The organism is Sphingobium yanoikuyae, assembly GCF_034424525.1.
Taxonomy (GTDB): domain Bacteria; phylum Pseudomonadota; class Alphaproteobacteria; order Sphingomonadales; family Sphingomonadaceae; genus Sphingobium; species Sphingobium yanoikuyae.
Genome location: NZ_CP139979.1, coordinates 2,732,927 through 2,789,951 on the forward strand (window position 1 = coordinate 2,732,927; position 57,025 = coordinate 2,789,951).

Below are 57,025 nucleotides of genomic sequence, written 5' to 3' on the forward strand. Positions count from 1 at the left end.
CTACAACCGTCCGCCCGGCGGCCGTGACCGCGACCGGGATCGCCGCCCGCCGCGCCGCCATCTCGGCGACAATGACCAGATCTACCGCGACCGCGACGGCCGCTATTATTGCAAGCGGGATGACGGCACCACCGGCACCATCGTCGGCGCCATCGCCGGTGGCGTGCTCGGCAATGTCATCGCTCCCGGCGGCTCCAAGACGCTCGGCACCATCCTGGGCGGCGCCGGCGGCGCCCTTGCCGGCCGGGCCATCGACAAGAACGACATCAACTGCGAATAGCCCGCACAGAAAAAGGGCGTGGGAATCGCTCCCCACGCCCTTTCCTACTCAAGCCAATTCGGCTTACAGCTTGCCGGTCAGTTCCGGCACCACCTTGAACAGATCACCGACCAGGCCGATGTCGGCCACCTGGAAGATCGGCGCATCCTCATCCTTGTTGATGGCGACGATGGTCTTGCTGTCCTTCATGCCGGCCAGATGCTGGATCGCACCAGAAATGCCGACGGCGATATAGACTTCCGGCGCGACGATCTTGCCGGTCTGGCCGACCTGATAGTCGTTGGGGACATAGCCCGCATCGACCGCAGCGCGCGAGGCACCCACGGCCGCGCCCAGCTTGTCGGCCAGCGGCATGATATATTCCTCGAAGGTCGGACCGTCCTTCAGCGCGCGGCCACCCGACACGATCACCTTGGCGCTGGTCAGCTCGGGCCGTTCCAGCTTGGCGATCTCGGCGCCGACGAAGGCGGAAATGCCCTTGTCGCCGGTCGAGGCCACGGCTTCCACCGCGCCGCTGCCGCCGTCCTTGGCCGCCTTTTCAAAGGCGGTGCCGCGAACGGTGATGACCTTCTTGGCGTCCTTCGACTTGACGGTCGCGATCGCGTTGCCGGCATAGATCGGGCGAGTGAAGGTATCTTCGCTCTCGACCGACAGGATATCGCTGATCTGCATGACATCGAGCAGCGCGGCGACGCGCGGCGCGATATTCTTGCCGTTGCTGGTGGCCGGCGCGACGAACGCATCATGATGGCCCATCAGCTCGACGATCAGCGGCGCGACATTCTCCGGCAGCGCATGGCCAAAGGCCGCGTCGTCGGCGACATGGACCTTGCCCACGCCGGCGATCTTGGCGGCTTCGGCGGCCACGCCGTCGACGCCCTGGCCTGCGACCAGCAGATGGACTTCGCCCAGCTTGGCGGCGGCGGTCACGGCGGAAAGGGTCGCATCCTTGACGGCGCCGCCCTCATGTTCAACCCAAACGAGCGTCTTCGTCATGCTGCAACTCCCAGAGCCTTGAGCTTGGCCACCAGTTCATCGACATCGGCAACCTTGATGCCGGCCGAGCGCTTGGGCGGTTCGGAGACCTTTAGCGTCTCCAGACGGGCGGCGATGTCGACGCCGTAATCAGCCGGGGTCTTGTTCGCCAGCGGCTTGGACTTGGCCTTCATGATGTTGGGCAGCGACGCATAGCGCGGCTCATTGAGGCGCAGGTCAGTGGTGATGATCGCCGGGGTGTTGAGCTTCACCGTCTCCAGGCCGCCATCGACTTCGCGGGTGACGTTGACCTTGTCGCCCTCGACCTCGACCTTGCTGGCGAACGTGCCCTGCGGCAGGTTCAGCAGCGCGGCGAGCATCTGGCCGGTCTGGTTGCTGTCATCGTCGATCGCCTGCTTGCCCAGGATGATCAGGCCAGCACCTTCCTCTTCCTGCACCTTGGCGAGCAGCTTGGCCACGCCCAGCGGTTCGACTTCGTCATCGGTCTGGATCAGGATGGCGCGGTCCGCGCCCATCGCCAGCGCGGTGCGCAGCGTTTCCTGCGCCTTGGCGACGCCGATCGATACCGCCACGACCTCGGTCGCCGCGCCCTTTTCCTTCAGGCGAATGGCTTCCTCGACGGCGATTTCGTCGAACGGGTTCATGCTCATCTTGACGTTGGCCAGGTCCACGCCCGTGCCATCCGCCTTCACGCGCGGCTTTACGTTGTAGTCGATAACCCGCTTCACGGGAACAAGGATCTTCATTTCAACATCCTCCATTTTCACGCCATCGCCCGCCAACGCGAACACGGACGTGGGCGACCCGTTTCCAGGTCACCCACGCCCTATGGCGTATCTTCTCAGGTGATTAGGGGGCTCAGGCCGCCTTCCTCACTTCTGCCACGATCTTCTTGGCCGCATCGCCCAGGTCATCCGCGGGGACGATCGGCAGACCCGAATTGGCCAGAATGTCCTTGCCCTGCTGGACGTTGGTGCCTTCCAGGCGGACAACCAGCGGAACCGACAGGTTCACTTCCTTGGCAGCCTCGACGATACCATTGGCAATGATGTCGCACTTCATGATGCCGCCGAAGATGTTGACCAGAATGCCCTTAACGGCCGGGTCCTTCAGGATGATCTTGAACGCTGCGGTCACCTTTTCGGTGGTGGCGCCGCCACCCACGTCCAGGAAGTTGGCGGGGAATTCGCCGTTCAGCTTGATGATGTCCATGGTCGCCATGGCCAGGCCAGCGCCGTTCACCATGCAGCCGATGTTGCCGTCCAGCTTGATGTAGGCGAGGTCGTACTTCGACGCTTCGACTTCGGCAGCATCTTCCTCGGTCAGGTCGCGCAGTTCGGCGATGTCCTTGTGACGGAACATGGCGTTGCCGTCGAAACCGACCTTGGCGTCGAGGACGAGGAGGTTGCCCTGCTCGGTCAGCGCCAGCGGGTTGACTTCGATCTGCTCGGCGTCGGTGTCGAGGAACGCGGCGTAGAGCGACGCGGCAACCTTCGAAGCCTGCTTGGCGAGGTCGCCGGTCAGGCCGAGCGCAGCGGCAACGGCGCGGCCGTGGTGCGGCTGGAAGCCGGTGGCCGGATCGACCGAGAAGCTGTGGATCTTTTCGGGGGTCGAGTGGGCGACCTCTTCAATGTCCATGCCGCCTTCGGTCGACACGACGAAGGCGATGCGGCTGGTGGCGCGATCGACCAGCAACGCCAGGTAGAATTCCTTGGCAATGTCGGCGCCGTCGGTGATGTACAGACGATTGACCTGCTTGCCCGCTTCGCCGGTCTGGATGGTGACCAGCGTGTTGCCGAGCATGTCGGTGGCGTGGGCCTTCACCTCGTCCAGGTTGAAGGCGAGGCGGACGCCGCCCTTGGCTTCGGGGGCCAGTTCCTTGAACTTGCCCTTGCCGCGGCCACCAGCGTGGATCTGCGACTTCACGACATAGAGCGGCCCGGGCAGCTTCTTGGCGGCCTCGACGGCTTCCTCGACGGTGAAGGCAGCGTGACCGGCGGCGATCGGCGCGCCATACTTGGCGAGCAGTTCCTTCGCCTGATATTCGTGAATGTTCATGGGCTAGCCCGTCCTTTGTTCACAGGAAAACTGTTGAGGCGGGTTAAGCACAGGCGAGGAAGCAGGGCCAGAGCCATTTCGCAAAACGACTTTGCAAAATTGCAAAACCCTTGCGAAGCCCGACCCTGCTTTATTGTGAAATCGGCGTCAGAAGGAGCAGTGGATGGCGGCCTTGCTGGTCACCAGGAAAATCTCCGGATCCTCCAGCGCACGGACCTTATAGAGCAGTTCGTCCATGCTCATCTTGCCCATGTGCGACTTGTGGAGCGAGGCGATCGACTGGAGCCGCCGCAACTGCACCAGGCTGAGCCGATCGACCATGCGTTCGGCCATGCAGCCCGCCATGCGCGGCGAAAGACCAGCATCGATCAGCCCGGCGCGCACGCGTGATTCGGGGGAAACGCTGGCGCAGGAGGCCAGCAGAAGGGAGCCGGCGAGCACGCCGATCGTTGCACGAAAAGATATGGTTGCCATGGGCACGGCCATGACAGCAGATGGCTGAACAGAGCCTAAATGCGCAGGACAGCCAAAGGAGTTTGCATGGATCGGATATTTTCCGCCCTGTCGGCACGGATCGCCAGTTGGACTGGCCAGCCGCTCGCCTTCATCCTGGCGGTCGGCGTGGTATTGATCTGGGGCGTGACCGGCCCGCTCTTTCATTATTCCGACACTTGGCAACTGGTGATCAATACCGGCACGACCATCGTAACCTTCCTGATGGTCTTCCTGATCCAGAATGCCCAGAACCGCGACGGCGCCGCGATCCAGGCCAAGCTCGACGAACTGATCCGTTCGATCGAGACCGCGCGCAACGATTTCATCGGCATCGAACATCTGACCGAAGCCGAACTGGAAAAGATCAAGACGATATTGGAACGGGAATGCGGTGCCGATGGCCCGCATCAGGAAGTGATCGATCGCCTGATTTCCCGTCGATAGCGCGATGAGGCAACGGCCGGAGAATCAATGTGCCGGAATGATCAGCCTCTCCTGCTGCTCATTGCGCCTGCGATAGGCTTCGACCTGATCGATATAACCGCGTGCCAGCCCTTCATAGGCAGCGCGCCCCTCGGGCGATGTTGTTGCCTGCGCGTTTATCAGCGACATCTGCTGGCGATGCAGCAGATAGTTGACGTCCGTCTCCATCGGTTCGCCCTCCTCCCGTATTTTTCGAAAGTGCGGTCGGCGCGCTGACGCGAAGCGAGTCGCGGCAACGGCAAGGCGATAGTAGCATGAAGGTTAATGCTACGCGATTCCCCTCACCCTGCGCCCCGCTCGACCGAACGCGGCGCTGGTGCAAAACGCAGCACCGCATAACCGCACAGCGCGGACAGCAAGGATCCGCCAAGGATGCCGATCTTGGCCTCCTCGACCAGCAATGGCTGCCCCGGAAAGGCGAGCGCGCCAATGAACAGGCTCATGGTGAAGCCAATGCCGCACAACAGCGCCATGCCGTAAATCTGCACCCAGGTCGCCCCCGAAGGCCGCGCCGCGATGCCCAGTTTCTGCGCCAGCCAGATGCTACCGAACACGCCCAGTTGCTTGCCAAGCAGCAGCCCCAGCGCCACGCCGATCGGCAAGGGACTGAGCAGAGCGCCGATCGCTTCGCCATTGAGCGTGATGCCGGCATTGGCAAAGCCGAAGAGCGGCACGATCAGATAGGCGCTCCAGGGATGGATCAGATGTTCCAGGCGATGGAGCGGACTGTCCACCGCATCCGGCGCACCCGGCGTGCGATTGACCGGGATGGTGATGGCGGCGAGCACGCCCGCGATCGTGGCATGTACGCCCGACAGCAGCATCAGATACCAGAGCAGCAGGAAGCCGATGAGATAAGGTGCCAAGGATCGCACACCGACACGGTTCATCCCGAACATGACCAGCAGGACGACAAAGGCGCCGGCCAAAGCCATGATATCCAGCCCCTGGCTATAGGCCAGCGCAATGATCGCCACCGCGCCCATGTCGTCGACGATCGCGACCGCCGTCAGGAACAGTTTGATCGATGCGGGCGCCCGCGATCCCAGCAGCGCCAGAACCCCGATCGCAAAGGCAATATCGGTGGCCGCCGGGATCGCCCAGCCGCGCGCCAGGGCCGGTTCCCCAGCCGTAACGGCCAGATAGACCAGCGCCGGCGCGATCATGCCCGCCCCCGCCGCGATGAAAGGCAGGCGCCGCCTCTCCCAGGTGGACAGGCCGCCATCGACGAACTCACGTTTGATCTCCAGCCCGACGAGCAGGAAGAAGATCGCCATCAGTCCGTCATTGACCCACAAATGGATCGTCATGGGACCGAGCGCAGGAGCAAGCACCGGCCCCGTCACCATATGGAAGATGTCATGATAGACATGGCCGGCAGCACCCGGAAGATTCGCCATGATCATTGCGATCGCGGCCGAAATCATCAGCAAGACGCCACTGCCTGCTTCTCCCTTCAGGAAATTCCTGATGGCGGACACGGGCCGTTCGGTCACGTCTCTTCTCCATAAGTGCTTGCCGGTATTGCCATTCTTCCCCCTTAGGGAAATTTCCGCTCAGGTCCAACCCAGATCCGCCGGCCAATGTTGACAGCTTTTCTCCAAAATACTTGGAAGACCGCTGTTCTCATGACATAAATTCACCCAGCCGCATGGCGATCGGGACAGGGGAAATCCGGGATCGTGGGGGACATGCTCTTTGGCGCGCTACAGGCGCTGCATTATGAGATATTGTTGTTCGCGGTCATCGGCTTTGCATTGGGCGGGCTGGATGATCTGGCGATCGACCTTCTGTTCCTGATCCGCCGAGCCTGGCGGGCGGTCCGGTACCCTCGCCGCCTCCGCATGACGATGGCGACATTGCCGCCGTCATCGACGCCCGGCCGTATCGCCATCTTCATTCCCGCCTGGCAGGAAGCGGAGGTCATCGGCGCGATGCTGCGCCATGCCGTACATTGCTGGGGCGATGCCGATTATCGCATATTCGTCGGCGCCTATCCCAATGATCCGGCGACGATCGACGCGATCGCATCGGCCGCCATCGATCAACCGCATATCATATTGTGCGTGAATGACCGCCCCGGTCCGACCACCAAGGCCGATTGCCTGAACATCAACTGGCGCAGCATGCTGGCGGAGGAAGGTCGAAGCGGCATCCGGTTCAAGGCCATCGTCATGCATGATGCCGAAGACGTCGTGCATCCCGATGAAATCCGGCTGTTCGATCATATGATCGACCGGTTCGCGCTCGTGCAGTTGCCGGTACTCCCCCTCCCCGGTCGCGGCACCTGGTTTTCCCGTGCCATCGCCAATCATTATTGCGATGAGTTTGCGGAAGCCCATGGGAAGTCCCTGACAGTAAGGGAATTTCTTGGTGCATCCATTCCCTCTGCTGGCGTCGCCTGCGCCTTTGAAAGAAATATATTGGCCGCTCTCGCCCCGCATGCTGGCGCTGGGCCATTCGATCCGGGATCATTGACCGAAGACTATGAGGCAGGGTTGCGGATCGCCGACATGGGCGGCCGGGGCATCTTCCTGCGCATCCGTGATGCTCAAGGCCGACTGGTCGCGACCCGCGAATATTTTCCCGACAGCGCCCCGGCCGCCATCCGCCAGAAGGCACGCTGGATCATCGGCATTTCGCTTGCCGGCTGGGACCGGATGGGCTGGCAGGGTGGCCCGGCCGAATGGTGGATGCGGATCAGGGACCGGCGCGCCACCCTTGCGGCCCTGATCATCGTCGCCGCCTACGCCACGCTACTGCTCTGGAGCATGTTGGAACTGGCGCGCCCATTCCTGACACCGCAAATGCGCCCGTCGACGCCGCTGATCGACAGCTTGCTGACGCTCAATCTCTGGCTCATGGCATGGCGCATCATGATGCGCGCGACCTTTGCCGGTCATGCCTATGGCTGGCGGCATGGACTGGCGGCCGTGCCGCGCATGTTCGTCGGCAACGCGATCGCTATCTTGGCTGCCCGGCGCGCCGTGATCCTCTATGTCCAGTCGCTTCTGGGCAAGCCGCTGGTGTGGGACAAGACGCAACATCGCTTCCCCGACATGGAGGAGCAGGCATGATCGGATCATCGGCCGATGGACGGCCGGTGCGCTTCTTTTTCATGCTGTGCATCGGCTGGACCGGCATGCGCCTGTTCGGCACGATCGCTTCGACAGCGCCGCTACCGGCGACAGTGCCAGCCCCGGCCAAAGGCAGTCGGATCGACTCCCCCACTCGTCAGGAGCGCATGATCCCGATCATCCACAGAGCAGAGACAGCAATATATTCTGGCAATAAGTGGCAACCCATCCGTGCGAGTTCGCCCTTCAAGCCAGTCCATATCTCTTATGCCATCGCGCCACTATCGACTACATGGTCGTTGACCTCTGGCGCCTCCGGACAAAGAGTTCCCCTAGGCCGGCCCAAAGCCATGGAACCGCTTGCCATTTCGGTATCGACCATATCGCCCGTCGGTCATGATCGCTGGCAAGGCAGCGCCTGGCTGCTCTGGCGCTCCGGCGGTGGTTCATCCGCAGACCTGGCCACGGTGGGGCGCCTCGGCGGGTCGCAGACCGGCGCACGGATCGACTTCGACCTGATGCCCCGATCCTCGGGGCGCCTTGCAGCTTATGGTCGGGCCACGACGGCCCTCCAGTCGCCCGAAGCGCCCGAAACTGCGATCGGCCTGTCCTATCAGCCAGTACGCCATATTGCCGTCAGCCTTGCCGCCGAACGACGGATCGCGCTCGATACCCAGGCGCGCGACGCCTTCGCGCTGTTGCTCGTCGGCGGTTTCGGCCCCAAACCCGTTGCCGGGGCGATCGAGGCCAGCCTTTATGCGCAGACTGGCATAGTGGGGCTGCACAAGCGCGATCTTTTCATCGACGGAAAATTCTCGCTGCTCGCGCCGATCAAGGACAGCCCTCTGCGCGTTGGTCTCAGCCTGTCTGGTGGTGCGCAACCCGATGTCGAACGACTGGATATCGGCCCCGAAATCCAGTTTCGCCTGCCCCTTCCAGCGATCGCCGCACGCATCGGGATCGAATGGCGTGAACGCGTCGCCGGTCAAGCCAAACCGGCTTCCGGCCTGGCGGTCACGCTCGCCGCCGATTTTTAAGCCTCTAGCCATCTCGCGGCTTTCGCTCGGAGTCTTTTGTCTCTAACCCGATGGGGCATGGATCTATACCTGCCCATCGCCAATCTGTCGGTGAACGCCCTGGTCATCATCGGACTGGGTGGCGTCGTCGGCCTGTTGTCGGGCATGTTCGGCGTGGGTGGCGGCTTCCTCACCACGCCGCTGCTCATCTTCTATGGCATCCCGCCCACGGTCGCAGCAGCCTCCGCTGCCAGCCAGGTGACCGGCGCCAGCGTGTCCGGCGTCGTGACCCACATGTCGCGCGGCACCGTCGATTTCCGCATGGGCGGCGTGCTGATCGCCGGCGGCGTGGTCGGCGCGGGCCTTGGCGTCCTCATTTTCCGCCTGCTCCAGTCGCTGGGGCAGATCGATACGGTGATCGGCATTCTCTATGTGCTGATGCTGGGCGGCATCGGATCGCTGATGGCGAAGGAGTCGATCCAGGCACTGATCGCGCTCAAGACAGGCAAGCGCATGCAGGCGCGCAAGCGCCGCCACCATCCGCTGGTCGCCGCACTGCCGATGCGCTGGCGCTTCTATCGCTCGGGCCTCTATATCTCGCCGCTGGCGCCGCTGCTGCTGGGCATGGCAACCGGCATCCTGACCATGTTGCTGGGCGTGGGTGGCGGCTTCATCCTGGTGCCGGCGATGCTCTATCTGCTCGGCATGAACACCCAGTCGGTGGTCGGGACATCGCTGTTTCAGATCCTGTTCGTCACCATGGCGACGACGATGATGCATGCGATGACGACCAAGGCGGTCGATCTGGTGCTGGCCATGCTGCTGCTGATCGGCAGCGTCACCGGGGCACAGGTCGGCACCCGGCTGTCGATGACGATCCGCCCGGAATATCTGCGCATCCTGCTCGCCGCGATCGTGCTGCTGGTCGCCGCGCGCATGGCGCTGGGGCTCGGCTGGCGGCCCGACGAAATCTTCACGATCGACGTGAAATGAGGATACCCCGCCTTATCCTGCCGGCCCTGGCCCTGCTGCTGAGTGCCGCGGACGAACCGCAACTGGTGCCCGATGTGTCGCAGCGCGAGGTCGAGATCCAGTACAGCTTCACCGGCGCGGACCTGCTGCTGTTCGGCGCCATCGTCTATCCCGACGGTCGGCGTCCGGACAAGCCGGCGGACATCGTCGTCGTGCTGAAGGGCCCCGAACAGTCGATCACCATGCGCGAGAAGCAGAAGGTTGCCGGCATCTGGGTCAATGCCGACCGCGCCCGCTTTCGCTCTGCGCCCAGCTTCTATGCCATGGCCTCCTCCCGGCCGATCGCCCAGATCGTCGACGAGCGCACGGCCGCAATCTACGAACTGGGCGTCGACAAGCTGCAACTGTCCCCCTCTTCGCTCAACGACAGCGCGGAACTGGACCGGTTCCAGGCTGGCCTGGTCGATCTGCGCCAGCGCAACGGCCTGTTCATCGAACGCCCCGGCACGGTGGAGATCAGCGACGGCGTGCTCTATCGCGCCCGCCTGCCGCTTTCGGCCCGTGTGATCGTAGGCGACTATACCGCCGAAACCTTCCTGGTGCAGGACGGCCGCGTCGTGGCAGCGGCCGTGCGCGACATCCATGTCCGCAAATCGGGCTTCGAACAGTTCATGGCCGTCGCGGCCGAACGCTGGTCTTTCCTCTATGGCCTGACCGCCATCGCCCTGGCCGTCGGCATGGGCTGGGCCGCCGGCGCAGTCGCCCGTCGCATCTAATCGACCGCCTCTCCAAAAGTTCATCTTCCAGCCACGCTACTGCAGGCCTTCATGGACCATATCGGTCGTGCCACCTCCCCTCCCCCTTGGGTGGCACGAAACAGGCCAGCTTGGACCAGCTGGCCGAACGGTCGGAACGCGTGGGTCTTGTTCCGGCCGCCCACAGCCCGGCACGTCGGTCTCCTCCCGACGTGCCGGGCGCTCGGGTCGATCGAGGAGACGGCATGATGGCGCGCGGTGGCAAGAGCATCCGGTATATCCTGCCCATCCTGATCCTGGCCCTTCTCGCTGCAACCTTCCAATGGCTCGGCTATCTGGGCGGCGATCCCTTTTCCCTCTCCCGCCCTCAGGGCTATCGGCCGGGCCATGGCACGCCGATCGCCATCATCCTGTCGGGCGACATGGGCATGAAGGTCGGCATGGGGCCGGGGATCATGGCACGCCTGACGCAAGACGGCCTGCCGACCGTCGGCGTCAATTCGCTGACCTATTTTCGCAGGACCCGCAGCCCGGCAGAGGCCACCGCGCTGATCAGCCAGGCCCTGGCCCGGGCCCACAGCATCGATCCCGCCGCGCCGGTCATCCTGATAGGCCAGTCCTTCGGCGCCGACATGGCGCATGTCGGCCTTGCCGCGCTGCCTCCCGCCCAACGCCATGCCATCGCCATGGTGGCGCTGGTCGTGCCAGGCGCCACGGTCGAATATCGCGCTTCGCCCGGTGAGATATTCACCTTTGCCATGGCTGAGGCGGACGCCCTGCCGACCGCGCGCAAGCTCGACTGGGCGCCTTTGCTCTGCGTCCATGGACAGGAGGAAACGGCCAGCCTGTGCCCATTGCTGCACCAGCCCAATGGGCAGACCGTCGCGCTGCCGGGCGGTCATCCATTGCACCATGATGTCGATGCGCTCTACCATGTCCTGCACGCGGCCTTCGCCCGGCAGGGATTGATCCGGAAGACCTGACCCATGTTTCACGCCCTGCGCCCGTTCCTTGCCGGCATCAGCCTGATCATCGCCGTTCCGGCGATGGCGGCCGATCCGGTGTTGGGTTCCTGGATCAATCCGCGCGGCAGCGTCACGGTCACGACCGGCGCCTGTCAGGACAGATTGTGCGGCTGGGTCAGCCACGCCAATGCCGAGGCGCTCGCCGATGCCAGCGATGCCGGCATCCCGCATCTGGTCGGCACCCCCCTGTTGCAGGATTATCGCCCCAAGGGACCGGGCCATTGGGCCGGGCGGGTCTATGTGCCCGACATGGGCCGCACCTTCTATTCCACCATCGACCAGCAGGGTCCCGATCAGTTGAGGATTTCCGGCTGCATCCTGGGCGGGCTGTTCTGCCGCAGCCAGCTCTGGCACCGGGTCAAGACGGGATAGCGGCGGATGGGGGCCATGACATATTTGCGCCGTTACCAGACGCCCTTGTCGGTCGGGCTGGTCGTGCTGCTCGCCGCGCTCGGCTTCGTCGCACTCTACCATCTGCTGCACGATGTGCATGTGCGCGACATCCGCGCGGCCTTTCATGCACTTGGCCCGGCAGCCCTGATCCCCGCCCTGCTGCTGACCGCAATCAGCTATGTCACGCTCACCTTCTACGACGTGCTGGCGCTGCGCTCGATCGGCCGCCCCTTGCCCTATGGCACGGCGGCGCTCGCTTCCTTCACCAGCTATACGCTCAGCCATAATCTGGGCCTGTCGCTGCTGACCGGCGGATCGGCACGCTACCGCATCTACAGCGCGGCGGGGCTGGGCGTTGCGGACGTAGCGCGCGTGGTCGCGATCGCCGGCGCCACCTTCTGGGGCGGGGTTCTGACGCTGGCGGCGGCTATGCTGGTCTGGCGGCCGGAGACGCTGTCGATGGGCGATGTCCGCCTGTCCGCGCCGGCATTGCGTGCAGCCGGAAGCCTGACCCTCACGGCCATCATCGGCCTGATCCTCTATGCCGGCCGGCAGGGACGCATGCTGCATTTTGGCCGCATGTCCCTGCCGCTGCCGCCCGCCTCGCGCATATTTTGCCAGATCGGCATCGGCGTCATCGATCTCGCTGCCGCCAGCGCGGCGTTGTTCGTCCTGGTGCCCGGTATCGGCCTGCACGCTTGGCCTGCCTTCTTCCTGGGCTATGCGCTCGCCATCGTCGCCGTGCTGCTGACCCATGTGCCCGGCGGCGTCGGCGTGTTCGAACTGGTGATGCTTGCCGCCCTGCCTGGCGTCGACCGGCCGCAACTGGTCGCCGCGCTGCTCGCCTATCGACTGGTCTATTATATCCTGCCGCTGCTGATCGCGGTCGGCATCATCGTTGCGCAGGAGGGCTGGCGCTGGCGGCAGCCATTGCGCCGGACCCTGCGCGGGCTGCAGGCCGTCACGACCGGCCTTGCGCCGATCATGACGGCAGCGCTCGTCTTCCTGGGCGGCGCCATCCTGCTGGTATCGGGTTCGCTCCCGGCCATCCCGCACCGGGTCGCGACCCTCAACAGCGTCGTGCCCTTGCCCTTCCTCGAAGCCTCCCACATGGCCGGCAGCCTGGTCGGCGCGGCGCTGCTGATCCTGTCGGCCGGCCTCTATCGGCGGCTGGACGGGGCCTTCTGGTTGACCCGCATCCTGCTGTTGGCTGGCGCGATCTTCTCGCTGCTCAAGGGGCTGGATTATGAGGAGGCGGCGGCGATGCTGCTGATCGCCGCGCTGTTGCAATGGGCGCGCCCCGCCTTCTATCGCCGGACCCAGTTGATTGCCGACGCCTTCACCCCTGGCTGGCTGGCGACGGTCGCAGTGGTTCTGGGCCTCTGCGTCTGGATCGGCTTCTTCGCCTACAAGCATGTCGAATATCAGAACGACCTCTGGTGGCATTTTGCCGCCCGCGCCGATGCCTCGCGCTTCCTGCGCGCTAGCCTGGCCGTTGCCGTCCTGCTGATCGGTATAGCGCTCTGGCGCCTGCTGCGCCCGGCCGCGACCATTCCCGCCTTGGCCAGCAATTCCGCCGTCCCGCCGGAGGCCGCACTGGCGCTGGCCGAACGCACCGACGCCAATCTTGCCTATATCGGCGACAAGCGCTTCCTGGTGTCGGATGGCGGCACCTGCTGCCTGATGTACCAGATCAGGGGGCATAGCTGGATCGTCATGGGCGATCCGATCGGCGCCCGAAGCGAGTGGGCGGACCTGCTCTGGCGGCTGCGCGAACAGGCTGATGCCACGCAGGGCCGACTGCTGCTTTACCAGATCAGCCAGGACATGCTGCCGCTGGCGATCGAGCTGGGGTTGCAGATCGTCAAATATGGCGAGGAAGCGCATGTCGACCTGGCCGGCTTCACGCTGGACGGCCCGGATGCCAAGCCGCTGCGCTATGCCGAGCGGCGCGCAGCGCGTGAGGGCGCCAGTTTCGAGATCATCCCCGCCGCCCTGCTGAACCAGGAAATGGACCGGCTGGCCGAGATTTCCGCCCATTGGCTGCAGGCCAAGGGGCACAAGGAAAAATGCTTCAGCGTCGGCCGCTTCGATCGCGCCTATATGGCGCGGTTCGACTGTGCCGTGGTGCGACAGGAGGGCAGGATCGTCGCCTTCGCCAATATCTGGGCCGCGGCCGACCAGTCCGAACTGTCGGTCGACCTGATGCGCCATGATGACGGCGCGCCCTATGGCACGATGGACTTTCTGTTCATCCACCTGATGCTGTGGGGCAAGGCACAGGGTTATCGCTGGTTCAACTTGGGTCTTGCGCCGCTTTCCGGGCTGGAGGCGCGCCGACTGGCACCACTCTGGTCGAAGCTGGGCGCGCTGCTCTACCAGCATGGCAATGCGCTCTATGGCTTTGAAGGGCTGCGCGCCTACAAGGACAAGTTCGGGCCGGAATGGGAACCCCGCTTCGTCGCCGGGCCGCAGGGCCTGTCCTTCGGCCGGGCGCTGCTCGACCTTCAGGCACTGATCGCCGGATAGCCATTGCGCGACGGGCGCATCCCGCGATAGCGCTGGGCGATGCACGCCATCCATCATATCGCCATCATCGGGTCCGACTATGCCCAGTCCCGCCATTTCTATGTCGACATTCTCGGCTTTCCCGTGCTGAACGAGGTCTATCGCGCCGAACGCGACAGCTGGAAATGCGATCTGGCGGTCGGCGGGGCACAGATCGAGCTTTTCTCCTTCCCCAATCCCCCGTCGCGCCCTTCCCGCCCCGAAGCCTGTGGCCTGCGCCACCTTGCCTTTGCCGTCAGCGACCTGGATGCGGAGGTCGCCCGGCTCGAAAGCCATGGCGTGGCGTGCGAACCGGTGCGGGTGGACGAATATACCGACCGGCGCTTCACCTTCTTCGCCGACCCAGACGGACTGCCGCTGGAGCTTTACGAGGATCAGGTCCGCGCCATTTGACAGCATCAGGTCATGGCCCTTAGGTAACCGGTATCAATAATCGGGAGAGGGTCATGGCAGTCAGCCGACGGGACGCATTGCTGGCGACGGCTTCGGCCGCGCTGGCGGGTGGTTTGAGCGAGGCGCGGGCGGCGCCCCCTGCCCCACCGGCCACGCCTGCCCCCGCGCCCGACTGGCGGCGCGGCTTCGACAATCAGCGCGTCGCCGATCTGGGCGATGGCCGCTTCCTCAATCCGCTGATCGCGGGCGACCATCCCGATCCCACCATCCTGAAGGATGGCGCGGATTTTTACATGACCTTCTCGACCTTCGATTCCTATCCCGGCCTCATCATCTGGCATTCGCGCGATCTGGTGAACTGGCGGCCGATCGGCCCGGCGCTGCACAAGAATATCGGATCGGTCTGGGCGCCCGAACTGTGCAAGCACAAGGGCCGCTATTATCTCTACATCCCGGTCAAGGCGTCTCCCAACACCAGCTATGTGATCTGGGCCGACCGGATCGAGGGACCGTGGAGCGATCCGATCGACCTCAACCTGCCCAACCATATCGATCCCGGCCATGCGGTGGGCGAAGATGGATCGCGCTGGCTGTTCCTGTCGGGCGGCGACCGGGTGCGCCTGACCGACGATGGCCTGGCGACCGTCGGTCAGCCCGAACATGTCTATGACCCCTGGCACTATCCTGACGACTGGGATGTCGAGGGTTTCTCGCCCGAAGGCCCCAAGATTTTGCGCCATCAGGGCTATTTCTATCTGGTGACCGCCGTGGGCGGCACGGCCGGGCCGCCGACCGGCCATATGGTGATCGCCGCCCGGTCGCGGTCGATCCATGGACCGTGGGAAAATTGCCCGGCCAACCCGATCGTGCGCACCGTCGATCGCGCCGAAAAATGGTGGTCGCGCGGCCATGCCACCCTGGTCGAGGGACCGGACGGCAGCTGGTGGTCGGTCTATCATGGCTATGAAAATGGCTATTGGACATTGGGGCGGCAGACCTTGCTCGACCCGGTCGAATGGACGGCGGACGGCTGGTTCCGCATGACCGGCGGCGACCTGTCGCAGCCGATCGCCAAGCCCAGGGGCGGTCAGGCCGGGCCGCATGGCCAGGCGCTTTCGGACGATTTCAGCGCATTGCACATCGGTTCGCGCTGGAATTTCTTCAAGCCGGCACCGCAGGAGGCGGAGCGGGCGCGGGTCGAAGGCGGATCGCTGATCCTCAAGGCCAGCGGCACCGCCCCCTCCAGTTCGTCGCCACTGCTGCTGGTTGCGGGCGATCAGGCCTATCAGTTCGAATGCACGATCGAGATTGCACCGGGCGGCGTCGCCGGGCTGCTGCTCTTCTATGACGAGCAGCTCTATTGCGGGCTGGGCTTCGACCAGGAGCGGTTCGTCACCCATCAATATGGCATAGAGCGCGGCCGCCCCGCCAATCCCCATGGCCGCCGGATGCGGATGCGCGTCACCAACGACCGGCACATCATCCGCTTTCACATCAGCGGCGATGACGGCAAGAGCTGGAAGCGCTTCGACCGGGGCATGGAAGTGTCGGGCTATCACCATAATGTGCGTGGCGGCTTCCTGATGCTGCGCCCCGGCCTCTATTCCGCCGGCGCCGGCGAAGCGCGCTTCACCGACTTCCGCTTCTGCGCGCTCTAGGCCGATTGAGGCCGACACAGGACGCGACAGTCGAAGTTCACAGTGTCGTGCGGGCTATTTCGGGCCAATGCGCCTGCTATGCACCCGCGACGCGCCGGCCACGCGCCTGTGACGCGACAGTGGTCGGGAAATTGGGTCACGCCCGAGCGCCTTCGACGCGACGGCGAGGCGACAGTGAAGCGACAGCTGCGCGACAGCCGGGCGGCCTGGAAAAGAGATGGGGCGGCGCTTTCATCCCCAAGGGTAGATCAGAGAAGGGCCGAGTAGGAAAGCCGGGGGAGCGTCGCGAAAGCCCACCCCGCTGCGACTGGCGCGCTGCGCGCGCGAGTCTCGCTGCCCCTTCCGTTTACGGGAGGGGAATGGCAAGCCCCGGCCCTAGACCTTTGCCGGAGCGCGGCTGCGCAGCAGCGCGAGCAATAGGCCGATGCCGCCGATCAGCAGCAGCAGGTCGACCATCAGCCCCTGCCCGCCTGCCAGCAGTGGGGCGCCGTGAAGCAGCGCCACCACCAGCAGCCCCACGACCAGCGCCCATTGCAGGCCGCGCGACAGGCGCGGACCAGGCAGCGCCTTGGCCATGCCGGCGGCCAGCACCGACAGGATGGTGAGGCCGAGCCAGACCAGCGGCAGCGACACATTCGGCAAGGCGAAGGCCAGCGCGGCGGTGAGGACCAGGATGACCGGCTGGCCCCAGCAGATCGCCGCCCAGATCCGTTCCCATTGCGGCGCCGGTCGGCCGCGATCGCGGCGGCGGGCCAGCCAGATGGTCACGCCGCTGGAGGTAACGATGCAGAGCGCAATGCCGAGCAGGCCATAGGCGATCCGCACGGGCAGCCCGCCGAACCAGCCGAAATGCAGCTGTCCGATGCCGCTCAACATCCGGGTGCCGGCGACCAGATCCTGCGGCTGCTCCTGATGGAGCAGTTGCCCGCGCGCATCATATTGGACCTCGTCCTGCTGGGTCAGCAAGTGCGGCCGGCCGCTATGGATCGAGATGCGCATATCGGCGCGGCCGGGCCGTTCGACCATGATATTGTCCGCAACGGCCGCCGGCGCGCGGGCACGGGCATCGGCGATCAGCCGGGCGATATCGGGAATGGGCACGGCGCGCGCGTCAATCTTGGGCGGCGGGTCGAGGAAGAGTTCATAGACCTTCCCCATGTCGCCCCGGTACAGCAGCATCGCCAGCATGGCGACGATGATGGTGCTGAGGCCCAGCAGCGCGCCGGTCAGCGCCAGAGTGAAGTGAAAGGGCAAGGCCCAGATGCCGAGGCGATTGTGCAGATCCGCCTCCTGCAGCCGGCGCGAACCGCCCAGGCGCAGGTGGAAGGCATCACGCAGCACGCGCGGGTGGGCCAATATGCCCGACACCAGGGAGGAAAGCAGCGCCACGCCGGTCAGGCCGACGATGAACTGCCCCCAACTGCGCGGCAGATGCAGGTTGATATGGAGATGGATCAGGAATTCGGTCCAGACCGCTTCGAGATCGGACAGCGCACCATCGGCCGCCACGCCCCATTTATGTTCATAGGTCGCGCTGAAGGCCGTGAGGCTGGCGCCATCCTGTTTCGCGGTGGGAAGCGACAGATAGAGGGTGGTGTCGGCCGGCGCGCGTCTGACCGCTTCGGCGATGGCGCGCGCGGCCGAGGCATCCGACAGGCTGGTCACCACCGGCGTCGCCGGCACTTCCCACCGTTCCAGATCGGGCGCGAATACGGCAACCGTGCCGGTCAGGCAGACGATATAGATGATCGCGGCAAAGGCCAGGCCCAGCACCGAATGGCTGCTGAGCACCGATCGCACCGTTTCGGGCGACAAGGGCCAACGCCATTTCTTTGCCCGGCTGTTGGTCTGGACGCTCTGGTCGTTCATGCGGCCCCTCCCAAGGCGGCGAGGCCGAAGCCAATGGTGCTGGTGCCGACCAGCACGGCGGTGGCGCGGAGCAGGCGGCGGTCCGCCAGGGTCCAGGTCATGGCCAGCCCCCACAGGATCGGCAGCAACAGGCCGCCAAGCACGATCCGGGTGCGCGGATCACCGGGCAGATAGACGGTGACGCAAAAGGCCACACCCATCGCCGCCGTCATGCCGAGCGGCCCGGCGAGCAAGGCGCGGAGCACCCCGCGCCAGAAGCGGCCCGGTTCCTCCAGCGGCTCGGGCGCGACATCGCCATCGCGCACCCGCGCCGCCTTCCGCCGGACCCGACCGAACCAGATGATGGCGAGCGCGCCGATCCCCTCCATCGCCAGTCCCAAGGCCAGCCCCTTGACCGGCCCGATCAGCAGGAAGGCAGCGACCAGCAGGCCGATCAATACGGCCCATCCCGCCAGCAGCAGGCCGAGCACGGAGCGATCCCGCCGCACCCAGGAGCGGCGCAGCAGGGCAGCGCCCAGGGCGCCGCCCGCGATGAGCAGCAGGCTGGCGAGCGCGATCACCAATGGACGCTCGCGCCGACGCCGACGGTCTGGGGTTCGCCCAGGATCGCCTGATGGATGGCGGCATATTGGTACTGCATATAATCCTCGTTGAGGATGTTGCGGGCGAAGACGAACAGTGACCAATGATCGGTTTCATAACCGATCTTGCCATTCACGACCGTGCGGCCGCCGACCTTGTACTGGCCCTGATCCTGACCGACGCCGGTGAAGACCGACGAACGGTAATTGGCGTTGAGATTGGCGACGAAGCCCGGCCCGAACTGCGCATTAATGCCGCCCGACAGGGTCCAGCGCGGCGCATAGGGGAATTGGGTGTCGGTGAGGTCAACCGTGCTGGTCGCCCCGGCGGGCAGGACGAAATCGGTGAATTTGGTGCGGACATGGCCGACCGAGCCATAGAGATCGATGCCGCGCGCGATCGTCGCATTCGCTTCCACCTCGAACCCGTAAAGATGCGATCCGGCCGCATTCACCGTGTTGTAATCATAGGCATTCTGGCCGAAATAGGCGGTGACCTGCTGGTCCTTCCACGTCATGTAGAAGGCATTGGCATTGAGCGTCAGGCGCCCGTCCAGCCATTTGGAGCGCAGCGAGCCTTCATAGTTCCAGCTATATTCCGGATCATAGGCGACCAGCAGGGCGCGGGCCGGGTTCTGGCTGGAGCCGCCCGAGCGATAGGCGCGCTGGACGGTGAAGGCGGTGGTGAGGTCCGGCGTCCAGTCCATGCTGATCCCGGCCTTGGGCAGGAAGGCGTTGAAGCTGCGGCTGTTGGACGCCAGCGGCGAGGAGGCATCGTCGACCAGCCCCAGAACGCCCTGGTTGATCAGCGAAATGATCGGGGCATAGGCCGCGCCGAGGAAATTGGCATCGGGCAGCGTGCCGTTGAAGGTCGCCACCGTTTGCGCGGCATAGCGGTTGCGCTCATGATCGTAGCGGAAGCCGCCGATCAGGGTCAGCCGGTCGGTCAGCTTGAAACGGGCGTCGCCGAACAGCGCCATCGTCTCCACCTTTTCGGGCTGGTCGGCCGAATAGGCGACCGGGATGACGGGCAGTTGTGCCGCATAGGCATTGCTGAGGAAGGTCGCCTGCGCCGCGGTCGCGCCATTGGCGGGCAGCAGGGCGGCGATGGTGGCGGTCGGCGTATCGATGTTCACCCGGCTATTCTGGTCGATGCTGCCGGTGCGGCGATAATACCAGGCGCCCAGCAGGCCGCTCAGCCGTTCGCCATCATAGTTTAGGCGCATTTCCTGGGTCAGCGTGCGGTAATTATAGCGATTGTCGATCGCCTGGATATCCTGCGGCGTGCCGTCGGTATCGATCACCGAATGAACGCGCGAGCGGTTCCAGGAGGTGACGCTCGACAGTTTCAGCCCCTGGGCCAGCGGATAGCTGATGTTGAAGACGGCAAGGTCGCTGTCGATCTTGCCCCGGCTGGGCTGATCGCCGGTGGCGATACGGTGATTGAAATAATTGGGCACGTCGGTGCGGGCATATTCGTAGAGATAGCCGCCGTCGCGCCGCACGCGATTATAGCTGGCGACTGCCTCCAGCCCCGGAATGGCCTGGGGCGTCCATTTGATCTTGCCGCGCAGATTGAGCGATTCCAGCGTATCGCTATATTCGTCGCGGGTGACATTGTAGATGAGGCCGCGATCATTGCGGCGCTCGGCCGACAGGCGGATGCCCAGTTCATCCTTGACGATCGGTCCGCCGATCGCGGCGGAGAAGGTGCGATCATCATATTCGCTCCACAGCACGCGCGCGTCACCGCCCCAACGGGTCAGCGAGGGATCCTTGCTGGTGATGACGATGCCGCCGGCCAGCGCGTTGAGGCCCTGGATGGTCGATTGCGGGCCACGCAGCACTTCCACCTGCTGCACATCCCACAGGTCGGTCGGGCCGCCATAAAGCGCCCATTTGGGCACCGGCGCGCCATCGACATAGACGCTCGCGGCGTCTGCCTGCCCGCCCGCGCCGACGCCGCTGTTGCTGATGCCGCGGATGGTGAAGCCGGACGAACCATAGGTTTCGGACAGGTTGGCGGTGCGGTTATAGACGTCCTGGATGGTGATCAGCGCCTCGCGCTCGATCGTCTCGGGCGTGACGACGGCGATGCTGGTCGGGGTCTGCTGCAGGGTGCGGGCGCTCTTTTCGCCGGTGACGATGATGTCGGCGCGAGCCTGGTCCATATCGGCATCCGGCGCCTGCCCCGCCAGCGCCGGGCTGGTCAGGGCAGCACCGGCCAGTGCGACGATCGCCGCCCCGGAAAAGAAGAAAGACGACCGCACCATATAATCCCCCAAATATTCTTGGCGGCGCCATATTTGAGAACGCTAACGCGAGTCAATGTCATTATATGAATGGACTATTGCTGTCGCCTGCCCGGCACCATCCCTGCCCCACTGCCGGCCCAAGAAAAAGGGCCAGCCACCTCGTGCAGAAGGCGGCTGGCCCGTGACGGCGCGACCCGAAAGGACAGGCTACATTTTCACGCGCGCGCCGAACTGGAAGGTGCGGCCGAAATGGTTGTACTCATAGTTGCGATTGGCATCGAGGTCGGTGTAGCGGCCGCGATATTCATCGGTCAGGTTGATGCCGTCGAGGGTGAATTCCAGCCAGTCGGTCGCCTTGTAACGGACCGAGGCATCGACATTGACGGTCGAATTATAGCCTTCGAACACGTTGCCGGTGCCGCTGTTCTGGTCGCTGTAAGGCCCGCGATAGCTGGCCGAGACGCGCGCGCTGAAGCGGTTGTCGTCATAATAGAGGGTGCCGTTATAGGCCCGCTTCGACACGCCGAACAACGTGTTCTCCCGCGCGACATTGACCAGGCCGCCACCCGGCACGACCGCCGGCCCCGACACATTATAGGTCGCGTTGGAGTCGATGAAGGTCGCGTTGGCCAGGATGCCGAAATGCTTGAAGATGCCCGGCAGGAAGGTGAAGGGCAGCTGCAGCGCGATTTCCGCCCCCTTGAGCGAGGCGCCGGTGCCGTTGACCGTGGTCGCGATGGTCCAGATCGGTTCGGCCTGCAGCGCGGGATTGAGCGCGGCGGGCGAGGAACTGACCAGCACCGAAGCCGGCAGGCCGGTTTCCGCGAAGGTCGCGTTGGAAATGGTCGCGGCGACCGGGAAGCTCTGCACATCCTTCTTGAACAGGGCGACCGAGAAGAGCGACTGGGGCGCGAAATACCATTCGACGGCGAGGTCATAGGCGGTCGCACGATAGGGGTTGAGATAGGGATTGCCGTAGCTGACACGATACTGGAAGCCGTCGGCCGAACCACCCGGCGTCAGGCTGCCCAAGGTCGGGCGGGTCATCACATCGGCCACCGCCGCGCGAATGACCAGCTTGTCGGTCGGGAACAGGGCCAGGTTGGCGGCCGGCAGCCAATCCTCATAGCTGCGCTTGATCGTCACCGGAATGCCGCCATTGAGGCCGGTCGAGCGCTGGTCGGTCTTGGCATAACGCATGCCCGCGTTCAGCGCATATTCGAGGCCGAACAGGTCGCCCTTGGCATCGAACTGGAAATAGCCGCCGGTCACTTCCTCGCGCACCGACCGGTTGTTGCCGACGTCGAGCGCCAGCGCGCGATCATAGAGTTTGGTATAGGCCGTTGCCGCGTCCAGATTGGGGATCAGCCACTGGGTGGTGGTGCCTGACGGCTGGCCCGCCTTGCCCAGGGTGAAGAGTTCGCTCAATTCCGGCGTGGCCTGGAAGCCATAGACGGCGCTCGGGCCGAACAGGCTGGTCGGCGAGCAGGTGATGGTGCCCAGCACCAGATCCTTGCCGCCATTGCCGCAGACTGCGGTATCACGCTGATAGCCGACGGTCTTGAAGTCGAACCGGCGCCACATCGAACCGACCTTCACGGTCAGCCCCTCGGCCGCATCCCATTCGGTGCGCAGTTGGGCGGTCTTGAACCGGTTGGTGGTGTTGGACGGACGGTCGCGGATTTCGGCGAGCTGGAAATTGGCCGGATCGGTCACGCTGGTGCCGAAGGTCAGCTTGGGATGCTTCATGTCGCTATAGTCATAGCTATAACCCTGGGCATCGCGATCGTCGAAGACCACCGTGGTTTCGACCGGAATATCGGCGTTGGACTTGGACAGGCCGCCCAGCAGGGTGAAGCGGAACTTGTCCGTCACATCCTGATCCCAGGTGCCGCCGACCTGATAAAATTCGGTGCTCGACTTGCGCAGATAATGTTCGGTGCGGACCCAGGCATCGTTGAGCGTGGCCGAGATCATGTTGCCATTATCGTCATAGACCGGATTGACGACGTTGATCGACCGCTCGTTGGAGCGCAGCAGCACCTCGCCCCACTTCTCCTCGCGGGTTTCCTTGAAGCGCGAATAGAGGCCGTCGATCGAGATCTTGGTCGCGTCGGTCGGCGCGAACTGGACCGATCCGGTCAGGCCCAGCCGCTCGCGATCATGACGCACCTCGCCATAGCGCGGGATGCGGGGGTGGAACGAAAGGGCCGCCGCATCGCAGGCTGCGCTGGCGCGATAGGTGCCGCCCGAATTGGGCTGGGTGAAGCAGGCCGTGCCATCGACATTGTCGAAGCGGGCCTGGGCCCAGCGCACGCTATTATTGCCCAGTTCCTTGGTATCGAGCGTCGAATAGGCCGCCGACAGGGCAACGCCGAAGCGGCCATCGGCCGATTTCCAGGACGCGATGCCGGCCAGGCGCGGCCCCCAATTCTTGGCCAGGTCATTATAGGAGGCAGTCGCCGAACCCACGAGGGTCAGCCCTTCCTTGCCACCGAGCGGATTGCCGGTGTTGAGATCGACCACGGCGCCGAGCGAGCCTTCGTCCAGCGAGGCTTCGGCGGTCTTGTGGACGACCAGCGAACTGAACAGTTCGGACGCGAAGACGTTGAAATCGAAGGAGCGGTCGCGGTTCGAGCTGGCACCATCGGTCGAGGTGGCGACCGTTTCCAGCCCGTTGACGCGCACGCGGGTGAACTGCGCGCCCAGGCCGCGCACGGTGATCGCGCGCCCTTCGCCGCCGTCACGCTGGATCGAGATGCCGGGGATGCGCTGCAGGGATTCGGCGAGATTCTGGTCGGGGAACTTGGCGATATCCTCCGCCACGATCGCATCGACCGAACTGACCGACTGGCGCTTGAGGTTGATCGCCGCGCCCAGCGACTGGCGGAAACCGGTAACGATGATGTCGGATTCCTGGGCCGCGGCTTCCGCCTGCCCCTGATCCGGCGCAACCGCGGCATCGCCCTGCACGGACTGAGCATGGGCCTGAGCGGCGGAAACGCAGGCGATGGCGCATGCCAGGGTCGAGGCTGCGGACAGCCATTTCCGGGCGGACGAAGCCTGTACGAACGCAATCATAGAAACATCCCTCCATATTTCCGCCACGCCTCTTTGGGGGTGCGGCCCGATGTTGTCCCCTTGAAGACACCGGTGTCAGAAACTTGTGACCCGACTGCGGATCAATGTCAATGATCATTGCGGCAATTATGTCTGAAGCGGCCGAGCCAGCGCTCGCGGCGATTTTCCGCGCCCTCCTGTCGGAAAAGCGTCCATATCGAGCCATTTTGCACCGCAATATGGACCATATGGTGTAGAATGACGGAGCGCAGCCCGCACCTTCACCTCGCTGCCACAATGACTGCAAACAGATTCGACACCGGTGTCAAATTGCTTGCATCATCGCCGCCGCGGTGCAAGTCTGGCCAGGAGAGGAGCCTTCGGAAGCATGAAAATAACCGCCAGACTGATCGCCCTGCCGCTTGCCGGCCTTGCCCTGATCCCCCTGCCAGCAACCCTGTCCGCCGCCTCGGCCAAGACCAGCGCATCCAGCGCAACGACTGCGTTTCCGGGCGCCGTCGGCTGGGCATCGGCCACGCCCGGCGGCCGGGGCGGCCGCGTCATCCGCGTGACCACGCTGGCGGCCGATGGCCCCGGCAGCCTGAAGGCGGCACTGGAGGCGAAGGGCCCGCGCATCGTCGTGTTCGAGGTCGGCGGCGTCATCGACATGGCGCGCCAGACCATCACCATCCGCGAACCCTATCTGACCATTGCCGGCCAGACCGCCCCCTCCCCCGGCATCACCCTGATCCGATCGGGCATCGACATCGCCACCCATGATGTCATCATGCGCCATATCCGCGTGCGCACCGGTGTGGACGACCAGCCGCTGCTGAGCGGATGGGAGGCGGATGCCATGTCGGTGGTCGGCGGCCATGACATCATCGTCGACCATTGCAGCTTCACCTGGGCGATCGACGAGAATATGTCGGCGTCCGGCCCGCGCTTCAATGGCAAGACGCCCGACGAATGGCGCGCCAACACGGCGCACAACATCACCTTTTCCTATAATCTGGCGGCCGAGGGGCTGGCCAATGCCAGCCATCCCAAGGGCGAGCATAGCAAGGGCACGTTGATCCACGACAATGCGACCAACATCCTGATTTATCGCAACATCTACGCCCATAATGTCGAGCGCAACCCGCTATTGAAGGGCGGCGTCCATGCCGCCGTGGTCAACAACATCATCTATGATCCGGGCGAGCGCGGCGTACATTATAATCTGATGGCGCTGGAATGGGGCGAACATCCCTATCAGAATGGCAAGCTGGCGGCGGTCGGCAATGTCATGCGCGGCGGCGTATCGACGGCGACCGGCCTGCCCTTCCTGACCTTGGGCGGCGACGGCGACCTGGAATATTATGGCAAGGACAATCTGGCTGTCGACAAGTTCGGCAAGCCATTGCCGATGTTCGGCCGCTATGGCGAGACCAAGGCCAGGCTGATCGAGACGCAGACACCGCCAACCTGGTGGCAGGGGCTGGACGTTCTGCCGGTGCACGATGTCGAGACCCATGTTCTATGGCGCGCGGGCGCTCGCCCCTGGGACCGGGATGCCGACGACCTGCGTGTGCTGTTTTTCGTCGCCGAAGGGCGCGGCGAGATCATCGACAATGAAAAGCAGGTGGGCGGTTATCCCAAATTCGCGCCGACCCGCGCGCCCTTTGTCGAAGGCGACTGGAACCTCGACACGATGGAGCCGAAATCGGGGCGCTATCCCGGCCAGAAGGATGAGACAACCGAGCATCTGTCGGACCGCGACAAGATGATGCGACAGGAGCCAAAGCCATGAGCCTGATGCTGTTGCTGGCGGCGGCCGCAGCGCCGCCGATGGTAGTCGTCGACGAGCGCGAGGTGATGCGGGAAGAGCCGCCGCCGCATGGCGAGATCGGCATGTCGACCGCCTATCGCATCAGCGACGCCGTGCCGCAGCCGCGCAGCATGGAATTCCGCAAGCGCGTGCTGCATGTCGGTGCGGCGATCGGCGTCCATCCGATCGCCCATGACGAGGTCTATTATGTCCTGTCAGGCGAAGGGGTGGTGACATCCGACGGCGTGGAAAAGCCGCTGACGCCGGGCATGGCTGCCTATCTCTACAAGGATGCCAAGGTCGGCATCCGGCAGGTCGGCAAGGAACCGCTGGCGCTGATCATCAGCTATCCGGTGGTTCACTGACCCCGAAAAGGCCAGCTACCAGGCGCGCGGCACATTGCCGACGCGCTTGGCGACATCGGCCTCGATCGCGTTGAGTTCGGCCTGGCTGAGCACGCCCGACAGCATCAGCCGGCGCATCAGCTCATCGACCAGGGCGGCGAGAAAATGCAGCTCGCCGCGTTCCGAGACATAATCGACATCCTGGGTATCCATGCGGTTCCTCCACCTGCATGGGCGGACTCAACGCACCCGCCCCCTTTTGGTTGCGGCCCGGCAACGAACGGCGTTCAACTGCCGGGCTGGATATAGGGGACGCGGGCGAAGAGTTCCCGTTCCCAGCCGCGCGGATCGCTTTCCACATGGCTGTCGACATCGACGATCATCGTCTGCCGCCGGTCCAGCCGATATTGCGGCCAGGGCGCCATTCCGCTGACATTGGGATCACCGCACCGAGCGAAGGCCAGGAAACGCTGCATCAGCGCGCGCGAGGCGGTCTGCGCGCCCGCACCGGTGCCGGTGAAGCTGCCCGGCGCATCGAGCGTGCCGAAGGCGAGCGCGATATCCATGGTGTGCGGCGCGCCGCGTTCGGGCTGGGTCGGCGAGGCGAAATCCACCTGATAGACCCAGGTCGGCGCATCGGCGCGGGCGCGCACCTCCGCCTCCAGCACCTGCCCCGGCCAGCTGCGCCCGGCCGTGGTCGCGGCATAGAAGATGCGCTCCGCTGACCAGCCGGGATAGCGGGCGCGATATTGAGCGACAATCCATTCGGGCGACAGGTCCATACGCAGTTCCGGCGCCATCCGGGCGGGGAGGTTGGACCAGTCCAGCCCTTTGAGCTTGGGGCCGTGAGGATCGATGAAGGCGCGGGTCTCATCATGGGTGTTGCCCAGCATCATCGGGATCGCCTGCGACTGGGGCGGCGCATCGGGCCAGAAGGGATGGCGCGCAAGATGCGCCATGTCGAGCACGGGCCCCATATAGAGACCACCACCCAAGATCGGGTCTTGCGCTGCCAGCCCCTCCACCAGTTGCGCGGTTGAAAGTGACAGCAAAGATGACAGGTCATCGGCCTTTACGCCCAGTCCGGCGAGATAGGCCTGCGCCCGCTTCGTCGCGTTGAGCGGGCCCGACGCCGTCACCTGCTGCCCGCTCATGGTGATGGCGCGGTGGAACAGGCCGGCCGCCGCGGGCATCGCCATCATCGTCGCGATCTTGGCGCCGCCGCCCGACTGGCCGAAGACCAGGATATTGCCGGGATCCCCGCCAAAGGCCGCGATATTGTCGCGCACCCATTGCAGCGCGAGGATGAGGTCGAGCTGGCCCGCATTGCCGCTGTCGGCGAAGCGCGGATCGAGCCGGGCGAGATAGAGATAGCCGAAGATGTTGAGCCGATGGTTGACGGTCACCACCACGACATCGCCCTGCGCCGCGAGCCGGTCGCCATAGGTCAGCGGATCGACCACGGAGCCGTTGGAATAGGCGCCGCCATGGATATAAAGCATCACCGGCCGTCTGGCGCGCGGGTCCGGGCCAGGGGTCCAGATATTGAGGAACAGGCAATCCTCGCTCTCCGGCTCCTGCCGCCCCTGTTGCGGGCAGGAGGGGGCGAAGGCGCTGGCATCGGCGGTGCCGGTCCAGCCATCGGGCGCTAGCGGTGGCTGGAAACGGCGGGACGCGGTATCCCGACCATAGCGCAGGCCGCGAAAGACATGGAGGCCAGCTTCGCGGGTGCCGGCGACCCGCCCCTTGCGGGTGGTCACGATGCTGGCGGTGGCGGCATGGGCCGGGCGAGCAAGGCTGGCGCCCAACAGGGCCGCAGCCCCGGTCAACGCGCTCCGCCGGTCGATATTGGGCATCCGTCCTCCTGTGATGGGTCGGGAGGCTGAGCCCTCCTCTTTGGTCAGGGTTGTCCTGCGCCCACCTGCTGGCAGGCGCAGGACGGGATATCAGCGGGCCAGCCAGCCGCCATCGACGGCGAGGACATGGCCATGGATATAGTTGGCCGCCGGCGATGCCAGGAACACGGCCGCGCCGCCAATGTCGCTGGGGTCGCCCCAGCGGCCGGCCGGGATGCGTTCCTGGATCTGGCGGTTGCGGGTCTCGTCGGCCTGCAGCGCGGCGGTGTTGTTGGTGGCGATATAGCCCGGCGCGATCGCGTTGACGTTGACGCCTTTGGCCGCCCATTCGTTCGCCAGCAGCTTGGTGAGGCCGGCGACGCCGCTCTTGGACGCAGTATAGCTCGGCACGCGAATGCCGCCCTGGAACGACAGCAGCGAGGCGATGTTGACGATCTTGCCACTGCCCTGCGCCAGCATGTGCCGCCCGGCCGCCTGGGCCAGGAAGAAGGTCGACTTCAAATTGGTGTCGATCACCGCATCCCAGTCTTCCTCGGTGAAGTCGACGCTGTCGGCGCGGCGGATGATGCCGGCATTGTTGATCAGGATGTCGAGCCCGCCCAGCTTTGCGATCGTCTCGTCGACGACGCGCTGCACCGGTTCGATGCTGGAAAGATCGGCCGAGACGATCTCCGCCTTGCGGCCGAGTGCCCGGACCTTCTCGACGGTCTCTTCCGCCGGGGTGCGGCCGACTGCCGCAATGTCGGCGCCGGCCGCCGCCAGCGACAGCGCGATCGCCTGGCCAATGCCGGTATTGGCGCCGGTGACGATGGCGACCTTGCCACCAAGATCGAAGATAGTGCTCATATAAGCTCCAAATCCCCCTCCCGCTTGCGGGAGGGGTTAGGGGAGGGTTTTGGAGATTGGCGTCGTAGACATGCCCTCCCCCGTCCCCTCCCTGAAGGGAGGGGGGCTCAGGCCAGCTGGCAGATGTCCAGCACGTTCATGTCGGTATAGTCCTGGTTCTCGCCGGCCATCGCCCAGATGAAGGCATAGGATTTGGTGCCCGAGCCCATATGCACCGACCAGGGCGGCGAAATCACCGCTTCCTCGTTGGCCATGACGATGTGACGCATCGCATCGCCCTCGCCCATATAATGGAAGACGCGGTCGGCATCGCCATCCAGCTCGAAATAGAAATAAATTTCGCTGCGGCGCTCATGGATGTGCGGGGGCATGGTGTTCCACACCGAACCGGGCTTCAGGACCGTGAGGCCCATCACCAGCTGTGCGCTGTCGCAGATGCCGGGGATGACCAGCTGGAAGATGGTGCGTTCGTTCGACTCTTCCAGGCTGCCGCGCTCCAGCGCATTGGCGTCGGCGATGCCGAGCTTGCGGGTGGTGAACGCCTTGTGCGCCGGGCAGGAGGCAAGATAATAGCGCGCGCCGGCGCCGGCGAACTCCACATCCTTGGCGCCCATCGTCACATAGAGGCAATCCTTGTTGCCGAGCGTGAAGACTTCGCCGTCGACGGTCACGGTGCCTTCCACGCCCGAGACATTGACGATCGCCAGCTCGCGCCGCTCCAGGAAGGGATGGCCCGCCGCCGAAGCCGGCTCGGTCTGCGCCGGCAGCTTCACCGGCGCATCGGCCACCGCCACGCCGCCGATCACGAAACGCTCGGCATGGGTATAGTTGAGCACGCATTCGCCGTCACGGAACAGCCCGCCGATCAGATAGCGATCCCGCAGCTCCTCGTTCGACACGCACTCCATCATGTCGGGGTGGGTCGCATAATAGGTCTTGTCGAACATGATATCCTCACCGGTTATTCGAAATTGCCCCTTGGGAAGCAAATTCGGAAACCGGTGTCAACCTTGGCGTGGATCAGCCCGATGCAGGCGCCACCGAACTGCGCCGGATCAGGGTCGAACTGAAGAGGGATGGCTCGCTGACCTCCGCCTCCTCGCCGATGGCGGTGCCGATCAGCTTGAGTGCGGCGGCGCGGCCCATGGCCGCGATCGGCCAGCGCACCGTGGTCAGCGGCGGCCAGACGCGGGTGGTGAGCGGCGTATCGTCGAAACCGATGATAGACAATTGCTCCGGCACCTCGATCCCGCGCAGCCGCGCCGCATAGAGGACGCCGGCCGCCATCTCGTCATTACTGGCAAAGATCGCGGTCGGCGGCGAAGTCAGATCGAACAGGTTTTCCGAAGCGGAAACCCCTGATTCAAAAGTATATTGCCCGTCCGCAACCAGGCTGCGCGGCAGGCTGATGCCGGCTTCCGCCAGCGCCATCTCAAAGCCCTCGCGCCGCTCCTTGGCGGAACGGAAGCCATGCGGCCCGGCGATCAGGCCGATCCGCCGATGCCCCTGCGCGATCAGATAGCGCACCGCATCGGCCACCGCGTCCCGGTCATTGGAGGCGACCATATGTTCAGGGTCATCGAGCAGGGCCGAACCCATGCGCACATAGCGACAGCCGGCATCGTCGAACAGCTTGGAAAGACTGTCATTTTCGGAGAGCGGTGGCAGCACGACGACGCCGAACAGGCGCTGGCGCGTCACGAAATTATGGATGTCCTCCATCACCATGGCCGCGCCCCTGTCCACCGGGCGCACCACCAGTTCGAACTCGGTGCCGTGCAGCGCCTCCAATATCCCCTTCTGCATGCTGAGCACCATCTGGGCATTGGGATTGTCGTAGATCAGGCCGATCAGGAAATTGCGCCCCAGCGCCAGCGCGCGTGCCTGCGGATTGGGGACATAACCGGTCTGGCGGATGATTTCCTCCACCTTGCCGCGGGTTTCCTGGTTCAGCAGCGGCGATCGGTTGATGACGCGGCTGACCGTCTTCTTCGACACGCCGGCCATGCGGGCAATGTCGTTGATCGTCAGCTTGGCGGTGGCGCCCTCGTCCCTGGGTGTCTTTGTCATGCCCCTTTTATAGCGCGCTTATGGCCCGCAACCAGCGCAATATGCGTCGCTCGGCAAATCTATTGACACCGGTTACTCTTACAGGCATCCCGAGAGGGAGAACCAGCCGAGAGGATCATCGTGACCGCCGCTTCCCCTGCCGCCATTGCGCGCGCCTTCGTCACCGCCCGACAGCAGGCGACGGGCTTTTCCGACTATCCCGGCCCGATCCCGCCCAGCCTGGCCGACGGCTATGCAATCCAGGCGGAGGCACTGGCGCTGGTCGATGCGCCGGTCGGCGGCTGGAAGGTCGGCCGCGTGCCCGCGCCGCTGGTCGAGCGTTTCGGCGCCGATCGCCTGGCCGGGCCGATCTTCACCCCAACCATCCACGCCCTGACCCCCGATGCCACCGGGCTGGTCTTTGCCCAGGGCTTTGGCGCGGCGGAGGCGGAATTCCTGCTGCGCATCGGACAGGCGCCCGACCCGGCCCAGACCAGTTTCACGCTGGAGGAAGCCGCCGCGCTGGTCGACGCCGTGCATATCGGCCTGGAAATCGCCAGTTCGCCCTTCACCGGCATCAACGAGCATGGCCCGGCCGTGACCGTTTCGGATTTCGGCAATAATAACGGCCTGCTGATCGGCGCGGCCGTGCCGGACTGGCAGAACCTGACCTTTGCCGAGATCGACATCAGCCTGAGCATCGATGGCGTCGTCGCTGGCACCGGCCGCGCCGTCAGCTTCCCCGACGGGCCGATCGGCTCCGTGCGTTTCCTGCTCGAAAATCTCGCCGCGCGCGGCATAAGGCTGCAACCGGGCGCATGGATATCGACAGGCGCCGTCACCGGCGTGCATGAAGTGCGCGTCGGGCAGACGGTGGTTGCGGACTTCGGACCGCTCGGCACCGCACACTGCGTCATCCGCCCCCAAGCGGCCACCTGACAAGGCCGCAGGGCAAGAGGAGAGGAAGAGAATGAACGAGGCCGTCGCCGGAGCAACCCAGAGGGTCGGGCGCTATCGCTGGGTGATCGTCGGGCTGTTGTTCGCCGCCACCGCGATCAACTATGTCGACCGGCAGATGATCGGCGTGCTGAAGCCCACTTTGGCGGCCGAGATGCACTGGTCGGAAACCGACTATGCCAATATCGTCTTCTGGTTCCAGGCGGCTTATGCAATCGGTTATCTGGGCTTTGGCCGCTTGGTCGACGCGATCGGCGCGCGGCTGGGCTATACCGTCGCGATCATCATCTGGACGATCGCCCATGTCGCCCATGGCGGCGTGCATAGCGTGACCCAGTTCGCCTTCGCCCGCTTTGGCCTGGGCGTCGGCGAATCCGGCAATTTCCCCGCGGGCATCAAGGCGGTGGCCGAATGGTTCCCGCAGAAGGAACGGGCCTTCGCGATCGGCCTGTTCAACGCGGGCGCCAATGTCGGCGCGATCATCACGCCGCTGCTGGTGCCATGGCTGACCATCCAATATGGCTGGCGCTTCGCCTTCATCGCGACCGGCATATTCGGCGTCGTCTGGCTCGCCGCCTGGCTGATCTTCTATCGCCGGCCGCAGGAACATCCGCGCGTCGGCGCCGCCGAACTCGCCTATATCCAGCAGGATCCGGCCGACCCGGTCACGCCGATCGGCTGGCGCCGGCTGATTGCCGTGCGCGAATGCTGGGCCTTTGCCATCGGCAAATTCTGCATCGATCCGATCTGGTGGTTCTTCCTCTTCTGGCTGCCGGGCTATCTGGGCGAGCGCTACGGCCTCGACCTCATCAGCTTCGGCCCGCCGCTGGTCGCCATCTATCTGTTGTCGGACCTTGGCAGCGTGGCCGGCGGCTGGCTGTCGGGACGGCTGATGAAGGCCGGGCACAGCGTCAACGCCGCGCGCAAGCTGACCATGCTGGTCTGCGCCGCCGCGGTCACGCCGGTCTTCTTTGCCCAGTCGATCGACAATCTGTGGGTCGCCGTGCTGGTGATCGGCATCGCCACCGCCGCGCATCAAGCCTTTTCCGCCAATCTCTACACGCTGCCCTCGGACATGTTCCCGCGCGCGGCGGTCGGATCGGTGGTCGGCATCGGCGGCACGGCCGGCGCGATCGGCGGCATGCTGATGGCCAAATATGCCGGCTATATCCTCGACAGCATCGGCAGCTATGCGCCGCTCTTCGCGGTCGCAGGCAGCGCCTATTTCATCGCCCTGCTGGCAATCCACCTGCTCTCACCGCGCCTGGCGCAGGTGAAGGTGCCGGAATAAGTTCCCTGGGGGAGGGACTGCCCCGGACCGGCGATGGGGATTGCCGGTCCGGGGCGCCTTGCGTTCTCAGCGGCCATGCGCCGCGATCAGCTTTTCGCTTTCCCGCCAGAAGCGATCGACGATCGCTGCATCCTCGACCAGCGTGTTGGGCGTGCGCGGTGCGCGGCGATACCAATAGCCGCCATTGCTGGCCGCCCCTTCCGGGGCAGTCGCCAGCCAGACCAGCGTGTCCGCTCCGTCCGCTTCGCTCGCCTTGTCGAGCCCGCGCGAGCGCTCCTGCGTATCGACCGGCGCATGCGAAAAGAAGTTCGAGTCGACCGCGCCGGGATGGACCGCATGGGCGACGATCCCCTCCCCCGCCAGCCGATCGGCCAGCGCGCGGGCGAACAGCACATTGGCGAGCTTGCCGGTGCAATAGGCCATGCCGGGGCTGAACCGTTCCAGATTCTGCATGTCGTCCAGGTTGATCGACGGGATCATCTCGCTGGCGTCGGAGGCGGTGTTGAGGATGCGCACCGCGCCCGCCGGCTGATCCTGCACCGCCTTGCGCAACAGCGGCAACAGGCGCTGGGTCAGCAGGAACGGCCCCAGATGATTGCCGGCGAAATTCGCCTCCAGCCCCTCGTCCGTCATCACCAGCTTGTCGGTCATGCCGCCGGCATTGTTGAACAGCAGGTCGACCCGGTCGGTCAGCGCGGCGATATCCTGGGCCAGTTGGGCGGCGCCGCCCAGCAGCGACAGGTCGGCGCGCAGCATGGTGACGGGCGCGCCGGCAGCCTCCGCCGCTATCTCGGCCTCTGCAGCCGCCAGCCGCTCGGGATCGCGACCGGTGCCGATCACCCGCCAGCCCTGCCGCGCCATGGCCTTGGCGATCGCCTTGCCGATGCCCGAACTCGCGCCCGTCACCACCGCCACCCGTGCCCGTTCCACCATATCCTGCTCCTGTCGCTTATCCCGGCACGCTAGGCGCTCGGACGCGGGCCAGACAGCCGCGGGAGCGATATGTGGCGCGCGCCGTCCATAGCAAAGCTATCACCCCCCTCAAGCAAGGGGCGGGTTTCACCCCGCCATGGCGTCCGCTATGTCCCACCGCGAAACATAAGGGGGACGCAGGGATATGGATCGAGTGCAGGGACTTGCATGGGCAGCGCAAACGCCCTTAGGTGACGCCATGATGGGTCGCACCGCCTGTCGTCATGCACCGCAGGAGCGGTCGTGACGATCAATCCGCTCTATTCCCTGACGGGCTTCATCGTCGGCACGCTGGTCGGGCTGACCGGCGTTGGCGGCGGATCGCTGATGACGCCGATCCTGGTGCTGCTGTTCAATTTCCACCCGGCTGCGGCCGTCGGCACCGACCTTCTCTATGCCTGCGTCACCAAGAGCGTGGGCAGCCTGGTCCATGGCTGGAAGCGGTCGGTCGACTGGGCGATCGTCGGCTGGCTGGCGCTGGGGTCGATGCCGGCCGCGATCGGCGCGCTGATGGCGCTGCGGGCGATGGGGCCACCGTCGGCCGCCGTGGTCGATCCGATCAAGGTGACGTTGGGGGTGATGCTGTTCCTCACCGGCCTGGTGCTGCTGTTCCGCGATCGGATCACGGCCTGGTCGCGCACCCATGGCCAGGATCGCAGCCCCGTCACCACCCGCAACCTCACCATATTGCTGGGCGTGGTCGTGGGCGTGGCGGTGACCATCACCTCGGTCGGGGCCGGCGCGATCGGCGCGACCGCGCTGCTGATCCTCTATCCGCGCACGCCGCTCGCCCGCATCGTCGGCAGCGACGTCGCCCATGCCGTGCCGCTGACGCTGGTGGCCGGCATCGGCCATTGGTGGCTGGGCACGGTCGACATGTCGCTGCTGGCATCGCTGCTGATCGGGTCGATCCCCGGCATCATCGTCGGCAGCCTGCTCGCCTCGCATGTGCGCGAAGCGGTGCTGCGTACGATCCTGGCGGCGATCCTGATCATCGTCGCGCTGAACCTGATCCTCTGATCCTGCCGCGTCAGTCCGGCAGGAAACCGGACTGGCGCAGCCGATCAAGGGAATCGCGCGCGATCGGCGCGGACAGACCGTTGGTCAGCCGGATTTCCCGGCCCTTGCCCACGCTTGCTCCGTCGGCAAGCGCCGCCTTGGCCACCCACCAGCTGCGATGGGTCTGCGCGCCGGGCACATCGTCCATTTCGGCAATGGCATCGCGCAGCCGCATCAGGATCAGTTCGCTGCCATGCGGCCCATGGATGCGGACATAATGATCCTCGCTCTCCAGGGCGATTATGGGACCAGTGAAAGCCGGACTGAGACGCTGATGAAGGCGAACCTGCTTTCCCGCCATCGGCGTGAGCGGCGGCGCACCATCGGTCGATGGCGACACGAAGGGTGAAGCCGGCCCCATATGCTCATCATAATAGCGCAGCAGATGCGCGTCCGCCCGCTCCGCCCACCAGGCGATGGTCATGACGAGCAGACAGCAGAGCAAAGTGAAGGGCAAAAGGCCGGCATAGCCGCCCAACAGTCGCACCTCGTCCCGCCCGACCAGCCGCCAGATCAGCGCCATGGGAAAGCTGGAGGCGACCATGCCCCAGAAGACCAGAGACCCGCGCGGTAGGCGGGTCGCCCGCGCAATCGCCCGCCAGGCGATCAGCGTCGGCCGCGCGAGGATATAGGCGCCCATCAGCATGATCCACCATCGCCCGGCGCGCAGCAGGAAGTCGCCCGACAAATAGGTGCCAAAGGGGCCAAGAAAGCCGACCACCACCGCGACCGGCAGCATCGCCCAGAGTTCGAGCAGCACACGGCGGAGACGTTTCACGCAATCCCCCTCTCCATTCGCGAAACGCGAACCGCGAAGGGCCCGGTTTTCCGCGCTTTTTCTTCTGTTCCTCCTGCGTGACGAAAAGCCGCTTGCCCGTCAATCGTGGGCTGCCATCGCTCCCCCTCATACCGGCGGGCCGATGAATGGATCGTCCGCTCCGACCGGCCAAGGAGACAGACCATGACCGATTTTCTGAGCACCAAAAGCGCGATCGCCATCATGTGCTGCGCCATCATCGCCCATATGGGCGCCTTTGCCCTGGCCCTCGCCTGATGCGCCGAACAGCCCCTTCCCGGCCCGCCCGGCGCCGTATCAGGCGTCAGGGACAGGCCGGGTTGCGGGCATCGGGATAGGTCAGATAGCTGATGCTTGCCGCCGGCAGTGACTGCAGGCCGCGCGCGGCGACGCCCTTGAGATTGGGCAAGACGCCATCCTGCCCCACCGCCAGCGTCCGGCCGTTGAGCTTCACGCTGCCCGCGTCCAGATTGTCGGCGGTCAGCGTATAACGGGCCGCCTTGCCGGCGAGCGACAGGCTGGCGGGATTGGCGGTATCGAGATTGATCGCGACCAGCGCGACGCCGCCCGGTGTGCCACGCAGACACTGGCTGTAGAGATGCAGCTTGCCTTCATTCCGGCCCGCATCCAGCACGACATTGCCCATCAGCCGCGCCCATAGGACCGCCGCCCAATAGCTCGGCCGCGGCATCATCGTCGCCTCGTCGATCAGTGCATAGTCGCTGGCCGCCAGCGTATTGTGGAAGACCACCGACACACCTTGCTTCGCCTGCCGCCCCAACTGGTCGACATAGCGGAAACTGTCGCGCCAGGTCGCTGCCCAGGCGTCGCCGCCACAGGCCGCCTGCGCCGTTTCGGTGATCCAGATATCGGTGCCGGGCGCGAAACGCTGTTGCCGTTCCTTGTAATAGGTCGCCGTGCTGTCGGCGCGCGCCAGCCAGTCCTCGTCCAGCGCCCGGTCCGGGCTGATCCCCGCGCTCTTGTCCATCGCGGCGCAGCGTTTCGAGACGGTGCCGTAGAAATGATAGGAGAAGATATCGACCCTGGGCCGCGGCTCGGCGCTCATCAGTGCGTCGGTCGGCACCACGCCGATATTGCGCGGCATGATGACGAAGCCGGCCTCGCCGGTGCTGCCCGGCCCGACGATCTTCATCTGCGGTGCATCGGCGTCGCGGAACGCGCGAAAGACGGCCATGTCGCGGGCGAAGGCCACCGCATCATAGCCCTTTGGCAAGCCGACCATAGACCCCGCATTGGGTTCGTTGATGAGTTCGGCGGCGTAGATATGGCCGCCCAACTTCTCGGTATAGGCGTTGAGCCGGCGCGCCTGATCGGGATCCCATACGCCCGATGCGTCGCGCGCGCCGTCGCTCACGGGGAAGGATACGACCAGTTTGCCGCCAACGGCCTTCACGAAATCGACGACGCCGGCCCATTGGGCACGGGTCAGGACGCTCTGATAGCCCTTGGGCGGGGTGGCAGGTGGCGGCGTATCGCTGTCATGGAAATAGACGGCATTGGCCCAGCCACCACTCACGCGCACATAGGTCGGCCCCAGCGCGCGGGCGAGATTGCGCAGCCGCGTGTCGCCGGCCAGGTCGATCGGCTCGCGCTTGCGGAACATGACGGCCGCGATATCGACGCCGCCGCTGCCGCCAGCCGCTGGCTGGGGCCGCGGCTCGCCCGGCTTGGGATAGGGGGCCCAGAAGCGGCCGCCGACCACCTCCACCATCTCGACATTATAGGCCTGATACTGGTCATCGACCTTTGCGACCTGAGCAAAGCGGCCGGGGTCTACGGGAGGCGTGGCAGCGCCCAGCATCGCGCCCGTCATCGCCAGCAGGGACAGGCTTCCCACCATCAACATGTGGCCCTTCGTCACGGCATCCTCCCTCGATTTTGCGGGAGGCTAACCCGGCGCCTGCGGCACTACAAGTTGGCATGACCAATTTGGACAAACCAATCACTGTAGCGATGCACCTCAGCCCTAGAAATTTCGCCATTGAAGCCGGAACAAAAGGGGCCCTCATGGATTTCCCTATCAAGGCCTCGATAATATCCAATCCAAGAAAATGTCCCCCAAATGTGCGATCCCCGTAAAATTCCCGAGGTTCGTTCGGCGTGATTTTGGATAGAATGAAAAGGAACAGGGAGTATCCAGCCATGAAGCCAATTCGTAGCGCTAGCAGCCCCCAAGCCCGCGTCGCCTTCACGCCGACCAGCAAGAAGGCCGGCCAGTGGGTCCAGACCCCGCACGGCTTCGTCAGGGTGGACAGTCCCGCCCCGAAACATGCCGAGTGAACGGATCGGCTGAACCGACCTGACGGCCGGGCCTATCGGGCGGACAGCCCCTTGTTGCCGCCGTGCAGGCGCAGCTTGAGGCTGTTCTGATAATAGGCCACGGCCTGATATTGACCGATCAGCACCGTCAGCTCGATCAGTTGTGCCTCATCCAGCCGCGCCGCCAGCACGGCCCAGGTCGCGTCGGCGATCATGGCGTCGCCATGCAGTTCCTCGACCCCGCGCAGGATCGCCCGGTCATGGTCGTTCCAGCCCGGATCGGCCGAACCGATCACGATCCGCTCCACCTCTTCCCGAGCGATGCCGGCATGGCGCGCGATCATCACATGCTCGCCCCATTCATAGGGCGCCTGACAGAGCCAGGCAACGCGCAGGATCGCCATTTCCCGATCGCGCGCGGAAAGCTTGCCCTGCGTCAGCAGCGTGACGCCGACATCCGTCTGGCGGGCGAACAGCGCCGGATGGCGCATCATGGTACGGATGATTTCGGGCAGGCGTGCCAGCACGGCGGACATGTCGCCCAGCCCCTGTGCTTGCGCATCGGTCACGTCGGTCAGCAGGTCCGCCTCGCGCGCGTCGATGCTCTGGTTGATGGCGATCATCTGCCGGATCAGCGGGTCGAGATCGGCGCTATACTCGTCGATGCTCAGCGCTTCGATGCGGGGCGCATCGCCCAATATCTGGGCATGGCGGCGCGCGATGCGGGCGGTTTCGGCCTCTTCGTTCATGCCCTTCCCCTGCATATCCATGGCCGCAACGGGGTGGCGTGACGCCCCGGCCGTGTCAAACCGCCGGGGCGCTATCTGTCAGCTCAATATTCGCCGGGTTCCGAATGGAACTCGTGCCAGACGCCGTTGAGGATGCCGAAGCCGACAGCCAGGCCGACGCCCAATATCCAGGCAAAATACCACATAGGTCGGATCCTTAGTAAAAGTCGGGGTTGAGGCGGATTTCCCGGTCGGTCACCCGGCCGAACATCACCTTGTAGGCCCAGGCCGTGTAAGCCAGCACGATCGGCAGGAAGATGACGGTGCAGATCAGCATGGTGAACAAGGTGCCGTGACTGGACGAGGCGTTCCACGCGGTCAGGCTGGACCCCGGATCGATCGAACTGGGCAGGATGAAGGGGAACATCGACAGGCCGACGGTGCTGATGATGCCGACATTGGCGATCGACGATCCGGCGAAGACCAACGTGTCGCGCTGGCCACGAATACCCAGCAATGCCAGCACTGGTCCGACAAAGCCCAGGATCGGCGCCAGCAGCATCCAGGGATGCGCCGCATAATTGTCGAGCCATGCGCCCGCCGCCGCGACCGCGCCGCCCAGATGCGGGTTGGACGGACCATTGGGATCGATCACGCCATCGACGCGATAGCCCATGCCGCTCCAGGCAACGAACAGCCCGCCGATAGCGAACAGCAGGATCGACAGGACCGCCGCGCCCTGACCATAGCGGCGCACGCGCTGCAGCACCGGCCCCTGCGTCTTGAGGCTGAGCCAGCCGGCACCATGCAGCACCAGCATCGCGACCGACAGCAGGCCGGTCAACAGGGTGAAGGGCGTGAACAGGCCGAGCAGCGACCCTTCATAGAACATGCGCAGATCACCATCGAGGCGGAAGGGCGCGCCGACCAGCACATTGCCGACCGCGACGCCGAAAACGAGCGCGGGCACCAGGCCGCCGACGAACAGCGCCCAGTCCCAGCCGGCGCGCCAGCGGGCGTCCGGCTTCTTCGAGCGATATTTGAAGCCGACTGGCCGCAGGATCAGCGCCGACAGCACCAGGAACATGGCGAGATAGAAGCCGGAAAAGCTGACGGCATAGACGAAGGGCCAGGCGGCAAAGATGGCGCCGCCGCCCAGGATGAACCAGACCTGGTTCCCTTCCCAGGTAGCGCCGACGCTGTTGATGATCATGCGCCGTTCCTCGTCGGTCCGGCCGGCAAAGGGCAGCAAGGCCGCTGATCCGAGGTCAAAGCCGTCGGTGAGGGCGAAGCCGATCAGCAGCACGCCCAGCAGCAGCCACCAGATGACGCGCAGCGTTTCATAATCGAGCGGAATGGTCATTGTCCTAACTCCGGTTGGCGGGCGTCATTCGGCGGGCACGGCGCGGAAATCGGGCGCCGGCTCGGCGGGGCTGTCGGGCCGCCAGGGGACATAGCGTTCCGGACCCTTGGCGATGGTGGCGAGCATCAGCTTCACCTCGATCACTGCCAGGATACCGTAGAGCAGGGTGAAGCCGATGATGGTGGTCCACAATTGCGGCACCGTCAGGCTGGAGGCGGCAAGGAAGGTCGGCAGCACGCCGTCCACCGCCCAGGGCTGGCGCCCGATTTCCGCCACGGCCCAACCGACCTCGATCGCGATCCAGGGCATCGGCATCATGAACAGGGCCAGTTTCAGGAACCAGCGCGCATCGAACCGCCGCATCGACGAGAAGGCAAAGGCGGTCGCGAAGAAGGCGATGAAGGCAAAGCCCAGCCCCGCCATGATGCGGAACATCCAGAAGATCGCCGGCACATTGGGCACGGTGCTCCAGGCCGCCTTCTCGATCGTCGCGGCATCGGCCTGGCGCGGATCGGCGATGAAGCGCTTCAGCAGCAGGGCATAGCCCAGATCCGCCTTGTTCCGCTCGAACGCTTCCCGCGCGACCAGGTCGTTGCGATCGACCTTCAGCGTCTCGACCGCATCATAGGCGATGATGCCGGCGGCAATCCGCACCTTGGCGGTGTCGACCAGTTGGTTGATGCCGGTGACTTCGCCGGTCAGGCTGCGGGTGGAGATGAGGCCCAGCACATAGGGCACCTTGATCTCATGCGTGGTCTCGCGCCCGCTGTTGGACGGTAGGCCGAACAGGGTCAGGCCGGCCGGCGCAGGCTCGGTCTGCCACATGCCCTCGATCGCGGCGAGCTTCATCTTCTGGTTCTCGGTCAGCGCATAACCGCTTTCGTCACCCAGAACGACGACCGACAGCGATGCGGCAAGGCCGAAGGCGGCGGCGACGGTGAAGGAGCGCTTGGCAATGGCGATATGCTTGCCCTTGAGCAGATAGAAGGCCGACACGCCCAGCACGAAGACGCTGGCACAGACATAGCCGGCGCTGACGGTGTGGACGAACTTCGCCTGGGCGACCGGATTGAAGATCACCGCCATGAAGTCGGTCACTTCCATCCGCATCGTCTGCGGGTTGAAGGTCGCACCGGTGGGATGCTGCATCCAGCCATTGGCGACGAGGATCCACAGCGCCGACAGGTTCGACCCCAGCGCCACCATGAAGGTGGTGAGCAGGTGGCCGCGCTTCGACAGGCGATCCCAGCCGAAGAACATGAGGCCGACGAAGGTCGCCTCCAGGAAGAAGGCCATCAGGCCCTCGATCGCCAGCGGCGCGCCGAATATGTCGCCGACATAGTGCGAATAATAGGCCCAGTTGGTGCCGAATTCGAACTCCATGGTGAGGCCGGTGGCCACGCCAAGGACGAAGTTTATCCCGAACAGCTTGCCCCAGAAGCGGGTGATATCCCGCCAGATCGGGCGGTCCGTCATGACATAGACGCTTTCCATGATGACGAGCATGAAGGAAAGGCCCAGCGTCAGGGGCACGAACAGGAAATGGTATAAAGCTGTGAGAGCGAATTGCAGCCTGGATAATTCAACGACGGCCATGCTTATCATCGCGACCCCCTTTCTTCCCTTAACCGATTTGGCTGGCGAAATATGGACGTGACGGCGCTACATCATTGAGACAGATCAAATTATATTCTGCCGCCAAACCTAAATGAATGAGACGCAAGGTCTAGCTAGGGAAAACCGCAGGCATGGGTTGGGTCATCGACATCATCGGCGCCGCTCTTTTCGCGGCGGGACTGGCGCAGGGCGTCAGTTCGCTGGCCGATGGCGTCGCGATCGGCTGGCTGTCGCCGCTGCTGCTAGCGGCCGGCGGACTGGTGCGTGCGGCCGGGCTGATGCTGGCCCATGTCCAGGCGATCCGGTCAGCCCAGCGCATCGTCGCCGCGCGGCGATCGACGTTGCTGCCCCGGCTGCTCGGCGGACGGCTGGCCCGGCCGCTGCTGGCGGGCGAGAATGCGACGCTGGCAATCGACCATCTCGCCGCGATCGAGGCGCATGGCGCCCGCTTCCTGCCGATCCGCAAGGCGGCGGTGCTGGGACCGCTTCTGGTCGCCGCGATCGTCGCGACCGCAAGCTGGGTTTGCGCCGCGATCATGCTGGCGACCTTGATCCCCTTCGCTTTCGGCATGGTGCTGGCGGGTACGGCCGCGCGCGCGGCGGCGGAGCGGCAACTGGCGGCCTTGGCCGAATTGTCGGGCCTGTTCGTCGACCGGCTGCGCGCGCTGCCGCTGATCCGTCATCATGGCGCGCAGGCGCGGATCAGCCGACAGGTGGCGGGCGCCGCGCAGGAGGTGGCGACCCGCACCGGCGCGGTGCTGCGCGTCGCCTTCCTGTCGGGTGCGGTGCTGGAATTTTTCGCGGCGCTCTCGGTGGCACTGGTCGCGGTCTATTGCGGCTTTGCCCTGCTTGGCCTGCTGCCCTTTCCCTCGCCCGAAGCGCTCGACCTGCGCGCCGCGCTGTTCGCGCTGGCGCTGGCGCCGGAATTTTATCTGCCGATGCGCCGCCTGGCCGCGGCCTATCATGACAAACAGATGGGCGAAGCGGCGGACAAGGCGATCGCTGCCGCCCTGCCAGACGTGGACACCACGCCGCATCCGGCCAGCGCGCCGTTCGATGGCCTCTATCTCAGGGATTTGCGGATCGGCATCGGTTCTGGGATCGGCCCGGTCAGCCTGACGCTCAAGCCGCATGACCTGATCGCCCTCACCGGACCGACCGGCAGCGGCAAGACCAGCATGCTCGCCGCGATTGCCAGACAGATTGACCCGGCCTCGGGCGAACTGTCTCCGGTCGATCCCGCCCGCATCGCTTGGGCGGCCCAGCGGCCGCTGCTGCTGCCCGGCAGCCTGGCCGACAATATCGCCCTCGCCCGCCCCGATGCCGACCGGGCCGAAATCGCGCAGGTTGCCGCGCGGGTCGGTCTGACGCCCATGCTGGCCACACGGCCGGAGGGGCTGGACCTGCCCATCGATCATCAGGGGGCTGGCCTGTCGGGCGGCGAACGGCGGCGCATCGGCCTTGCCCGCGCCATCCTGTCCGAACGGCCGGTCCTGCTCTGCGACGAACCCACCGCCGATCTGGATGCGCAGAGTGCCGCCGACATCATCGCCCTGCTGGTCGCCTTGTCGGCCGAGCGCGCGATCCTGGTCGCCACCCATGATCATCGCCTGACCGCCGCCGCGCGGATGGAGGTGATGCTGTGAATCCGATCCGGATCGCGCTCGACAAGGCGACAGGCTCCGCCACGCTGTTGCGCCGCGCGACGCTGTGCGCCGTCATAGCGGCGCTGGCCGGCATTGCCCTGCTGGCGCTGGCCGGCTGGTTCCTGACCGCCGCCGCCATGGCCGGCGCGGCTGGCACGATAGCGGTGCAGGCGTTCAACTATCTGGTACCCAGCGCGGCGATCCGGCTGCTCGCCATATTGCGCACCGTCTCGCGCTATGGCGAGCGGCTCTGGTCGCACCGCGCCGCGCTCGAAGCCATGGGCGGCCTGCGCGCCAGCCTGTTCGCGCGCCTCGCCGCGCAGGACAGCCGCACCGCCCTGCCCTTGTCCAGCGGCGACGCCGCCGCGCGGCTGACCGGCGACATCGACGCGCTGGAGGATCTGGTGGTGCGCCGGCCGAGCCGGATCGCCGGATTGATGGCAGCGCTGGCGGGCGTGATCCTGGCGGCGAGCGGCGGCTGGCTGTCGGCCCTGCTGCTGGCGGTCATGCTCGCCGCCCTGCCGCTCTTGCTGCGCAGCCTTGCCCGGCGCCTGACCGAAGGCCCCGCGCAGCAGGCAGCCGACGCGCTCGGTGCTCTCCGCACCCGCTATGTCGAACTGGCGAGCGCCCGCGCGGAAATCGCGGCCTATGGGCTGGGGAATCGCGTGATGGCCGAACTGGCACCGCTCACGCGCCGGCTCGATCAGGCCCGCGCCCGCCTGTTCATCGGCGAAGGCGTGCAGGCCGCCCTGCTCGCGGCCTATAGCGCGCTGGCGGTCATGTTGGTGTTGCTCGGCGCCGATGCCGCCGCGCCGCTGGTCGCGCTCGCCTTGCTGGCCAGCGCCGGCGCGGTGGAGGCGATGGCCGGGCTGTCGCGCACCGCCTTCCGCCAGGCCAGCGTCGATGCCGGCCTCGCCCGGCTGGCCGCGCTCGATGCGCTGCCGCTGGAAGATACGCCGGCGCCATCCGCTGCGACAGCCCAAGCCATCCGATTGGGCGGCGTCGAATTGCGCCCCGGTGCGCGGGTCGCCGTCACCGGCCGCTCCGGTTCGGGCAAGAGCCTGCTTGCGGAGGGGCTGGCCGGGCTGCGTCCGGTCACGGCCGATGTCGCGCTTGGCGGCCATCTGCTGGCAGCCTGCTCCGGGACGGAACTGCGTGACCAGTTCGCCCTCTCGCCCCAGGACGCGCCGATGCTGGCCGGCAGCATCGCCGACAATCTGCGCCTCGCCCGGCCCGGCATCGATGCGGCCGATATGGCCGATGCGCTGCATATTGCCTGTCTCGACCAGCGCATCGCCAGCCTGCCCGGCGGGATCGACTATCGGCTGGGCGAAGCCGGCGGCACCTTGTCGGGCGGCGAACGCAAGCGGCTGTCGCTGGCACGCGCGCTGCTGACCGGCCGTCCCTGGCTGTTACTGGATGAGCCGACCGAGGGGCTGGACGCCGCGACCGAGGCGCTGCTGATCAGTCGGCTGCGCATCTGGCTCGACCGGACCGGCACTGGCCTTATCCTGATTTCACACCGTCCCGCGCCACTGGCGCTGACCGACCGACAGGTGCCGGTGTCGGCCATCGCCCCCCTGCCGGGCCAGGGTCTACCCGGAGTGGCAAGCGCGGCGTGAGGATGATAGGCTTTGTCTTGCAAGCGCTTAGAGCCTGTTTGAAAAATCGCGAAAGGGCGATTTTCAGTACGGTTCCAGCCCGCGCCCCCGCCCAACCACCCGACAGGATGACACTGGATCGGGTGGTTGGGCGGGGGCGCGGGCTGGAACCGGCTTTCTCAAACGGGCGCTTAGCTACCACCTGACCAGACAGGGAGATGTTCGTGCCGCCAACCATCCTCATCGCCACCGATCTGACCGCCCGCAGCGACCGGGCCTTTGACCGGGCCGTCGAACTGGCGACCGACCTGGGCGGTACGCTGCTCGTCGCCCATGCGTTGGACAAGGGCGATGCCGCCCATGTCGCCCGCGCCTCCGATCGTGCCAAACGGGTCATCGCGAAGCTGACCGAGGGCATCGCCGCGCCGATCGAACCGGTGCTGATCCAGGGCCGTGCGCCCGAAACCATCGCGGAACTGGGCAAGGAGCGGGGCAGCGCGGTGATCGTCGTCGGCCCGGCCCGTCACAATCATGTCAGCGACTTCATCCTGGGCACGGCGGTCGACTATCTGGTCCGGCGTTCGCCCGTGCCGGTGCTGGTGGTCAAGGAACGGCCGCGCCACCCCTATCGGCGCATCCTGATCGCGACCGACTTTTCCGACTGTTCGCTCCATGCCGTGCAGATGACCGCGATGCTGTTTCCCAAGGCACGGCTCGATCTGGTCCATGTCTATGATGGCGGCTTCCCGTCCCGCCTCGATCCCGACCAGACCTTGGCCTTCGCCCGGTCGGAAGCGGAACGGGAAAGCGCCGAATTTGCCGCGCGTCCGGAACTGGCCGGCCAAGCCCGCCCCTTCCAGGTCGAACTGATCGAGGGACGTGCCGGCGAGGTCCTGCCGACCCTGATCGCACAGCGCGATATCGACCTGCTGGTGCTGGGCGCCCATGGTCGCAGCGGCTTCGTCCATGCGCTGATCGGCAGCCGCGCCTCCGAATTGCTTGAAGGCGCGCCCTGCGACGTGTTGATGGTGCGCAATTAGAAGGCGTCGATCTCCAACGCCATGATCGACGCTTCACCGGCGGCGATCGTGGCGGCCAGGCCCTGCGCCTGAGGCAGGACGCGTAGCGCGAAATAGTCGGCCAGCTTCAGCTTCGCCTGATGCAGCGGGCTGTTGCCCTGCGCGGCCGCCTGCGCCATGCGGGTCCACATCCAGCCCATCGACACCAGCGCGAACAGGCGCAGATAATCGACTGCCGCCGCGCCGGCTGCATCCGTGTCCGCGCCCTGCAGGGCCGCCGTCGCCGTGCGCAGCGCCTCAAGCGCCGTGCTGGTGCTGCGCGCGATCACGCTCCCACCGGCCGCTTCCACATCGGCCGCGATCAGGGCGAAATAGCCTTCGACCACCGCGCCGCCCGCCATCGGCAGCTTGCGCCCGACCAGGTCCGCCGCCTGCACGCCATTGGTGCCTTCATAGATCTGGGCGATGCGCGCATCGCGCACATATTGTTCCATGCCCCATTCGCGGATGTAGCCATGGCCGCCAAAGACCTGCTGCGCCTGCACCGCGCTTTCGAAGCCGAAATCGGTGAAGGACGCCTTCACCACCGGGGTCAGCAGCGGCACCAGCGCGTCGGACCTGGCCCGTTCGCCGGCGTCGGCGTGGTGCTGCGAGCGGTCATGCTGCAGCGCGGTCCAACCGGCCAGTGCGCGCCCGGCTTCCACGAAGCTGCGGATATTGAGCAGCATCCGGCGAACGTCGGCATGTTCGATGATGGCCACCGGCGCGCGCGCATTGTCGGCGCTGCGGCCCTGCAACCGTTCCTTGGCATAGCCCGCCGCCTGCTGATAGGCAGCGCCGGCGATGCCCAGTCCCTGGATGCCGACCATCAGCCGCTCGGCATTCATCATCGTGAACATGGCGGCCAGGCCGCGATGCGCCTCGCCCACCAGCCAGCCGGTCGCGCCATCATAATTCATGACGCAGGTCGGCTGGGCATGGATGCCCATCTTCTTCTCCAGCGCGCCAACCGACATGCTGTTGCGCTGATCGAAGGCGCCATCCGCGCCGGGCAGGAATTTGGGCACCAGGAACAGGCTGATCCCCTTCACCCCGGCCGGCGCATCCGGCAGGCGCGCAAGCACCAGATGAACGATATTGCCGCCAAAATCATGGTCGCCCGACGAGATGAAGATCTTCGTGCCTGTCACCGCATAGCTGCCATCGTCCTGCGGCTCGGCCTTGGTCTTCAGCAGGGCAAGGTCGGTGCCGGCGCTGCTTTCGGTCAGCGCCATCGCGCCGGTCCATTCGCCACTCACCATGCGCGACAAATAGGTCGCCTTCAGTTCTTCGCTGGCATGGGCGGCGATCGCCTCGCACGCGCCACGGGTCAGGCCGGGGAACAGGCCGAAGGACAGGTTCGCGGCCGACAGCATCTCGTCCAACCAGAGTTGCAGGATGAAGGGCAGCCCCTGCCCGCCATGGTCGGGATCGGCCGACAGCGCCGCCCAGCCGGCATCGGCAAAGTCGCGATAGGCCTGGGCAAAGCCGGGCGGCGTCCGCACCGCGCCATCGATCAACTGGCTGCCATGCTCGTCGCCTTCGCGGTTGAGCGGCGCCAGGCGCTCGGCGCACATGCGCCCAGCCTCGTCCAGCACGGTCACGGCCAGGTCGGCGTCGACATCCTTGTTCAGCTCCGCCATCGCCTGGTCGAAGCCCAGCACCTCGCTCAACAGGAAGCGATAATCGTCGATCGGCGGAACATAGCTGTACATCGAACCTCTCCAATATTGCTGCGGACCAGCTATACCAAACATCTGTTACAGTCAAACACGCACGGCATCCTCGCCACTGCGACGCACCCCATTGATGCCCTGACTATAACCGATCGTGGCGAAAAATGGCGACGATCTGCGCGGCGATCTGCGCCCGCGTCAGCCGGCCATCGCGATACCAGTCGGCCGCCGAATTGAGCTGGCTGAGCAGCAACGTGCGATAGAGCGAACGGTCGATGTCGGCCGGCAGCGGCAGCGCCGCCACCAGATCCCGAAACAATTGCTCGAACCGGTCGCGGCGCGCGACAAGCTGGTCGCGCACCGGGTCCGGCACCGCGCGAAAATCATTCATCATCGGCATGGTCAGCGAATCCGCCGCCAACTGAATATCCAGCAGGCTGGCGCAAGCCGCCTCCAGCCGCGCCCAGGGATCGGCCTGTGTCGCCACCGCCGCCGCGATCCGCGCCTCGGCCGCATCCAGCGCGCCATTATGCAGTTCGACGAACAGCGCGTCCTTCGACTTGATATGATGGTAGAGCGATCCGCCCAGTACCCCGGCCTGCTCGCCAATGTCGCGCATCGACGTGCCGCGATAGCCCTTGCGCGCAAACAGTTGCGCGGCGATTTCCAATATCTGGCGGCGGCGGCCCGATCCTTCGTCGCGCCCGCCCGCCGATGCGGCATCCCCGATCGTCATGTCAGCGCGCTAGCACAGGGCGTGACCACAGGCCACGTCCCGTGCGATCGCTCCCGGCTCAGGCCGGCACCTTCTGGCCATAGGGCGCATCGGCGTCGCGCGCCGGGATCGCGCCGCGCCGACCGATATTCCACCCGGCCAGACGATGTCCGGCCAATGCCGCCTCTGCCGGCTCCGCGCCGGCCAGCCGCGCATGCAGATAGCCGCCGTTAAAGGCATCGCCGGCACCGCTCGAATCCACGACATCGACCCGCGCCGGCGGCGGCACCAGCACGCCACCGACCAGACAGCCTTCGGCGCCCAGCTTGACCACGATCTCGCGGCCCTCGCCCGCGCCCCAGCGCGCTGCGGCGTCGGCGGCATCATCCGCCTCGCCCATTTCGACTTCGTCCGCCAGGGTCGGCAACCCGATGTCGCACAAAGCGATCGCCCGGTCTCGCCAGGCCCGCGCAGTCGCGGCGTCGCTCCACAGGCGCGGCCGATAATTGCCGTCGAAGGCGATCCGCCCCCCCCGCGCCTTCACCCGTTCGCACAGCGCCAGCAACGCCTCGCGCCCGGCGTCGGGCAGGATGGCCAGGGTGATGAGCGAAAAATAGAGCAGGTCCGACTGGGCAGCGGCATCAACCATGGCGCCGCTTTCGGGCAGGTCGAACATCGCCCGCGCCGCCGCTTCGCCGCGCCAATAATGGAAGCTGCGCTCGCCGGTCTCATCCGTCTCGATCGCATAGAGGCCGGTGGTCCGGCCGGGCGTGCCGATCAGCAGGCCGGTATCGACCCCTTCCGCTTCCCAAGCCTTGCGCAGATCCTCGCTCATCGGATCGGCGCCGATCGCGCTGGCAAAGCGCACCTTGTCACCCGAACGGGCCAGGTGGATCGCGGTGTTGATGACATCGCCACCATAGCGCAGGTTCCAGCCATCGCCGCTGCCCCGGCTCAGTTCCAGCATTGCCTCGCCGATGACGGTGATAGTCGCGTCGCTTGCCATGTGATCCTCTCTGATTGCAGCAGCGTCGTGCGGGGCCTGCCCCATGAAGTCAAGCCGTTGCGATCCCGTCCCATATGGCGGAACAGATTGCATTATGCCGCGTTTGCCACAGGCAAAGATACAGGATCGAAAATGTCAGGGGCGGAAATGGGGACGACAGAGACAGGACAGCCGGTCAACCGGTTCGAATTGCTGGTCCAGAGCGTCACCGACTATGCGATCTTCATGCTCGATCCGGCCGGCTTCGTCGTCAGCTGGAATAGCGGGGCGCAGCGCATCAAGGGTTACAGCGCCGACGAGATTATCGGCCAGCACTTCTCCGCTTTCTATACGGAGGAGGACCGCGCCGCCCATGTGCCCGCCGCCGTCCTGCGCACCGCCGAAGTCGAAGGGCGGTTCGAGGCGGAAGGCTGGCGCCTGCGCAAGGATGGCACCTGCTTCTGGGCCAATGTGGTGATCGATCCGATCCGCGACCCCGCCGGCCATCTGCTCGGCTTTGCCAAGGTTACCCGCGACCTGACAGAACGCCGCGCCGCGCAGGAGGAATTGCGCCGCAGCGAGGAACGCTTCCGCCTGCTGGTGCAGAGCGTCACCGACTATGCCATCTACATGATCGACCCGGTCGGCACGATCACCAGCTGGAACAGCGGGGCAGAACGGTTCAAGGGCTATAGCGCCGAAGAGATTATGGGCCAGAATTTCGCCCACTTCTATTCGGAGGAAGACCGGATGGCCGGCCTCCCCTCCCGCGCCCTCGACACCGCCCAGCGCGAAGGCCGGTTCGAGGCGGAGGGCTGGCGCATCCGCAAGGATGGCACCCGTTTCTGGGCCAGCGTCGTGATCGATCCGATCCGCGATCCGGCCGGCGAACTGCTGGGCTTTGCCAAGATCACCCGCGACCTCACCGAACGACGCCAGGCGGCCCAGGCGCTGGAGCAGGCGCGCGAGGCGATCTTCCAGAGCCAGAAGATGGACGCCATCGGCAAGCTGACCGGCGGTGTCGCCCATGACTTCAACAATCTTCTGGCCGTGATCGTCGGCAGCCTCGATCTCGCGCGGCAGCGACTTGCGGCCGGCGCCGACATCAGCCGCTATCTCGACAATGCCATGACCGCCGCCGATCGCGGCGCCACCCTGACCCAGCGGATGCTCGCCTTTGCCCGCAAGCAGGAACTCAAGCTGGAACAGGTCGACTGCATCGGCCTGATCCATGGCATGGCCGATCTGCTCAAGACCACGATCGGCAGCAGCGTCGCGATCGAGACGCGCTTCCCGCTGTCGCTGCGGCCGGCTCATGCCGACCCGGCCCAACTGGAGCTGGCGCTGATCAATCTGGCGGTCAATGCGCGCGACGCCATGCCCGACGGGGGCCGCCTGTTGATCGAGGGCAGCGAAATCACCCTGGCGCTGGGCGACCAGCCCGATCTCGCCGCCGGCAGCTTCATCCGCCTGACCGTGACGGACGAAGGCGAAGGCATGGACGAGGCGACGCTGGCCCGCGCCCGCGAACCCTTCTTCACCACCAAGGGGGTGGGCAAGGGAACCGGCCTTGGCCTGTCGATGATCCACGGCTTCACCCAGCAATGCGGTGGCGCGATGACGATCGCCAGCCAGCCCGGCAAGGGGACCAGCGTGTCCATCTGGCTACCCGTCGCCCTGACCGACGCCAGCAACGAGCGGACGGCCATTCCGTGCGAACCGGACGAGCTGGAAACCGAACCGCTGGTCATCCTGGCGGTCGATGATGACGATCTGGTGCTGACCAATACCGCCGGCATGCTCGAAACGATGGGCCATACCGTGTTCCAGGCCGGATCGGGGCGGGAAGCGTTGCACATGCTGGAGCAGGGGCGCATCGACCTGGTCGTGACCGATCATGCCATGCCCGGCATGACCGGCGCACAACTGGCCGACGCGATCGAGCAGGCCTATCCCGACCTGCCCGTGCTCATCATCACCGGCTATGCCGAGCTGCCCGCCGATGCCAGCCGTCGCCTGCGCCTCGACAAGCCATTCCGCCAGGCGGAACTGGCGATGATGGTCCATCGCATCCGCCACGACAGCGCTCTCCGCCGACTGGTTCCGATCGGCACGGATAGCCACCCCTAAAGTCTTACCCGACAATATGTGACAGAATTTCACATATTTTCTTGGCCTTATGTCTTGCCATCGTCATGCGCATGGCCGATGGCAATTGCATCCTGACCGCCAGCAACTCCACAGGATCGCATGAACAAAGCCACACAGCCGACGCCGACATCGCATTTCTTCACATCCTTGCGGACGCGGCTTCACTATCTCGACTGGGGCAATCCGTCGGCGCCGCCGCTGATCCTGGTCCATGGCGGTTTCGACCATGCACGCAGCTGGGACTGGACCGCGCGTTCGCTCGCCCGCGACTATCATGTCATCTGCCCCGACCTGCGCGGCCATGGAGACAGCGGCTGGTCGTCGGACGGCTCCTACATGATGGCCAATTATGTCTATGACCTGGCCCAGCTGGTCGAATTGCTCGATCGCCGGCCGGTCACCATCGTCGGCCATTCGCTCGGCGGATCGATCAGCCTGCGCTATACCGGCCTCTATCCCGAAAGCGTCGCGCGCGTGGTCGCGATCGAGGGGCTGGGCCTGTCGCCCGACCGCATCGCCGAACAGGCCAAACGCAGTACCGAAGAGACATGGAAGGGCTGGATCGACACCCGCCGCACCAATGCCCGCCGCTCACCACGCCATTATGCCACGATCGAGGCCGCGGTCGCCCGCATGCGCGAACGCAACGACCATCTGTCGGTCGAACAGGCGCTGCACCTCACCCTGCATGGCGTGAACCGGAACGAGGATGGCAGCTATAGCTGGAAGTTCGATCCCTATCTGCACGGCGCCGCGCCCCAGGCCGGCACCGACGAAAATCTGCCCGACTTCTGGCGCCGCATCACCTGCCCGACGCTGCTGTGCCTCGGCCTCGACAGCTGGGCGTCAAACCCGATCAAGGATGGCCGCATCGCCCATTTCCAGCAGGCCCGGCTGGTGGAATTTCCCCATGCCGGCCACTGGCTGCATCACGACCAGTTCGAGATGTTCATCAAGGAACTGCGCGTCTTCCTGGCGGAATGAGGCGCGCCCTCAGGGCCTGCCTGGAAAATGCACGGAAGAGCGCATTTTCGATGCGGCACCAGCCCGTGCCCCCACCCGACCGCCCAGACATGGTACCCTGATGGGTGGTCGGGTGGGGGCGCGGGCTGGTGCGGATGCGCCATAAGCGCTTTTTCCAGGCAAACGCTCAGGCAATGAAGCCCGAAACCGCCGCCTGATATTCCGCCTTCAGCTGGGCGATGAAGGCGCCCGCCGGCTGCACCGCCTTGATCGCGCCAATGCCCTGGCCCGCGCCCCACACGTCGCGCCACGCCTTCTTGTCGCCGGCGAGGCTCGCGAAATCCATGTCTGCCGCCTTGGGCAACTTGTCAGGGTCCAGCCCCGACGCGACGATGCTGGGACGCAGATAATTGCCCAGCACTCCGGTGAAGACGTCGGAATAGACGATGTCGGCCGATGCGCTGTCGACGATCATGTCCTTGTAGGCGTCGAGCGCATTCGCCTCGGTCGTGGCGATGAAGGGCGACCCCATATAGCCAAGGTCCGCGCCCATCATCCGCGCCGCCGCGATCGACCGACCGGTCGCGATCGCGCCCGACAGCGCCAGCAGCCCGTCGAACCATTCGCGGATTTCCTGGACCAGGGCAAAGGGCGACAGCGTACCGGCATGACCGCCCGCTCCCGCCGCCACCGCGATCAGGCCATCGGCGCCCTTCTCGATCGCCTTCCTGGCAAAGACATTGTTGATGACGTCGTGCAGCACGATGCCGCCATAGCTGTGGATCGCCTCATTCACCTTCTCCTGCGCGCCCAGCGAGGTGATGACGATCGGCACCTTATATTTGACGCACAGCGCCAGATCCTCTTCCAGCCGCGCATTGGTGCGGTGGACGATCAGGTTGACGGCAAAGGGCGCATCCTGATCGGTCAGTTCCGCGCCCAGTTGCTGCAACCAGGCCTCGAACGTGCCGGACGGACGCGCATTGAGCGATGGAAAGGCGCCGACGATGCCGGCACGGCACTGGGCGATCACCAGTTCCGGCTGCGAGATGATGAACATCGGCGACCCGATCAGCGGCAGGGACAAACGGCCTTGAAGCGAAGCCGGCAGGGTCATGATCAGGGTCTCTCCTTTATCTGTCCGAACCGCGCTATCATCGCTCCGCGCCCGGAAAAAGGCCAAAATCAACCGTATTGCTCAAGCAATACAGTGATGCTATGATCCCGATCCAGGCCCGACAAGGAGTGCCCCAGAATGTATAGCGAGAGCGATCTGCAAGATGCCGTAGCGGCCGGCGCGCTGACGCCCGCCAGCGCCCAGGCGCTGCGCGACCATGTCGCCCGGCTGCGCGCCAGTTCGGTGGATGAGGAACATTTTCGCCTGCTGACCGGCTTCAACGATATTTTCGTCGCCATCGCCTCGGTGATCCTGCTGGTCGCGGTCGCGGGACTCGGCAACGAGATCCACCTTGGCATCACCACCCCGCACCAGCCCTCCTTCGTCTCCGGCCTGTTCGTCGCTGGCACCGCCTGGGGCCTCGCTGAATATTTCACGCGCCGCCTGCGCATGGCGCTCCCCTCGATCCTGCTGCTGCTCGCCTTTGTCGGCGGCATCGCCTTCGCCGCCGCACTGCTGATCGGACCAATGATCCCGGACGCGCAGAATGACGGCGCGGGTCTGGTCGCCTCGCTCGCCGGCCTCAGCGCCGCGATCGCCGCCTGGTTCCACTGGCGCCGCTTCATGGTACCGATCACCGTCGCCGCCGGTGCTGCCGGCGCGGCCGCGATCGTTGGCGGCCTGGCCATGTGGCTGATCCCGTTCAGCCACACCCTGCCCTTCATCCTGCTGCTGGTCGCGGGCCTTGCCATCTTCACCCTCGCCATGCGCTGGGACATGAGCGATCCGGGCCGTACCAGCCGCCGCTCCGACGTCGCCTTCTGGCTGCACCTGACCGCTGCGCCGATGATCGCCCATTCGCTGTTCCAGTTGCTGGGCATCACCCATGGGCTGGTCGATGCGGGACAGGCCTTCCTGGTGATCCTGCTCTATCTCGCCTTCGGCCTGGTGGCGCTGGCGATCGACCGCCGCGCACTGCTGGTCTCCAGCCTCGCCTATGTCCTCTATGCGCTCTACAGCCTGTTCCAGAAGGTCGGCGCGGTCGAACTGTCCGCCGCGCTCACCGCGCTGGTGATCGGCGGCACGCTGCTGCTGCTCTCCGCTTTCTGGCACCGTGCCCGCGCCGCGATCGTCAACGGCCTGCCGCCGGCGCTCGCCAGCCGCCTGCCCTATCTCAATCGCGCAGCCGCCTGATTCCTCCCCGCTTGCGGGGAGGGGGACCACCGCCAACGGCGGTGGTGGAGGGGGCGTGCCAGTTGGCGCGCCCTTTCCCAATTCGGTTTGCCAATTCGGCTTGCCAATTCGGTTTGCCAATTCGGCTTGATAGTCATGAGGGCTACCCCCTCCACCACGCCCTCCGGGCGCGGTCCCCCTCCCCGCAAGCAGGGAGGATCAGTTCATCGCCAGGATCATGTTGCGCACCTGGGGATAGACCTGCTTTTCCCATTTGCTGCCGGAAAAGACGCCATAATGGCCCACGCCCGGCTGCAGATGATGGCGCTTCAGATGCGGCCGCAGACCGGTGCAGAGGCCATGGGCGGCCGACGTCTGGCCAACCGCGCAGACATCGTCCTTTTCGCCCTCGACCGTCAGCAGCGCGGTCTTGCGGATGGCGCCGGGGTTCACCGCCCGGCCATGGACCGTCAATTCCCCCTTGGCCAGCAGCATGCGCTGGAACACCATGTCGACCGTTTCCAGGTAGAATTCCTTGGTCATGTCGAGGACCGCGAAATATTCCTGGTAGAAGGTCTTGATCTTGTCCGCCTCGATCGTCTTGCCGTCGGCCAGCAGCTGATACAGTTCGCGATGCTGCGACCCGTGCCTCTCCATGTTCATCGACATGAAGGCGGACAGTTGCAGGAAGCCGGGATAGACCTCGCGCCCGCGCCCGGCATAGCGGAACGGCACGGTGGAGATCAGATTCTCCTCGAACCATTCGATCGGCTTCTCGTTCGCCAGTTCGTTGACCACCGTCGGCGCCGCGCGCGGATCGATCGGCCCGCCCATCAATGTCATAGACTTGGGCGTCGCCGCGTCCTCATCATCGGACATCAGCGCCACCGCGGCCAGCGCCGGCACGCAGGGCTGGCACACCGACACCAGATGGGCGCCGAGTCCGATATCCTGCAGGAACTGGATCACATAATCGACATATTCGTCGAAACCGAAGCGCCCCGCTTCCATCGGCACATCGCGGGCATTCTTCCAGTCGGTGATATAGACGTCATGGTCCTGCAACAGCGTCGCCACCGTGCTGCGCAGCAGGGTGGCGAAATGGCCGGACATCGGCGCCACCACCAGCACCTTGGGCTGGGCGGTCTCGACATCGTCCTTCACGAAATGCAGCAGGTCGCCGAACGGCAGGTCGAGCACGATCTCCTCGCGCACCTCGACCTCGGCATTGCCGGTCTGGACGCGGTCAATGCCATAGGCGGGGCGCTTGTGGGTCATACGCGCGCCCTGGAACACGTCCATCAGCGCGAACATGCGGCGCGGCATCGGCCAGTCGGCGACCGGACCCATATGGTCGCGCATCGCCAGCGCCATCTGCGCCCCGAAGCGGGCCGGGGCCAGCATGTCTTCCATGGCCTGGTAACCGTCGTAAAGCATTCGCATATTACCAAAACAACCTTGTTCAACCTGGGGGAGACGACTCGGTTCTTCCCTTAAACGCTATACATGCTTTTCATGTTGCACTGCATCATGAATGATGGAAAATAACATTCGGCATGTCTGCCAGGGAACCGCCCCTGCGATTTTGCGTTTGGGGGCCGGGAACCGTGTATCGGGAGAGCATGGATGGCCGTCGCGGAACTCACTCTATCCAGCAAGAACTATTCCTCCTGGTCGCTGCGCGGCTGGCTCTTGTGCCGGCTCGCCGGGCTGAAGGTGGAGGAAAGGATCATCGCCATCGATGATCCGGAAAATCGCGCCGAACTGTTGCTCTTGTCGCCATCGGTGCTGGTGCCGCGCCTCACCCATGAAGGGGCGAGCGTCTGGGACACGCTCGCAATCGCGGAATATCTGCACGAACTCTATCCCCAGGTCGGCATGTATCCGGCCGAACGCATCATCCGCGCCCATTGCCGGTCGGTCTCGGGCGAAATTCATTCGGGCTTCGCCAATCTGCGCTCTGCCCTGCCGATGAACCTCAAGGTTCGCCATGACCGCTTCCCGATCTTCTCGGGCGCCAAGCCCGATATCGAGCGGA

Annotated in this window: 51 protein-coding genes (2 of these 51 cut by a window edge); 24 read left to right on the forward strand and 27 right to left on the reverse strand. The window is 65.3% G+C overall.

Going from position 1 to position 57,025, the window contains the following annotated elements; translation table 11 throughout:
* Positions 1–280 carry the 3' portion of a glycine zipper 2TM domain-containing protein gene (locus U0025_RS12555; protein WP_004207729.1) on the forward strand. It extends 104 nt beyond the left edge of the window, so the window shows 280 of its 384 coding nt (coding positions 105–384); its start codon lies beyond the left edge, outside the window; the stop codon is at positions 278–280.
* A 63-nt stretch (positions 281–343) separates the two neighbouring features.
* On the opposite strand, the gene U0025_RS12560 is transcribed toward U0025_RS12555, so the two are convergent.
* The 4 genes from U0025_RS12560 to U0025_RS12575 form a co-directional block, all read right to left on the reverse strand.
* Positions 344–1,276: an electron transfer flavoprotein subunit alpha/FixB family protein gene (locus tag U0025_RS12560; protein ID WP_004207730.1), complete on the reverse strand. Its 933-nt coding sequence runs from the start codon at positions 1,274–1,276 to the stop codon at positions 344–346.
* Positions 1,273–2,022 (reverse strand): electron transfer flavoprotein subunit beta/FixA family protein, encoded by a 750-nt coding sequence (locus U0025_RS12565; protein WP_004207731.1) that lies wholly within the window; start codon positions 2,020–2,022, stop codon positions 1,273–1,275. The genes U0025_RS12560 and U0025_RS12565 overlap by 4 nt, the downstream gene beginning before the upstream one ends.
* Positions 2,023–2,134: 112 nt before the next feature.
* Positions 2,135–3,334, reverse strand: a complete 1,200-nt coding sequence (gene sucC / locus U0025_RS12570; RefSeq protein WP_004207732.1) for an ADP-forming succinate--CoA ligase subunit beta — start codon at positions 3,332–3,334, stop codon at positions 2,135–2,137.
* 147 nt (positions 3,335–3,481) lie between these two features.
* Entirely contained in the window at positions 3,482–3,808 is a 327-nt protein-coding gene (locus tag U0025_RS12575; RefSeq protein WP_037491663.1) for a hypothetical protein, read from the reverse strand.
* 66 nt (positions 3,809–3,874) lie between these two features.
* On the opposite strand from U0025_RS12575, the gene U0025_RS12580 reads away from it, so the two are divergent.
* Positions 3,875–4,273 carry a low affinity iron permease family protein gene (locus U0025_RS12580; protein ID WP_004207734.1) on the forward strand — a complete coding sequence of 133 codons (399 nt, stop codon included), beginning with the start codon at positions 3,875–3,877 and terminating at the stop codon, positions 4,271–4,273.
* 24 nt (positions 4,274–4,297) lie between these two features.
* Here U0025_RS12580 and U0025_RS12585 read toward each other — a convergent pair whose 3' ends face one another.
* Together U0025_RS12585 and nhaA are read right to left on the reverse strand one after the other, a co-directional pair.
* Entirely contained in the window at positions 4,298–4,480 is a 183-nt protein-coding gene (locus U0025_RS12585) for a hypothetical protein (RefSeq protein WP_004207735.1), read from the reverse strand.
* Between the two features lie 113 nt (positions 4,481–4,593).
* On the reverse strand, positions 4,594–5,808 hold the full coding sequence (nhaA, locus tag U0025_RS12590) for a Na+/H+ antiporter NhaA (RefSeq protein ID WP_004207736.1): 1,215 nt from the start codon (positions 5,806–5,808) through the stop codon (positions 4,594–4,596).
* 195 nt (positions 5,809–6,003) lie between these two features.
* Between nhaA and U0025_RS12595 the strand changes: the two genes are divergently transcribed.
* The 9 genes from U0025_RS12595 (at position 6,004) to U0025_RS12635 (ending at position 16,169) form a co-directional block, all read left to right on the forward strand.
* Complete coding sequence (locus tag U0025_RS12595) at positions 6,004–7,389, forward strand: glycosyl transferase family protein (protein WP_004207738.1); 1,386 nt, start codon at positions 6,004–6,006, stop codon at positions 7,387–7,389.
* Positions 7,390–7,556: 167 nt separating this feature from the next.
* Positions 7,557–8,426 carry a hypothetical protein gene (locus tag U0025_RS12600; RefSeq protein ID WP_257010912.1) on the forward strand — a complete coding sequence of 290 codons (870 nt, stop codon included), beginning with the start codon at positions 7,557–7,559 and terminating at the stop codon, positions 8,424–8,426.
* Positions 8,427–8,483: 57 nt separating this feature from the next.
* Positions 8,484–9,398, forward strand: coding sequence for a sulfite exporter TauE/SafE family protein (locus tag U0025_RS12605; protein ID WP_004207740.1), 915 nt, complete (start codon positions 8,484–8,486; stop codon positions 9,396–9,398).
* Positions 9,395–10,153: a TIGR02186 family protein gene (locus U0025_RS12610; RefSeq protein ID WP_004207741.1), complete on the forward strand. Its 759-nt coding sequence runs from the start codon at positions 9,395–9,397 to the stop codon at positions 10,151–10,153. Before U0025_RS12605 ends, U0025_RS12610 begins: the two co-directional genes overlap by 4 nt.
* 224 nt (positions 10,154–10,377) lie before the next feature.
* A complete protein-coding gene (locus U0025_RS12615; protein ID WP_037490293.1) occupies positions 10,378–11,115 on the forward strand; it encodes an AcvB/VirJ family lysyl-phosphatidylglycerol hydrolase in 738 nt (245 codons plus the stop codon).
* Between the two features lie 3 nt (positions 11,116–11,118).
* Entirely contained in the window at positions 11,119–11,529 is a 411-nt protein-coding gene (locus U0025_RS12620; protein WP_004207743.1) for a DUF2147 domain-containing protein, read from the forward strand.
* Positions 11,530–11,535: 6 nt separating this feature from the next.
* Complete coding sequence (gene mprF / locus U0025_RS12625) at positions 11,536–14,079, forward strand: bifunctional lysylphosphatidylglycerol flippase/synthetase MprF (RefSeq protein ID WP_004207744.1); 2,544 nt, start codon at positions 11,536–11,538, stop codon at positions 14,077–14,079.
* A gap of 39 nt (positions 14,080–14,118) precedes the next feature.
* Positions 14,119–14,511: a VOC family protein gene (locus U0025_RS12630; protein WP_004207745.1), complete on the forward strand. Its 393-nt coding sequence runs from the start codon at positions 14,119–14,121 to the stop codon at positions 14,509–14,511.
* Between the two features lie 53 nt (positions 14,512–14,564).
* The gene (locus U0025_RS12635) at positions 14,565–16,169 is read left to right on the forward strand and encodes a family 43 glycosylhydrolase (protein ID WP_004207746.1); all 1,605 of its coding nucleotides are present in this window, start codon (positions 14,565–14,567) and stop codon (positions 16,167–16,169) included.
* 375 nt (positions 16,170–16,544) lie between these two features.
* Here the strand turns inward: U0025_RS12635 and U0025_RS12640 are convergent, their stop codons facing one another.
* The 4 genes from U0025_RS12640 to U0025_RS12655 form a co-directional block, all read right to left on the reverse strand.
* On the reverse strand, positions 16,545–18,038 hold the full coding sequence (locus U0025_RS12640) for a PepSY-associated TM helix domain-containing protein (protein ID WP_004207747.1): 1,494 nt from the start codon (positions 18,036–18,038) through the stop codon (positions 16,545–16,547).
* Positions 18,035–18,601 carry a hypothetical protein gene (locus tag U0025_RS12645; protein ID WP_037490296.1) on the reverse strand — a complete coding sequence of 189 codons (567 nt, stop codon included), beginning with the start codon at positions 18,599–18,601 and terminating at the stop codon, positions 18,035–18,037. The genes U0025_RS12640 and U0025_RS12645 overlap by 4 nt, the downstream gene beginning before the upstream one ends.
* Positions 18,595–20,892 (reverse strand): TonB-dependent receptor, encoded by a 2,298-nt coding sequence (locus tag U0025_RS12650; RefSeq protein ID WP_004207749.1) that lies wholly within the window; start codon positions 20,890–20,892, stop codon positions 18,595–18,597. Before U0025_RS12650 ends, U0025_RS12645 begins: the two co-directional genes overlap by 7 nt.
* Positions 20,893–21,081: 189 nt before the next feature.
* Positions 21,082–23,955: a TonB-dependent receptor gene (locus U0025_RS12655; protein ID WP_004207750.1), complete on the reverse strand. Its 2,874-nt coding sequence runs from the start codon at positions 23,953–23,955 to the stop codon at positions 21,082–21,084.
* A gap of 367 nt (positions 23,956–24,322) precedes the next feature.
* Here U0025_RS12655 and U0025_RS12660 point away from each other — a divergent pair, with 367 nt between their 5' ends.
* A complete protein-coding gene (locus U0025_RS12660) occupies positions 24,323–25,726 on the forward strand; it encodes a pectate lyase family protein (protein ID WP_004207751.1) in 1,404 nt (467 codons plus the stop codon).
* Entirely contained in the window at positions 25,723–26,109 is a 387-nt protein-coding gene (locus U0025_RS12665) for a cupin domain-containing protein (RefSeq protein ID WP_004207752.1), read from the forward strand. Before U0025_RS12660 ends, U0025_RS12665 begins: the two co-directional genes overlap by 4 nt.
* A gap of 15 nt (positions 26,110–26,124) precedes the next feature.
* Here U0025_RS12665 and U0025_RS12670 read toward each other — a convergent pair whose 3' ends face one another.
* The 5 genes from U0025_RS12670 to U0025_RS12690 all read right to left on the reverse strand — a co-directional run bounded on the left by U0025_RS12670 (position 26,125) and on the right by U0025_RS12690 (position 30,860).
* Positions 26,125–26,301: a hypothetical protein gene (locus U0025_RS12670; protein ID WP_004207753.1), complete on the reverse strand. Its 177-nt coding sequence runs from the start codon at positions 26,299–26,301 to the stop codon at positions 26,125–26,127.
* A gap of 74 nt (positions 26,302–26,375) precedes the next feature.
* The gene (locus U0025_RS12675; protein WP_004207754.1) at positions 26,376–27,944 is read right to left on the reverse strand and encodes a carboxylesterase/lipase family protein; all 1,569 of its coding nucleotides are present in this window, start codon (positions 27,942–27,944) and stop codon (positions 26,376–26,378) included.
* Between the two features lie 90 nt (positions 27,945–28,034).
* Entirely contained in the window at positions 28,035–28,790 is a 756-nt protein-coding gene (gene kduD / locus U0025_RS12680) for a 2-dehydro-3-deoxy-D-gluconate 5-dehydrogenase KduD (RefSeq protein WP_004207755.1), read from the reverse strand.
* Between the two features lie 107 nt (positions 28,791–28,897).
* The gene (kduI, locus tag U0025_RS12685; RefSeq protein ID WP_004207756.1) at positions 28,898–29,737 is read right to left on the reverse strand and encodes a 5-dehydro-4-deoxy-D-glucuronate isomerase; all 840 of its coding nucleotides are present in this window, start codon (positions 29,735–29,737) and stop codon (positions 28,898–28,900) included.
* Positions 29,738–29,810: 73 nt separating this feature from the next.
* Positions 29,811–30,860: a LacI family DNA-binding transcriptional regulator gene (locus tag U0025_RS12690; RefSeq protein ID WP_004207757.1), complete on the reverse strand. Its 1,050-nt coding sequence runs from the start codon at positions 30,858–30,860 to the stop codon at positions 29,811–29,813.
* 120 nt (positions 30,861–30,980) lie between these two features.
* Between U0025_RS12690 and U0025_RS12695 the strand changes: the two genes are divergently transcribed.
* Positions 30,981–31,778, forward strand: coding sequence for a 2-keto-4-pentenoate hydratase (locus tag U0025_RS12695; protein WP_004207759.1), 798 nt, complete (start codon positions 30,981–30,983; stop codon positions 31,776–31,778).
* A gap of 31 nt (positions 31,779–31,809) precedes the next feature.
* Positions 31,810–33,087, forward strand: coding sequence for an MFS transporter (locus U0025_RS12700; RefSeq protein WP_004207760.1), 1,278 nt, complete (start codon positions 31,810–31,812; stop codon positions 33,085–33,087).
* Positions 33,088–33,153: 66 nt separating this feature from the next.
* Here U0025_RS12700 and U0025_RS12705 read toward each other — a convergent pair whose 3' ends face one another.
* The gene (locus U0025_RS12705; RefSeq protein ID WP_004207761.1) at positions 33,154–34,020 is read right to left on the reverse strand and encodes an SDR family NAD(P)-dependent oxidoreductase; all 867 of its coding nucleotides are present in this window, start codon (positions 34,018–34,020) and stop codon (positions 33,154–33,156) included.
* Between the two features lie 282 nt (positions 34,021–34,302).
* Here U0025_RS12705 and U0025_RS12710 point away from each other — a divergent pair, with 282 nt between their 5' ends.
* Entirely contained in the window at positions 34,303–35,079 is a 777-nt protein-coding gene (locus U0025_RS12710; RefSeq protein WP_004207762.1) for a sulfite exporter TauE/SafE family protein, read from the forward strand.
* A gap of 10 nt (positions 35,080–35,089) precedes the next feature.
* Here U0025_RS12710 and U0025_RS12715 read toward each other — a convergent pair whose 3' ends face one another.
* Together U0025_RS12715 and U0025_RS12720 are read right to left on the reverse strand one after the other, a co-directional pair.
* The gene (locus tag U0025_RS12715; protein ID WP_004207763.1) at positions 35,090–35,896 is read right to left on the reverse strand and encodes a LytTR family DNA-binding domain-containing protein; all 807 of its coding nucleotides are present in this window, start codon (positions 35,894–35,896) and stop codon (positions 35,090–35,092) included.
* 322 nt (positions 35,897–36,218) lie between these two features.
* On the reverse strand, positions 36,219–37,796 hold the full coding sequence (locus U0025_RS12720; protein WP_254792238.1) for a glycosyl hydrolase family 79 N-terminal domain-containing protein: 1,578 nt from the start codon (positions 37,794–37,796) through the stop codon (positions 36,219–36,221).
* A 281-nt stretch (positions 37,797–38,077) separates the two neighbouring features.
* On the opposite strand from U0025_RS12720, the gene U0025_RS12725 reads away from it, so the two are divergent.
* On the forward strand, positions 38,078–38,215 hold the full coding sequence (locus U0025_RS12725; protein ID WP_004207766.1) for a hypothetical protein: 138 nt from the start codon (positions 38,078–38,080) through the stop codon (positions 38,213–38,215).
* Positions 38,216–38,247: 32 nt separating this feature from the next.
* Here U0025_RS12725 and U0025_RS12730 read toward each other — a convergent pair whose 3' ends face one another.
* The 4 genes from U0025_RS12730 to U0025_RS12745 all read right to left on the reverse strand — a co-directional run bounded on the left by U0025_RS12730 (position 38,248) and on the right by U0025_RS12745 (position 41,890).
* Positions 38,248–38,943: a carboxymuconolactone decarboxylase family protein gene (locus tag U0025_RS12730; protein ID WP_004207767.1), complete on the reverse strand. Its 696-nt coding sequence runs from the start codon at positions 38,941–38,943 to the stop codon at positions 38,248–38,250.
* Between the two features lie 83 nt (positions 38,944–39,026).
* Positions 39,027–39,128, reverse strand: a complete 102-nt coding sequence (cydX, locus tag U0025_RS12735) for a cytochrome bd-I oxidase subunit CydX (protein ID WP_004207768.1) — start codon at positions 39,126–39,128, stop codon at positions 39,027–39,029.
* A gap of 11 nt (positions 39,129–39,139) precedes the next feature.
* The gene (gene cydB, locus U0025_RS12740) at positions 39,140–40,285 is read right to left on the reverse strand and encodes a cytochrome d ubiquinol oxidase subunit II (RefSeq protein WP_004207769.1); all 1,146 of its coding nucleotides are present in this window, start codon (positions 40,283–40,285) and stop codon (positions 39,140–39,142) included.
* Between the two features lie 24 nt (positions 40,286–40,309).
* On the reverse strand, positions 40,310–41,890 hold the full coding sequence (locus tag U0025_RS12745; RefSeq protein WP_004207770.1) for a cytochrome ubiquinol oxidase subunit I: 1,581 nt from the start codon (positions 41,888–41,890) through the stop codon (positions 40,310–40,312).
* Positions 41,891–42,033: 143 nt separating this feature from the next.
* Between U0025_RS12745 and U0025_RS12750 the strand changes: the two genes are divergently transcribed.
* The 3 genes from U0025_RS12750 to U0025_RS12760 all read left to right on the forward strand — a co-directional run bounded on the left by U0025_RS12750 (position 42,034) and on the right by U0025_RS12760 (position 46,189).
* Positions 42,034–43,548, forward strand: coding sequence for an ATP-binding cassette domain-containing protein (locus tag U0025_RS12750; protein WP_004207771.1), 1,515 nt, complete (start codon positions 42,034–42,036; stop codon positions 43,546–43,548).
* Positions 43,545–45,170, forward strand: a complete 1,626-nt coding sequence (locus tag U0025_RS12755) for an ATP-binding cassette domain-containing protein (RefSeq protein ID WP_004207772.1) — start codon at positions 43,545–43,547, stop codon at positions 45,168–45,170. The genes U0025_RS12750 and U0025_RS12755 overlap by 4 nt, the downstream gene beginning before the upstream one ends.
* Before the next feature lie 197 nt (positions 45,171–45,367).
* Positions 45,368–46,189, forward strand: coding sequence for a universal stress protein (locus U0025_RS12760; RefSeq protein ID WP_037490304.1), 822 nt, complete (start codon positions 45,368–45,370; stop codon positions 46,187–46,189).
* Here U0025_RS12760 and U0025_RS12765 read toward each other — a convergent pair.
* The 3 genes from U0025_RS12765 to U0025_RS12775 all read right to left on the reverse strand — a co-directional run bounded on the left by U0025_RS12765 (position 46,186) and on the right by U0025_RS12775 (position 49,604).
* A complete protein-coding gene (locus U0025_RS12765) occupies positions 46,186–47,922 on the reverse strand; it encodes an acyl-CoA dehydrogenase (protein WP_004207774.1) in 1,737 nt (578 codons plus the stop codon). The two genes, U0025_RS12760 and U0025_RS12765, sit on opposite strands and share 4 nt — an antisense overlap.
* 103 nt (positions 47,923–48,025) lie before the next feature.
* Positions 48,026–48,619 (reverse strand): TetR/AcrR family transcriptional regulator, encoded by a 594-nt coding sequence (locus U0025_RS12770; protein WP_004207775.1) that lies wholly within the window; start codon positions 48,617–48,619, stop codon positions 48,026–48,028.
* A gap of 58 nt (positions 48,620–48,677) precedes the next feature.
* Positions 48,678–49,604: a sugar kinase gene (locus U0025_RS12775; RefSeq protein ID WP_004207776.1), complete on the reverse strand. Its 927-nt coding sequence runs from the start codon at positions 49,602–49,604 to the stop codon at positions 48,678–48,680.
* A gap of 147 nt (positions 49,605–49,751) precedes the next feature.
* On the opposite strand from U0025_RS12775, the gene U0025_RS12780 reads away from it, so the two are divergent.
* Together U0025_RS12780 and U0025_RS12785 are read left to right on the forward strand one after the other, a co-directional pair.
* Complete coding sequence (locus U0025_RS12780) at positions 49,752–51,713, forward strand: hybrid sensor histidine kinase/response regulator (protein WP_037490307.1); 1,962 nt, start codon at positions 49,752–49,754, stop codon at positions 51,711–51,713.
* 120 nt (positions 51,714–51,833) lie between these two features.
* The gene (locus tag U0025_RS12785; protein WP_004207778.1) at positions 51,834–52,718 is read left to right on the forward strand and encodes an alpha/beta fold hydrolase; all 885 of its coding nucleotides are present in this window, start codon (positions 51,834–51,836) and stop codon (positions 52,716–52,718) included.
* A gap of 166 nt (positions 52,719–52,884) precedes the next feature.
* Here the strand turns inward: U0025_RS12785 and U0025_RS12790 are convergent, their stop codons facing one another.
* Positions 52,885–53,814 (reverse strand): NAD(P)H-dependent flavin oxidoreductase, encoded by a 930-nt coding sequence (locus U0025_RS12790; protein ID WP_004207779.1) that lies wholly within the window; start codon positions 53,812–53,814, stop codon positions 52,885–52,887.
* Between the two features lie 138 nt (positions 53,815–53,952).
* On the opposite strand from U0025_RS12790, the gene U0025_RS12795 reads away from it, so the two are divergent.
* Positions 53,953–55,008, forward strand: coding sequence for a hypothetical protein (locus U0025_RS12795; RefSeq protein WP_004207780.1), 1,056 nt, complete (start codon positions 53,953–53,955; stop codon positions 55,006–55,008).
* A 198-nt stretch (positions 55,009–55,206) separates the two neighbouring features.
* Here the strand turns inward: U0025_RS12795 and U0025_RS12800 are convergent, their stop codons facing one another.
* The gene (locus U0025_RS12800; RefSeq protein WP_004207781.1) at positions 55,207–56,430 is read right to left on the reverse strand and encodes a polyhydroxyalkanoate depolymerase; all 1,224 of its coding nucleotides are present in this window, start codon (positions 56,428–56,430) and stop codon (positions 55,207–55,209) included.
* Between the two features lie 183 nt (positions 56,431–56,613).
* On the opposite strand from U0025_RS12800, the gene U0025_RS12805 reads away from it, so the two are divergent.
* Positions 56,614–57,025, forward strand: the 5' portion of a protein-coding gene (locus tag U0025_RS12805; protein ID WP_004207782.1) for a glutathione S-transferase. It continues 245 nt past the right edge of the window; the window shows 412 of its 657 coding nt (coding positions 1–412); its start codon is at positions 56,614–56,616; the stop codon falls past the right edge of the window.

What these genes read in the sequence shown, in the direction of transcription:
- U0025_RS12560 (WP_004207730.1), bottom strand. Translation starts at nt 1,276, where the DNA reads ATGACGAAGACGCTCGTTTGGGTTGAACATGAGGGCGGCGCCGTCAAG.
- U0025_RS12565 (WP_004207731.1), bottom strand. Translation starts at nt 2,022, where the DNA reads ATGAAGATCCTTGTTCCCGTGAAGCGGGTTATCGACTACAACGTAAAG.
- sucC (WP_004207732.1), bottom strand. Translation starts at nt 3,334, where the DNA reads ATGAACATTCACGAATATCAGGCGAAGGAACTGCTCGCCAAGTATGGC.
- U0025_RS12575 (WP_037491663.1), bottom strand. Translation starts at nt 3,808, where the DNA reads ATGGCAACCATATCTTTTCGTGCAACGATCGGCGTGCTCGCCGGCTCC.
- U0025_RS12580 (WP_004207734.1), top strand. Translation starts at nt 3,875, where the DNA reads ATGGATCGGATATTTTCCGCCCTGTCGGCACGGATCGCCAGTTGGACT.
- U0025_RS12585 (WP_004207735.1), bottom strand. Translation starts at nt 4,480, where the DNA reads ATGGAGACGGACGTCAACTATCTGCTGCATCGCCAGCAGATGTCGCTG.
- U0025_RS12595 (WP_004207738.1), top strand. Translation starts at nt 6,004, where the DNA reads ATGCTCTTTGGCGCGCTACAGGCGCTGCATTATGAGATATTGTTGTTC.
- U0025_RS12600 (WP_257010912.1), top strand. Translation starts at nt 7,557, where the DNA reads ATGATCCCGATCATCCACAGAGCAGAGACAGCAATATATTCTGGCAAT.
- U0025_RS12605 (WP_004207740.1), top strand. Translation starts at nt 8,484, where the DNA reads ATGGATCTATACCTGCCCATCGCCAATCTGTCGGTGAACGCCCTGGTC.
- U0025_RS12610 (WP_004207741.1), top strand. Translation starts at nt 9,395, where the DNA reads ATGAGGATACCCCGCCTTATCCTGCCGGCCCTGGCCCTGCTGCTGAGT.
- U0025_RS12615 (WP_037490293.1), top strand. Translation starts at nt 10,378, where the DNA reads ATGATGGCGCGCGGTGGCAAGAGCATCCGGTATATCCTGCCCATCCTG.
- U0025_RS12620 (WP_004207743.1), top strand. Translation starts at nt 11,119, where the DNA reads ATGTTTCACGCCCTGCGCCCGTTCCTTGCCGGCATCAGCCTGATCATC.
- mprF (WP_004207744.1), top strand. Translation starts at nt 11,536, where the DNA reads ATGGGGGCCATGACATATTTGCGCCGTTACCAGACGCCCTTGTCGGTC.
- U0025_RS12630 (WP_004207745.1), top strand. Translation starts at nt 14,119, where the DNA reads ATGCACGCCATCCATCATATCGCCATCATCGGGTCCGACTATGCCCAG.
- U0025_RS12635 (WP_004207746.1), top strand. Translation starts at nt 14,565, where the DNA reads ATGGCAGTCAGCCGACGGGACGCATTGCTGGCGACGGCTTCGGCCGCG.
- U0025_RS12640 (WP_004207747.1), bottom strand. Translation starts at nt 18,038, where the DNA reads ATGAACGACCAGAGCGTCCAGACCAACAGCCGGGCAAAGAAATGGCGT.
- U0025_RS12650 (WP_004207749.1), bottom strand. Translation starts at nt 20,892, where the DNA reads ATGGTGCGGTCGTCTTTCTTCTTTTCCGGGGCGGCGATCGTCGCACTG.
- U0025_RS12655 (WP_004207750.1), bottom strand. Translation starts at nt 23,955, where the DNA reads ATGATTGCGTTCGTACAGGCTTCGTCCGCCCGGAAATGGCTGTCCGCA.
- U0025_RS12660 (WP_004207751.1), top strand. Translation starts at nt 24,323, where the DNA reads ATGAAAATAACCGCCAGACTGATCGCCCTGCCGCTTGCCGGCCTTGCC.
- U0025_RS12665 (WP_004207752.1), top strand. Translation starts at nt 25,723, where the DNA reads ATGAGCCTGATGCTGTTGCTGGCGGCGGCCGCAGCGCCGCCGATGGTA.
- U0025_RS12670 (WP_004207753.1), bottom strand. Translation starts at nt 26,301, where the DNA reads ATGGATACCCAGGATGTCGATTATGTCTCGGAACGCGGCGAGCTGCAT.
- U0025_RS12675 (WP_004207754.1), bottom strand. Translation starts at nt 27,944, where the DNA reads ATGCCCAATATCGACCGGCGGAGCGCGTTGACCGGGGCTGCGGCCCTG.
- kduD (WP_004207755.1), bottom strand. Translation starts at nt 28,790, where the DNA reads ATGAGCACTATCTTCGATCTTGGTGGCAAGGTCGCCATCGTCACCGGC.
- kduI (WP_004207756.1), bottom strand. Translation starts at nt 29,737, where the DNA reads ATGTTCGACAAGACCTATTATGCGACCCACCCCGACATGATGGAGTGC.
- U0025_RS12690 (WP_004207757.1), bottom strand. Translation starts at nt 30,860, where the DNA reads ATGACAAAGACACCCAGGGACGAGGGCGCCACCGCCAAGCTGACGATC.
- U0025_RS12700 (WP_004207760.1), top strand. Translation starts at nt 31,810, where the DNA reads ATGAACGAGGCCGTCGCCGGAGCAACCCAGAGGGTCGGGCGCTATCGC.
- U0025_RS12705 (WP_004207761.1), bottom strand. Translation starts at nt 34,020, where the DNA reads ATGGTGGAACGGGCACGGGTGGCGGTGGTGACGGGCGCGAGTTCGGGC.
- U0025_RS12725 (WP_004207766.1), top strand. Translation starts at nt 38,078, where the DNA reads ATGAAGCCAATTCGTAGCGCTAGCAGCCCCCAAGCCCGCGTCGCCTTC.
- U0025_RS12730 (WP_004207767.1), bottom strand. Translation starts at nt 38,943, where the DNA reads ATGAACGAAGAGGCCGAAACCGCCCGCATCGCGCGCCGCCATGCCCAG.
- cydX (WP_004207768.1), bottom strand. Translation starts at nt 39,128, where the DNA reads ATGTGGTATTTTGCCTGGATATTGGGCGTCGGCCTGGCTGTCGGCTTC.
- cydB (WP_004207769.1), bottom strand. Translation starts at nt 40,285, where the DNA reads ATGACCATTCCGCTCGATTATGAAACGCTGCGCGTCATCTGGTGGCTG.
- U0025_RS12745 (WP_004207770.1), bottom strand. Translation starts at nt 41,890, where the DNA reads ATGATAAGCATGGCCGTCGTTGAATTATCCAGGCTGCAATTCGCTCTC.
- U0025_RS12750 (WP_004207771.1), top strand. Translation starts at nt 42,034, where the DNA reads ATGGGTTGGGTCATCGACATCATCGGCGCCGCTCTTTTCGCGGCGGGA.
- U0025_RS12760 (WP_037490304.1), top strand. Translation starts at nt 45,368, where the DNA reads ATGTTCGTGCCGCCAACCATCCTCATCGCCACCGATCTGACCGCCCGC.
- U0025_RS12765 (WP_004207774.1), bottom strand. Translation starts at nt 47,922, where the DNA reads ATGTACAGCTATGTTCCGCCGATCGACGATTATCGCTTCCTGTTGAGC.
- U0025_RS12770 (WP_004207775.1), bottom strand. Translation starts at nt 48,619, where the DNA reads ATGACGATCGGGGATGCCGCATCGGCGGGCGGGCGCGACGAAGGATCG.
- U0025_RS12775 (WP_004207776.1), bottom strand. Translation starts at nt 49,604, where the DNA reads ATGGCAAGCGACGCGACTATCACCGTCATCGGCGAGGCAATGCTGGAA.
- U0025_RS12780 (WP_037490307.1), top strand. Translation starts at nt 49,752, where the DNA reads ATGGGGACGACAGAGACAGGACAGCCGGTCAACCGGTTCGAATTGCTG.
- U0025_RS12785 (WP_004207778.1), top strand. Translation starts at nt 51,834, where the DNA reads ATGAACAAAGCCACACAGCCGACGCCGACATCGCATTTCTTCACATCC.
- U0025_RS12790 (WP_004207779.1), bottom strand. Translation starts at nt 53,814, where the DNA reads ATGACCCTGCCGGCTTCGCTTCAAGGCCGTTTGTCCCTGCCGCTGATC.
- U0025_RS12795 (WP_004207780.1), top strand. Translation starts at nt 53,953, where the DNA reads ATGTATAGCGAGAGCGATCTGCAAGATGCCGTAGCGGCCGGCGCGCTG.
- U0025_RS12800 (WP_004207781.1), bottom strand. Translation starts at nt 56,430, where the DNA reads ATGCGAATGCTTTACGACGGTTACCAGGCCATGGAAGACATGCTGGCC.